The sequence below is a fragment of the candidate division WOR-3 bacterium genome (assembly GCA_011052815.1).
Classification (GTDB): domain Bacteria; phylum Hydrothermota; class Tepidihabitantia; order SM23-42; family SM23-42; genus DRIG01.
Window position 1 is genome coordinate 1 of the sequence record DRIG01000072.1, and the last position, 57,671, is coordinate 57,671.

A 57,671-nucleotide genomic window follows, 5' to 3' on the forward strand; every position below is an offset into this window, starting at 1 on the left:
CAAGGCAGTTTGATTGAATTACATATTATTCCACATCCGGATAAAAAAGAAATCCGCATCTGGTGTAAAAACCGCGTTGTGAAAGTGATCTATTACAAAACCTGAAAAACCAATATCTAAACGCTTAAAATACAAAAAATAGTCCAGTTTTATCTTTTAATTCAGTCCAGTTTTATCTTTTGCTATGCTCAGCACACCTTTTGTACCGTAATTTCAAAACAAAATAGTCCAGTTTTATCTTTTAACCCAGTCCAGTTTTATCTTTGAGTTAAATCACGTAGAGAATATCCACGATATCGAGAGCATTAGTTTTGCTAAAGCTGTAATGTCTGCTTTCCGTGCCTTGTTGAACAAGCAAGAAGAAGATTTCACTAATATTTGTCAATGGCTTACGGTGGAGGGTTACGTTCGTCGTATCCATGGGCGATATGGTATTCTCCAACGCATTGACCGAACCACGGCTTTTCCTTTGATTCGTTCATTGGTGCAATGGGTGCGACAAATAGGCTATTCAGGATTAGTGATATTGCTAGATGAAGCGGAACGTGTTCCCAGTCTCAGCACCAAACACAGAGAACAACATCTTAATAATTTGCGGGAAGTGATTGATGAATGTGGACATACAGCCTTTCAAAGTGTGATGATTTTTTACGCAGTGCCTGATGAAAACTTCCTTGAAGGTCGATCCCAGGTTTATGAAGCACTGAAACAACGTGTCACAACAGTGTTTGATACGTTAAATCCAACGGGAGTCAAGATCGAGCTGGAAAAACTCTCTATCGAACCCATTAAATTTCTGGAAAAAGTTGGTAATAAGTTAAAGCATATTTACGAGGTAGCTTACGGTTATCGCTTTGACAGTGCGACATCTGAAAAAACTATACGCACAGTTGCAGAGGCAGCGTATGAACATCGTTATGGTGACATCGGTTACAAGCGCCTATTTGTTCAGAAACTCATCCAGGGACTCCATTTTCTCAGACAAAAAAGGCAATCCCCTTCTCCCAAGGATCTTCAATTGTAAAGGAGGTTAAATAATGCTAGAACATGAGGTACATCATCCCCAATATGGGCGGGGCATAGTGAAACAGACTCGTCATAAGGGTTTTGAAATATTGGTTGCTTTTGAAGATGGTCTGACTCGATGGGTTCGCTTAGACGAGTTGACGGAAACTGGAATTACCCAAATTACCAAGTCGCTTGTACCAGCACCGTCAGTTTTATCTTACGAGCATCTTAAGTCTCGACGAATGATCGAAGCCTTTCGACTGGGGATTGTCCCCTATGACTGTGTTGAGAAGTTTACTTTTGGACGCGATAGTGAAGCGAAAAAAATCATGAATTGGTTGAACTCCCCTAACGAAAGCAATTTCCTTATTATAGGTGAATACGGAACTGGTAAAACCCATCTCCTTCATTATGCCCTAGGAAACGCTTTACAAAATGGATTTGCAATTGCGTGGGTGGAGATGGATCCTAATGAAGCCCCTTTTTATAAGCCCAAGCGTGTTTACAACCACCTGATCAAAAATTTTAAATATCGTGACACGCAAACCGGGCAATTGAAAGGCTTTCGAGACTTTTTGAAATGTGCATTAGCAGCGGGGGTTTTTCAAAACCATATTTACTTTAAATATTTAATTAAGCGCAAGGACGAGATCTTTTGGGAATGGGTTGAAGGGTCTGAGTCAAGCCTCAGACCAAGAAAGTGGATTGAAAATTACTGGGATTACTATCAATTCTTGCCTGGTCTTTACGACTATTCCACTGCTGCAAACATTTATTGCTATTTGCTCAGCAGTTTGGGATGGGCGGCAAAGCAGGTTTTAGGATTACAAGGATTATTACTCGTATTCGATGAAGCAGAAACTGTGAGTATAACTAAATATTCTTATCAAGATGGAAAAGCAAAAAATTTTTTAAAAGGATTGATCCGTACAGCCAGTAATGATAAAAATCTTCTAGAAGAACCAATGAAGTCAGACCTTGACTATTGTGGCACCGGAGAGGGTCCAAATGTGCCTTTTCTGTACAAGATACCCAGTGGGTTGAAACTTTTATTTGCGTTCACTTCTCTGGACTGGAATTACGAGTATATATGGGATAGATCATATCGGAAAGTACCAAAAATCAGGGAGTTGGAGAGAATGCCAAAAATAGATTTAGAACCCCTTCCAGATGATACTCTCAAAGAAGTATTTGAACACATCTGTTTGCTTTATAACAGTTCCTATGACTTTTTAGAAGAAGACCTGACCGTTGACAAGCTTTTCCGAGAGGTCAACACACAAAGTGGGCGTACGCGTTTGTTCGTAAAGGGCTCAGTCGAAGCATTGGACTTGGTTCGCTTTAATCCTGAAAAGGATTTGGACAAGGTTCTTCAATGATGGATGTTCAGCAAGTAAGGATCATTCGCGAACGTTTGAAATACGCCTGGACGCCGTTCTTTACAAGGTTTGGCAGACTTACTCCCATTCAGGTAGCAACGATTCCACCAATACTTGACGGCAGAAATGTTATCGTGGCATCTCCCACGGCCTCAGGAAAGACTGAGGCCATCATTGCTCCAGTTGCCGAGAGGTTTAGAAAAGAAGATTGGGAGGGGTTAGCTGTTTTATATATCGTTCCTACGCGTGCTCTGGCAAACGATACCCTCGCACGCATTGATGGTCCTTTACGGGATATGGGTATTAAAGTAGCAATTAAGCATGGTGACAAGCCTTATCTATCATCCAGCAAACTACCGAATGTCCTCATCACGACGCCTGAATCCCTCGATTCTCTGATCTGTCGTCGTCCCGAAGTATTTAGATTTTTACGAACTGTGATTCTGGACGAAATTCACTTGTTGGACAACACCTATCGAGGCGACCAACTACAACTTCTCCTTTGGCGACTAAAGAAATTAGTAACAGATAGTTCATATTCTGTTCACTTGCTATCAGCGACCTTATCCTCGCCCCATCAAATTGCCCAAAGATATGTCAGTGACTTTGAAGTCGTTACAACGCAAGGACAAAGAGATATTGATTACCGGCTCCTCAATTCCCACGAAGAAGTTCATCGTCTGGCACGGGAACAAGGGGTGAAAAAACTGCTCTGCTTTTGTAATCTTCGTGAATCCGTCGAGGTAGTGGCAGATGAACTTGCTAAGTTGTGGCACCCTTATTCGGTGGTAACTCATCATGGAAGCCTCTCTCGTCGAGTACGCGAGGAAGCAGAGGCCGTGATGAAGGGAGCAGATGTGGCTGTGTGTGTTGCTACTTCAACCCTCGAAGTTGGGATAGACATTGGTGATATTGATCTTATTGTGCTTTCTGAGCCCCCCTGGAGCATCTCCTCGTTGCTCCAGCGCATTGGTCGTGGTAATCGTAGAAAACATATCGTTCACACGGCGGTAATTATTAAATCTGATGAAGAAAAACTTCTGATGGATACAATGTTCAAAGTGGCTGCTTCTGGTGCAATACCTGAAGAACCTTATGAGGCTGAGCTATCTGTTGCGGTCCAGCAGGTTTTTTCTTTTCTTTATCAAAATCCTCAAGGTATATCTGAAACACTAATTTGGGAACTTCTATCCCCTTTATGTTCTGAGGATGAGGCTAAACTCATTTTGGGGCACCTGAGGAGAAATGAATGGATTGAACGACGAGCAGGTCAGTGGTTTGCATCAATAAAATTGATGGACTTGGGCGAAAAAGGGCGAATTCATTCCAATATTCCGGACTTACAGACTTATCGAGTGATAGACGTTGACTCAGGTAAGGAAATTGGAACCATCGCGGGAATATTCGATGAAGTATTTGTTCTCGCCGGAAGAATGTGGCGGGTTGTTTCTGTCGAAAATGATGTTATTAAGGCACGCCGTTTTACGGGAAAAGCATTAGCCCCTCTCTTCCAGAGATGCATAAGTGGTGGTGCCTTCTATTACCTATTGCCACCAGAACTGAAAGGTAGAAGGCTAAATAATAAGAGGAATTGAGAGATGGCAGCCGTAACTTCATCTAACAATATGTTTGCGCTTCGGGCCAAGGCCAAATGCTTCGCGTTTCGCAAAGCCTGCAGCCGTTAAATCAAATTTCCCTTGATTTTTACTTGAAGATGCATAAAATAAAATCAGAGAATTAGAAATTAAAATCCCGAAGATAGAGAAAGAGGCTAACTCAAATGAAAAAAGGTATTCAGTTCGTCTATATCACCGAATTTAGAAAGGTATCCGAATCAAGTTCGGATACGAGCGATTTGAGCAGAAATACCTTTCGGGACACGATGCCAGGGCAAGAGGTAAGATGAAAGGAATCCTGAGAGGAGATCACTCACAGAGGCATTTTTCAAGGAAAAGTGTCCACCGGTCTTATTGAAGCAGAGAAAGAATTTCGGTGGGCCAGGGGATATAAAGAGATACCGAAGTTAATGGCGGCGTTAAAAAGGAGATTTGAATGTCTAATAAACAAAAATTTTTATTTGCATTTCTGCTAATTGCTGTGGTGCCTTTGAAAGCCCAGAAGGTTATCTGGGATAAGATATATAAAAAGAATATGGGCACAGTCTTCGCGGTTGCCGAAACAAATGATGGAAGTTTCGTAATCGGAGGAATAATAGACTACCAGGATGGACACGGGGAAGATGTTTATCTGGCAAGAATGGACAAAAATGGTAAAAAGCTATGGGAAAAACGATTTGGCGGGGATTATGACGATAGATGTCATGCACTTTCCAAAACCAAAGATGGTGGTTTTATCCTTGCCGGAATGAAAACACCATACACAAAGAAGGATTTTTTTGGAAGTATTCCCGAAGAACCTGATGTTTATCTCATAAGGACTGATAAAGACGGTAACAAGCTATGGGAAAAGACATTCGGTGGTAAAGACTATGACATTGCCAGGGCAGTACTGGAGACCCAAAATGGCAATTTCGTAATTGCCGGGTATTCATATTCCTATGGAGCAGGTTATATTGATGTGTATGTTATAAAGACCGATAAGAACGGTAATAAGATATGGGAAAAGACATTCGGTGGTAAGGAAAAGGATAAGGCAAATGCAATTATCCAGACCAAAGATGGCAATTTTATAATTGCAGGTGTAACAGAGTCTTTTGGTTCTGGAGAAGGTGATATCTACCTAATAAAAATCGACAGGAATGGGAAGAAAATCTGGTCAAAAACCTTTGGAGGCGAAAAAGATGACGAAGCGCATGCAATCTTAGAAACTGAAGATGGAGGATTGATAATTGCCGGACGTAAAGGTTTAGGGGATCTTCTTTTGATAAAAACGGATAAAAATGGGAAGAAAATCTGGCAAAAAACCTTTGGAGGAGGAGACGGTGAGGAGGCTTATTCTATAATTGAAACAGAAGACGGTTTCATAACTGCGGGCTACACCAATTCCTATGGCAATAAAGAAGATTTTTATCTCATAAAAGTTGATAAAAAAGGTAATAAGATATGGGAAAAAACGATAGGCACAAAAGAATATCAAGACATAGCTTATTCTATTTCCAGGTGCCCGGATGGAGGTTTCATTATCGCTGGTTTCACCCACATTGTAGCCGGATTCCATGTTCCCCATATAGTAAGAATCAAGGATGAATCAGGGGAAAAATAATGCATAACTTGAAGCAAACACTATAAACTACAGGAGGTTTTATGTATGTTTTTTTTCTTTTAATTTTAATTTCCGTGCTCGCAAATCCTTGCGTGTTAAATGCGCAGGAGAGCCAGATTGTGGGCGAGTGGCATAGTGAGCCAAACCCTGCAATTTATTATGGAGAAGTATATATATTTTCTCCTCGTGGAGAATTTGTCAAAGTAACGAGCGATTTAGATAGAACTAATAGGATTCTTTTGAAATCTGGAACATGGCAAGCAAAAAAAGGGGGAATAGAATTGATATACAAACATCAAATTGTCCGCGTTGGAGGAGAACTTAAGACCGACCCAGAAACAGGAAGTTTTTTCCTTGAAGGAGGGAAACAGGTCCTAGAGATAATTGATGATACTAATTTTGTTTCCCTTGAATATATTGATAAAAAACGCATTCTCATTGACGGGAAACGTTACTATTATATAAAAACACAAGGGGAAAAGGATTTTAAGTATTTGTTTGATTATGCAGAAACAAATATTCTCAAGGATGCTGAGATTCTCTTCGTATTAGGAGCGGATGCAAATTTATCAATGATGACTGGCTGGAGCCTTCTTCACCAGGCGTGTAAAAGTAACTCACTGGAGTTTGTAAAACTGCTTTTCAGCAGAGGTGCTGACCCGAATGTGAGCGAAGAAATAGGAGAAACCCCCCTTTCTCTTGCTGTTGCAAACGGGAATACAGAGATTGTAGAATATCTTATTAAAAATGGTGCCTTTGTTAATGTGCAAACCGAACCAGAAGGCAGTTGCATTACTCCTCTTCATATTGCAATTAAAAATAATGATTTTGAAATGGTTAAACTGCTGATGCAAAGTGGAGCTTCGTGGAAGATGAAAACAGGAAGAGGGGAAACAGCACTCGACCTCGCTAAAGAAAGCGGTAATGCGAAGATTGAAAAATTAATCCTTGCATACTCGCAGAAACCTCCTTCTAAATTGCGTGTAGAGGGCAATTATGTCCGGATAGTTGATAGTAAAAAAAACAGAACAATTGGAAATCTTGCTTCATCAGATGCATTCCCTTTTGGTTTTTCTAAAATATACAAATTCTCGCCTGACTCTTCGTATATCGCTTTCGTTGAAAGCACAGAAAAAGGATACGACCTATTTCTTGTATCAAACACAGGAGAAAGAGGGCGCATCACCTGGGATGGAAAAATTGATTCAAGAACGACAATAGCATGGGACAGGAAGGGAAAAGCGTTTCTTTTTAATGAAAATGGAAGAATAATATTCGTAAGCACCAAAGGTTACCGGCGAAAAACATTGACCAATCCTGAAGAAGGTTATGAAGATATCCTGCCCTCCTTTAAGGGAAAGGGTAAAGTAAAATTTTTCCGGGGTACAAGATTTGAATATTCTTTTTCTGGCTCTGAGTATGAGGTTGAGATCACTGGTGGCGGCTGTCGCAAAATTCCTGACGGAGAGGTTATACAACCGGAAAACTTAGGCGGTGAAGAAGAGGGTGGATATTAAACCGTTGCACTAACACAAAATGGTTAAAAATCTGAATTTTCTAATCATTTTATTGCTTTTTGCATCTTCAGTAGACCTCAATGCCCAACACAAGGACAAATGGTTTCGTGTCAACTATCTGGGGTTCAAGATTGGTTATCGCAAATGGAGTGTAAATTTTATTGAAGTAGCTTATGGAGACCTTTCTAATGGACTTGGTATAGGGGGCACACTTTTTGAGATTGAAAATTCCACTTATAACCTCCTGCCTGCTAAGTTGTTTATCGCTAAACCACTTGGAAACACGACGGGACCTGTAGAAAATGGTTTCGGCGGCCCTTTACTTTTTCCCTGGGGCTATCAATATCCCGGTGCAATTTATCTCCAGATAAAAATTTCTGTGCTGGGTATAAAACAATCTTCCTGGTGTTTATCCTCTGAAGTAGGTTTGGGATTTGAGAAATCAATTTACCAACAGGCCGGGTCAATAGGCGTAGAATTTGGTTATACCATTGATTTCCTTCCTCTAAGGGATGAGGAGGACAAATACCTGTATGCTGTTTTTCAGTACAACTTCTCCAGCTGGGCAAGGGTGGAAAAAAATTCAAGATAATATCAAAAATATTAATACCCGAAATGGGCGATTTTTATTCTGCTGAAGAACCTTTCTGGTTTATTTTAAGTCAAGAGATACTGGTTTTCCGAATTATCTTTCCCTCTTTGTAGAAGACGAATTCTTTGCCCTGACGGACGACTTCGGCGGCGCCGAGCTCTTTTGCTTTCAGTCTGGTTTTTGACAGGAGAAAGAGATTCTTCACTTCTTCAGGGTATCGACCGAAACGGTCGACGATTTCTTCTTTGATGGATTTCAATTCAAAATATGATTCCACGTTCAGAAGTCTTTTATACAGGGCTGTTCTTTCATAGGCGCTTTCGATATAATCGCCCGGGAAGTATGCATCGAGCCGCAGATCAAGCACCGGTTCATAGACCACTTTTTTCCCTCTCACTTCATTGATCGCCTCACTCAGGATCTTTATATAGAGATGATAACCGATTGCATTAATGTGGCCGGATTGTTCTTTACCGAGCAGATTTCCCACGCCCCTGATTTCCATATCCCGAAGGGCGAGACGGAAGCCCGAACCGAGAGAGGTGTATGATGCCAGGGCGCTGAGTCTTTTATGTGCTTGTTCCGTCATCCTGTGGGTATGGGGTATGATGAAATAGGCATAGGCTTGAACCCCGCCGCGGCCGACCCTGCCGCGGAGTTGATGGAGGTCAGCGAGGCCGAATTTGTGGGCGTTATCGACGATTATCGTGTTTACACGGGGCATATCCAGGCCGGATTCGACGATCGCCGTTGAGAGCAGCAGGTCATATTCACCGTTGATGAAATCGATCATTCTTCGTGCGGAGAGGTCTTCACGCATCTGTCCGTGCAGCAGACAGATTTTCAGTTCGGGAAGAATTTTCAGCAGCCTTGATTTTACTGTTTCGATCGTCTGGATGCGGTTGTGGATGAAAAAGACCTGGCCGCCTCTTTCTATTTCAAACCTGATGAGTTTCTTTAATTCTTCTTCATCATAATAGATGATCTTTGTGATAATCTCTTTTCTGCCCGGCGGCGGTGTATGGATGGTGGATATCTTTTTCAATCCAGTGAGCGCCATATAGAGGGTGCGGGGAATCGGGGTCGCCGAGAGATAGAATGTATCGATGCCCGGTTTCAATTTTTTTATCTTCTCTTTCTGCACGACTCCGAAGCGCTGTTCTTCGTCAACGATCAAAAGCCCGAGGTCTTTGAATCGGACATCGGGCTGTAATAATCTGTGCGTGCCGATTACGATATCGATCTTTCCGCTGCCGATGGATTCCAGGATTTTTTTCAGTTCTTTTTTAGTGCGGAATCGTGAAACCATTTCGACATTGACCGGAAAGTTCTCCAATCTTTTCTTGAAGGTGTTGTAGTGTTGAAAGGCGAGCAGGGTGGTCGGACACAGGAGCAGGGTCTGTTTTCCGTCAAGCGCCGCCTTGAATGCCGCCCGAAGGGCGATTTCAGTCTTACCGTAGCCCACATCACCGCAGATCAGTCTTTCTGCAGGTTCTTCTGATTCCATGTCATTTGTAACGTCGTCTATCGCTTTTTGCTGGTCTTCAGTCTCTTCGTAAGGGAAGGATGCCGCCAATTCCCGCATCTCCAGCGTGTCCGGAGAAAAACTGAATCCCTTTTCCCGGGAACGGACAGTATAGAGATGCAACAGTTCTATTGCCAGCCGCTCGGTCGCTTTTTTTACCTTTTTCTTGGCTTTGAGCCACACGTCGCTGCCCAGTCTTGAAAGCTTCGGAGCAGTCTCTTTTGTCGAAACATACCGTTCCAGGAGATTGAATTTCTCGACGGGCAGATAGACCCTGTCTTTCCCCGCATAATCGAGGCGCAGACATTCGACCTTTCGGTCGTCAACTTCGACAAAAGTCAACCCCTGGAATCGTCCGATGCCGTAATCTGAATGTACTACATAGTCCCCCGGTTTCAGACCGATGAGGTCGTCGATGAAGAGCCCGCGGAAAGGTTGTTTTTTCCTTTTTATTGTTCCGAAGAGCTCTGATTCAGTGAGAAAGATCAGCCTGTTGTTTTTGTCCTCGAACCCTTCCTGAAGAAAGATATTATAAGCCTCGATTTCACCGAATATCGATTTCAATTTTTCAATGAGGGAAGGATATGGAGCTAAAAATATAAATCTGTGTTTCTGCTCGGATATTTCTTGTTTCAACCTTTTCAAATCACCGAAATACTTCGGAGCGGGTTCAAAATTATATCTTATTTCTCCGTCGGTCGTGATGATGATGTGTGGTGATGACAGTCCTGTTTGTTCTTCGCTGATTACAACCGCATCCTTACAAAGAAATTCACCGAGTGGTTTTTTTGTTTCCCGCCGGACGAGTTTCAGTGTGAATTTTTCAAGTTCTTCGTAAGATCTCTGACTTTGGGTGTGGAATTTCCTGATTGAAAATATCCTGTCTCCGTACAGTTCGATTCTTACAGGTGTATTACCCGGTTCAAAGACATCAAGGATTCCTCCCCGCAGGGCGTATTCATATTCGTCTTCGACGATCTCTTCTCTCTTATAACCGGTGCGGTCTAATTTACGGAGTAATGCTTCGATCTCTATCTCTTTGTTCTTCATCAATCGGACTTTTTCTTTTTTGAATAATGGTTGTGCCAGAAATTCTTTTGTGGTGATCAGTATCTTCGCCGGTATATAAAAAGGACTTTCTTCATTAATAACTTCCGTATCATTGAATGACGACTTCAATTCCCCGAGATACCTGTCGAGTTTCAGGGAAGTTGTGACCAGGAGCACCTGCGGAAGATGTTCAATGAGATGAAGGACCAGCAGGGTGTCTGCGGAACCGCATAAGCCACTGACCGTAACAAATTTTTTTGATGCCAATTCATCAATTATATTTTTAATATTAAAAATATCGAACACCGGCATGATGAGATATTACAGTAATTATCTGTTAAAGACTACCCCGGGTCTTTTGTATCTTCCGCAATGGCTACACCGAGGGCGATTGAGTTTAATTTTGTCTCAGGCTTGTCGGTTCTCGACAGCATAATCACGGGTCTGGCGGCGCCGGCGACCATACCGGCCGCCTTTGCACCGGCAAAGAATATCAATCCCTTTGCCCAGATATTGCCTGATGATATATTGGGCATCAGTATGAAGTCGATATCGCCGGCGATGATACTGTCGATCTTTTTATGGTGTGCAGCCTCCTTTGAGATCGCTACGTCAAAGCCGAACGGCCCTTCAATGATACAACCCTCTATCTGACCCGCCTTATTCATCTCAACGATTTTGACGGCGTCTGTTGTTTCCGGCATATCAGGGTGGACTGTTTCACTCGCCGCAACAAGGGCGACCCCGGGGCGGTTGATCCCGAGGGATTTCAGTACTTTAACAGCGTTCTTTATTATACTGATTCTTAATTCAAGGTTCAATTTCGGGTTCATCCCGCCGTCAGACATAAAGACCAGTTTGTGATAACCCGGGATTTCCAGCACAGCTATGTGGCTCAGGATGTTACCGGTTCTCAGCCCCCATTCTTTGTTCAGGACACCCTTTAAAAAGAGTGAACTTGAAATCATCCCCTTCATCAGAAAATCGCCTTTTTCTTTTACCTCTCTTATTGATTCCTCCAGTGCTTTTTGCGGGTCTTTGATATCTTTGATTTCCGTTTCTTTAAGGTCGATCCCCGTCTGTTCAGCGGTTTTTAAAATAGCTTCTCTGTCACCGATGAGCACCGGTTTTATCAGATTGAGCTCCAGCGCCATCTTGACACCTTCAAGCACCGGTCTGTCGGCTGCCGCCACGACCACACACCTTTTTTTGCCTCTTTTCTTCGCCAGTTCAATAAGTTCTTTGAAAGATTTCATTTAATGACCTCTTTGAGCACTGTAATCAATTTTCTGTTCTGTTCGGGCGTGCCGATCGTGATCCGTAAAGAATTGGGCAGTCCGTATTCATAGACGGTTCTCAGAACAACCCCTCTTTTCTGTGCGGCTTCAAAGATCTCTTTTGCCTCGGAGACGAAGTTGGTCAGGATGAAATTACCGTATGTCGGGATATATTCAAGGCCCAGTTTCTTGAATTCTTCATAAAGGAACCGTTTTCCTGTTTCATTGTTTTCCAGACTCTTCTTCACGAATTCCGTATCTTCCAGAGCGGCTTTCGCCGCGATCTGCGCTATTGAATTTACATTAAAGGGCAGCCGTACTTTCATCAGGGCGCTGATGATTTCTTTGCTTGAAAATCCATATCCGACCCTTAAAGCCGCCAGCCCGTAAATTTTGGAAAAGGTATGGAGGAGAATCAGGTTGGAGTGACTGCGTAAATAGTCCATGGTGTCAGGATAATCTATATTGTCGATATATTCTTTATACGCCTCATCCACAACCAAGAGTACATTGTCAGGGATCTTTCGGATAAAATAATCAAAGGCGTTCTTTTCGATGATCGTTCCGGTGGGATTGATCGGGTTGTCAACGATGATGATCTTCGTTTTATTTGTTATCGCCTTCAGCATCGTTTCGATGTCGTGGCTGTAGTTTTTTAATGGGACGGCTATCCTTTTGCCGCCGAAGATTTGACAGGCGATCTTGTACATTATGAACGAAGGTTCGCTCATGATTATCTCATCGCCGGGATTGACATATGCCTTGAATATAAGTTCGATAAGCTCGACAGAACCGCTGCCCACGATTATATTCTCCATATCAATAGAGAAGACTTCGCTCATCTTCTTCTTGAGATAAAAACAGTTGTCATCAGGATAGAGATTTATCTCACCTATTTTATCTTTTATTGCCTGGATCGCCTTTGGAGATGGTCCCAGGGGGTTTTCATTGCTCGCCAGTTTCACAACCTCATCTTTTAACCCCAGTTCCCTGATGACCTCTTCAATCGGTTTTCCAGGTTTATAAGGCTTTATATTTTTGACAAAATTTCTTAGTTCAATCACAGTGCCTCCACTTAAGTATATAAGTATATCCGAGATATTCAAAAATGCAAGTATGAAATTCGTTCCTGCAGAAAACTCGGGGCTTGACTGATTATTTTATTATGTTATAATAAATTAATGAGGTTTAAAGAAGACCTCGACATAAATAGTTACATCAAAGATGCTGTGCTTGACAGTATCGGTCCTATCTGAGACGGTTACTGGGACACATATCCGGCATCCACTATTTTGTTCCTTGATTTCATCGCCCGTTATCCTGAATCATTTCAGGCGATCAAGGCACAGGTCGATTTTGAGAAGTACTTCAAAGAAGAGCGGGCGAGAATGAATGAGAGATTGGGTGAGGAATCCGCAAAGACACTCATCAAACAGCTGGAAAAAACAGGGGAGTGAGCTGCCCGAATTCCATTGATTTTCAAGGAAAATATGATTGACAGCAGTAAAAATCTACATATAATTACTTAGATGTGGTTTTCCGGATGTCAGTGTGTAACTGACAAAGCGGTAGCTTAAGAGTCTAAAAATGGCTTGTTGCATGCCGGGCGACAGGGTGAAAAGTCAAGATTTGATGCGGAATTAACAGGAGGCAGGAAGATGAAGGCAAAAATTTTTGTTGTCAGTCAGGACAGCGATCTTGTGAAGGCAATAACCGAGACCCTTGAGGTTGAAGGCCATAATGTTACGCCGATCGACCTCCCTGATACAGCTCCCACAAAGTGTAAAGATGAAGGTGTTGATCTGGTGTTCCTGGATGTTTATATACGTGATGTCCCCTATGACAGGTTGATAAAGGATATCAAGAAGGCATCTCCTGATACTGAAATCGTCGTGGTGACGACCTATGCCTTTCCTGAGAGTATGGCAAAAGGAGCGGTGCTCGATATTCAGGGATACCTTATTAAACCGTTGACTCAGGATAAGATCAGACACGTCGCCACCCGTGCTTTGCGTCAGGGTGAGCTTGCCCGGGAGAACCGACGTCTGCTCCTTGCCGTAACCGCGGCGAAAAAGGAATGGGAAGCAACAGTGGATGCAATCGAGGACCCGATCTTTGTCACTGATTTTGACTATAATATCTTACGGGCAAATCTCGCGACTTTCCAGGCACTGGGTAAGGGCGTGAATGAGGTGATCGGCCATAAGTGCTATGAAATATTCCATTGTTCAGACCATGCGCTGGACTATTGTCCGGGAAAGGTCGCAAGGGACAGCGGTGAACCGGCGACCGAGACGATTGCTTTCCGGGGATTGAAAGAACGTTTTAACTGCAGTGTTTATCCTCAGGTTTTTGCTTCGGGCGGAGGCCTGGTTCATTATCTGAGGGCACCGGCGGTCAATGCAGAACAGCAGGCAGAGACCATGACCAAATACGAACGTCTCTTTGACGACGCCCGTATTCCTATTCTTTTCATCACTTCAGAGGATTACAAGGTGACGGATGCGAATCAGAAGGCGATTGAACTTTTCGGCTATGAACCCGAGAAGATATTTGATATGGATCTGGAAAATCTCTTTGCTGCTTCGTTGCGCGAAAGCGTAATCAATAATATCATCCAGCAGACCGAGAATAACGAAGCGCCTCTGAAGACGAAAATTATCGACTGTAACGGAAAAGAGATAGACGCCTTTGTGGTCGCCAACCCGATCGAAATAAACAAGAATATGTTTATTCAGATATTCATAATCCCGACCGATTTGCTGAGCGGCGGCAGATAGATTCGAGTGAGGAGTGAAAAATTTAAGATTGTTTTTAAATAGAAGATAGCTTTTTAAACTCAGAGAAGCTATATAGTGTCTCGGAATCCTTGATTGCATGGAGTTAAGCGAAGATACGAGGAGAATAATTGGAAATTTCTTTAGTTTATCACTTTTGGAATGTGCAAATTATATTCTCCCTCTCATTACTTTACCTTATTTGGTGAGGGTCTTAGGACCTTCAAATTTTGGTAAAGTCGCCTTTGCCCAAGCTTTTGTTCAATACTTTGTAATCACTACAGATTATGGCTTTTATCTTTTAGGACCCAAAAAAATTTCAATTAATCGTGAGAAATTGTCGGCTGTCTCAAAAATATTTAGTTCCATTATGGTAATTAAAACAATTCTGTTTTTCCTTTCTTTTTTGGTTTTGTTAAGCTTAATATTAGTAATCACGAAATTCGGTATAGAAAAACCTATTTTTATTTTTTCCTTTGGTTTGGTACTTGGTGATGTTCTATTCCCTACCTGGTTTTTTCAGGGAATGGAACGCATGAAATATATTACTGTGTTATATTTTGTTGCGAAGTTGTTTTTTTTAGTAACAATCTTTATTTTTATTAGATCGAAAAATCAATATATTTATGTTCCTTTACTACAGTCTTTGGGCATTATATTTGCAGGTATTTTAAGTTTATTAATTATACGATTTAAATTTAATGTAAGATTTAAAATTCCCCCGTTTGTTAGAATCAAAGAATATTTGAAAGAAGGGTGGCATTTTTTTATTTCTACCTTGTCGATTAGTGTATACACATACAGTAATACTTTTATTCTTGGTTTATTGACCACCCCTGTGATTGTTGGTTACTATAGTGCAGCTGAGAAGATAATCCGAGCTCTACAAAGAATGCAATGGGCGGTATCTCAAGCCGTATATCCTTATGTAAATAAGATCGCTTCTCAATCCGAAAAGAAAGCCCTTCGATTTTTGAAAAAACTTATAGTATTTGTCGGAGGTGGTTTTCTACTTATCTCTTTAACAATTTTTATTTTTGCAAAACTGATTGTTAATTTAATCTTAGGTGATCAATATATTCCATCTATTATCGTGTTACAAATTCTTGCTTTTCTTCCTTTTATAATATCCATAAGTAATATATTCGGTGTTCAAACAATGCTTGCTTTTAATATGAAAGAAGATTTTTCAAAGATTATGTTGAGTACCGCTTTAGTCAACATTGTCCTCGCTTCCGTCTTGGCATCAATGTATAAACATATTGGTGTTTCTATAGCCGTAGTATTGACCGAGATATACGTGGCGCTTATTATGTGTTTTTACTTAAGGAAGCATGGAATTAGCTATCTTGAGTTGATACATAGTTAACAATGAGGATTCTTCTATTGGTTAATTGGGCGATTAATTATTTACTCGAAGATGACGATAGTATTCAACCACCAGATAAAATTGTTAAAGGGCAAAAATATTGGTTTTTTAAATATTGGCCTAACAACATTAAGGTAGATATACTGGATTATTCACGTATCCCATTTCTTCACTATTTTGAAAAAAAGGTATTAAAATTTTATATATGGCAGGCATTGCGGGCGTTTTTAAGAACACAAAAGTATGATTGTATCATATCGCATAATGCCCAAAGTGCTGTTTTGTTTGCTTTTTTGAGGACTCTCTTTGGCAAGAAACTTCCTCCGCATATTATTATTGATGCTGGTTGTTTTAATGGTGCAAGAGATAATATTGTGGAAATTCTGCCTATTAAATTCGCGCTCTCTTCTGTGTCTGGGATAATCTATCATGCAAGAGTTCAAAATAATTATTATCGACGTCATTTTCCTTTTTTAATAAATAGGACACAATTTGTCCCCTTCGGCGCCGATTATGATTACTTTTCACCGACAAGCTATAGCGTGAAAAATTATATTCTCTCATTCGGGTGTTTAAAAAGAGATTATAAAACTCTTATCGACGCATGGCGTAATTTAGACCTCAGAGATCTTAAATTAAAGATTGTTGGTGTTGATAAAGCTGCAAATTTTGGTATAAAGAAAATTCCAGAAGGCGTGGAGTTAATAAGAAGAGTTCCTACAGGGCATCTGAGGCAGATGATGGCTGATGCTAAATTGATCGTTATCCCTTTGCCTTATTACAATTATTCAAATGGTCAAATGAGTTTGTTGCAGTCAATGAGTATGGCGAAGCCAGTAATAGTAACTAAAACTCCCGGAGTTATAGATTACATTATTGATGGTAAAAATGCCTTGTTGGTGGAACCTTACAGTGTGAAAGACATGCAGCTAAAGTTGAGATTTTTGCTGGATAATAATGAGTTTGCAGAAAATTTAGCCAAAGAGGCACGTAAAATAATTATAAGAAAATTTAATGAAAATACAATGGCGTTAAAAATACTGGAGTTTGTAAAAAAAATTTTGATGGGATGTTGAGATGTTTGACAACATATTGTTAATATCTGTTATATCAACAGCGTGTTTGTGTTTTCTGATTATTCTTATTAAACAATGGGATTGGCTACCCCTAATTCTCTTGCCTGTGTTATGGTATATCCCTCGTCAGACTGTCCCCGGTGGGGTATTAGAACACTACGTTCTTCTTCGGTGGCTTACAGTGTTATTAATCCCAGTCATTATCGCAGTCCAATTTTTAAAGATGGCAATTAAGGGCAGTACAATTAAACTGACTAATATTATAGTTCCACTGACATTATATCTTGGTATTTCATTATATTCGACCATGATAAATGGAGCCGATATTCTTCCTTCATTTGGAAGTATAATTCTTTATACCAGATATCCACTCTTGTTTATCGCTCTTGTGAATATGGATTTGAAAGAGAAAGTAATTGGAAAATTTATCCTATTGTTTCTGCTCCTTATTATCTTACAAATACCTGAATGTACCTTACGATATCTATTAGGTGGTGTTTACGGTGATCATATTTCCTGGTCATTAGGGCCCTGGGGACAATTTGATCTTGGGATTTATGCGATGTATACACTCTGTTTATCTGTTGCCAATGGTGTTGTGAAGGGATTTAAGATAATGCACTTAATTTTTATTGGCTTTTTGTTTATTCTTGCCCTATTAGGTGAAATTAAAGCCTTTCTTTTGGCTTCCCCGATTGTTGTTATAATAACAATCTATTTTTCTTTACGACAAAAAAAAGCTAAGGGTCGTTTATTGGCGGTAGTTTTACCTCTGTTGTCAGTGGTGATTCTTTACTATGCAATTCATGTTTGGGGCTATGTCCATAGAGAAAGCAGCGATATGCTGGCTGTTTATTTTGAGAAGGTTACCCAAATATTTAAAAATCCGACAATATTTTTTCACACTGAAGAAGTTGATGCTACTTCTTCCAGAATATTTGGCAGTGCATATATCTGGGGGTATTTACGGCGTGACTGGAAAATGATTCTCTTTGGTGCTGGACCAGGAAGCCTTCTGGCCGGAAATTTTCTCGGCAATCCTGGAAAGATTTTTGATGTTGTACCATATTTGAACCAACTTTCTGTAACACTCGGCGAAACAGGTGTTGTAGGGCTCGTAATTTACCTTTGGATGCTGATAAACATTTTCAGAAAAATTATTTTTGTTAATAAAACGGCACTTAGTGATAAAAATCACATTCTATCTGCAGCCTTGATCGGAATGTGGTTTTTCTATACAATTTTAGGACCTATTTATGACCTCGTGTGGCGTCACGATTCACCCAATTTTATCTTCTATGTGCTTATTGCATATCTATATTCCAGTTTTGTTTATAAAACAAATTCCCCTAAGAATGTTCCGGTATGAATATTCTCTTAGTCAATACCTTTCATTACAACCGTGGTGGTGATTGCGTATATACCTTTGAACTTGCCAATTTACTCGGGAGTAAGAGACATAAAGTTGTGCATTTCGCAATGGAACACCCCTTCAATTTTACAAGCGAATATTCCGGATATTTTGTTCCAGAAATCGACCTTGCCGAAGAACTGAAAAAGAAAAGTTTCGGCGCGGGCGTGCGAGTTCTGAAAAGGACGATCTATTCGAACCTCGCGAAGAAAAAGTTGAGTGGGCTGCTCGACAATCACCGCGTGGATATCGCCCACATCCAGAACATTCACGGCCATATTACGCCTTCGATCTTTCATGTCTTAAAAAAGAAAAATATCCCCATTGTATGGACGCTTCATGATTATTTTCTATTATGCCCTAACAGCAGTTTTTATTCAAAAAACAGAGTTTGTGAAGCCTGTAAAGGAAATAAATTCTATAATGTCGTGATAAATAAATGCCGAAAAAATTCTTTCGCCGCAAGCTTTATTGTTATGTTTGAAGAGTATATTCACAGGCTGTTGGGTCTTTTGAAAATAGTTGATTATTTTATTACTCCCAGCAGGTTTATGCGTGATAAATTTATTCAATACGGTTTTCCGGTAGATAAGATTATGCATATTCCTAATTTTATTAATATAAATAAAAATAACGAAACAGAACAAGATGGAGAAGAGACATATATTCTTTATGGAGGTCGTCTTTCGTATGAGAAAGGACTGAAGACTTTAATCCGAGCTTTTTCATTGGTGAAAGGAACAAGGTTACTGATTGCTGGTGATGGCCCATTGAGGCAAAAGCTTGAAGAGGAAGTTGACGAAAATCGGTGGTCAAGGATAGAGTTTACTGGCCATCAGAATCGAGAAACCCTTTTGAAACTCATTCGAGACGCAATCTTTGTTACTCTACCATCTGAATGTTATGAAAACTTTCCGTATACTATCCTTGAGGCATTTGCAGAGGCGAAGCCAGTTTTAGGTTCACAAATAGGAGGCATTCCTGAGTTGGTCAAACATCGCGAGACCGGTTTGCTTTTTGAACCGGGCAATGCCCATGATCTGGCCGAGAAGATTAAATGGCTGCTTGACCATCCTGAAGAGAGAAGAGAGATGGGAATGAGGGCGCGGGAATTGGTTTTGGAAAAGTATAACCCGCACTTACATTACAAACAGTTAATCAAAATTTATAAAAAGGCTCTTGAAAGACACAAAACACTTTGATTTATTGACATTCCGGGGAAATTTATTATAATAAAAATTAAGAAAAAGCAATGAATGTTATGATCATCAACGGAGGTTCTATCTTCTACACAACCGTTTCCATCCTGACTGAATGCAGTAACTTCATGAAAAACAAGGGCTGATATGGAGTGTGCAGTCATTACCACATACCGGTGCAATGCCCGTTGCCAGATGTGTAATTCCTGGAAGTCACCGAGTAAACCTTCTGAAGAGTTTGATCCGAAAATTTTGGAAAAGATACCCGGCGGGATGAAACGTCTTAATATCACCGGAGGTGAACCTCTTTTAAGACAGGACTTACTGAAGATCGTCGAAATTCTCCGTAAGAAAACAGGCAGGCTCGAGATAAGCACCAATGGATATTTTACCGACAAGATTATCGACATCGCAAGGAAGTTTCCTGATATCACGATCAGAATCAGTGTTGAGGGTTTGCCGGAAAAGAATGATATGTTGAGAGGTATAAAGAATGGTTTTGACCACGCCTTAAGGACGCTGCTTGAATTGAAAAATCTGGGCGTGAAAGATATCGGCTTTGCTATCGTCATTTCGCATAATAATATTTCTGAACTCCTGATGCTCTACGAGTTGACTGCAGGGCTCGATGTCGAGTTTTCGCAGTCCACGATGCATAATTCCTTTTATTTCCATAAATTCGACAACCGTATCGAACAGATTGAATATGTCGCTGAGGTGATGAATAGATTCATAAAGCGGCTTTTGACTTCAAAGAGAAAGAACCTGAGGATGCGGGTTAAGGATTGGTTCCGGGCATACATTAATATGGGATTACTCGGATATATGGAGGGTAAAGCGAGGCCTATCCCTTGTGGAGCCGGAACCGACAGTTTCTTTGTCGACCCCTGGGGCAGGGTGCTTGCCTGTAATGGTTCTGATGAGCCCTGGGTGATGGGGGATTTGAGGACGCAGAGTTTCGAAGAGATATGGTATTCTGAACAGGCGGAAAAAGTCCGCGGATTTGTCCGTGATTGTCAGAAGAACTGCTGGATGATCGGTACTTCGGTGCCGGCGATGCGTAAGAAGTTCTGGGTTCCGTTTTATTGGGTGATGAAAAATCGTCTCCGGCTTTTATTGGGAAAAGGGATCGTTCTTGAGTGATGAAGATTGTTTTTGTGGGACAGAAAGGTGTACCGGCGAAATTCGGAGGTATCGAAAGACATGTCGAGGAATTGGGCTGGCGGCTTGCCGAGAGAGGCCATTCGGTAATCGTATACAGCCGCCGCCATTATAATTGTTTCAGCGGAATTTATAGAAATATGCGGGTCGTTTCTCTGCCCGCCATAAAACAGAAACATACCGAAATGATTTCCCACACCTTCTTGTCCCTGTTTGATCTTCTTGATAAGAAGGTTGATATAATCCACATCCATGGTGTTGACCCGGCGTTGATCTCTTTTATTCCGCGGTTGAAAACAAAGGTGGTCGTTACTTCACATGATCGGGCGTATCGTCGGGAGAAGTGGGGACCGATCGCCAAGAAATTTTCACGGATGGCGGAGCGGGTCTTCATCGTTTCCCCCCATAAGAAGATAGTCGTATCACAGACCTTGAAAAAATATTATGAAGAGAAATATGATTGCGAGGTCGTGTATATCCCCAATGGTGTCGAGATTCCTAAAGAGCAGGGAAGTGCAGAGCTCGGGAAATTCGGACTTTCCAAGGGTGAATATTTTCTCTTTGTGGGAAGGATCGTTCCTACCAAGGGATGTGAGATATTGATCGAGGCGTTTAAAAGGATGAAGACCGACAAAAAATTGGTGTTCGCCGGCGGCAGTTCTTATACTGACAGTTATTACGAAAGGCTGAGGCGTAAAGCCGACAAACGGGTGCTCTTCCTGGGTTATCGTTACGGCAAAGAATTGGCTCAATTGTATGCCAATGCCTACTGTTTTGTTATGCCTTCTGAAGTCGAGGGATTGGCGTTGACGCTTCTCGAGGCGATGTCGTATAAGAGGTGCGTTATATATTCAGACATTCCGGAGAACGTCGAAGCCGCCCGTGATGCAGGTATAGCCTTCAGGAACAAAGATGTTGACGACCTGGCGGCTAAGATCGATCTTGCGTTGCAGAATCCTTCTTTATGCCGGGAGCTTGGAGCAAAGGCGAGGAAGAGGGTGGAGAATGAATATGATTGGGACCGGGTCGTGGATCAAACTGAAGAACTCTATCAAACTCTATTGGAGGAATGATTTGTTGACATTCCCGAAAAACTTATTATAATATCGATTAAAGAGAAATTATGAATGTTGCGGTTGTCGGCGTTGGTTATTGGGGGCCGAATCTGGTGCGGAATTTTTTTAATCATTCGGCGGTTGATAAACTTTATTGCTTTGACGTCAATAAAGACCAGACAAAGAAGATTTGTGAAAGATACCCGGGAGTGGAGTGTGTAGACAGTTATAATGAGATACTCAGGAACGAAAATATCAGCGGGGTGGTCCTGGCTACCCCGGTGGCGACCCATTTCCCACTTGCCAGACAGGCTCTGGAGTACAATAAAAACGTATTTGTCGAAAAACCGCTGACTTCGAATACGGCTGAAGCACAGATGCTTGTAGAACTGGCGCGAAAGAAATCCCTTGTTCTCATGGTGGATCATATTTTCGTCTATAACGGAGCGGTGCGAAAGATAAAAGAGCTTATCGACGTCGGTGAGGTCGGTGAGATCATGTATTTTGATGCGGTTCGAATAAATCTCGGTCTCTTCCAGAAAGACGTGAATGTATTGTGGGACCTGGCACCCCATGATCTTTCGATCATGGATTATCTTCTCAAAGAGAAACCAAGGGCAGTGGCGGCAGTGGGCCAGAGCCATTACACTGAACTTGAGGATATCGCTTATTTAACCCTCTTTTTTGATAATCACTGTATCGCGCATATTCATGTGAGCTGGCTGGCTCCGATAAAGGTCCGAAGAGTTATAATCGGCGGTACGAAAAAGATGATTTTACTTGATGACGGTGAACCTGTGGAAAAAATAAGAATTTATGATAAGGGGATAGAGACGACGGCGAAAGACGGTGCTTCAGAAACACTTATTCAGTACCGCTCCGGTGGTGTTTCTTCGCCGAAGTATGATACAACAGAACCACTGGCAAGGGTCGTTGATGAGTTCATCCGGGCGATTGAGAAAAAAGCGGATCCCTTAAGCGACGGTGTTGCGGGATTGAATATCGTTAAGATTCTGGAAGCGGCTGAGGAGTCCATCAGAGGTAAAGGGAAGCTAATAGAACTGCGTGGATGAAAAATTTCAGAATCAGTGGGAGGTGCAGTTTTCATGAATTATTTTTTGCAAGAGTGATGACGGATTCTTGAAAGGAGAAGGGATGGAAGTTCCGTTCATGGATTTGAAGAGGCAGTATGAGAATATAAAGGAAGAGATCGACGACGCCATCCAGCAGACGATCGATTCCTGTGCTTTTGTTTCGGGAAAGATGGTTCAGAGGTTCGAAGAGAATTTCGCCCGCTACTGTGGTTTGAAATACGCCGTCTGTGTTTCAAACGGTACGAGTGCCTTATATGCTGCATTGAAAGCGCTGGATATCGGAAAGGGTGACGGAGTTGTTACGGTTCCCTTTACATTCATCGCGACGGTTGAGGCGATAAGGATGACCGGCGCACGGCCTTTGTTCGTCGATATCGACAGAGAGTCATACAATATGTCGACCACGGCGCTTAATCGATATATTGAAGATTCCTGCTCCTGGGATGGAGTGCGTAAAGTATTGATCGATAAGAAGAATAATGTGTTGATCAGAGCCATTATACCGGTGCATCTTTACGGCCAGATGTGTGATATGGAACCGATTATGAAAATCGCCCGCAAATATAATCTCTGCGTACTGGAGGATGCCGCTCAGGCACACGGCGCTTCCTATAAGAACAGGAAAGCCGGTTCGATCGGCGATCTCGGTTGTTTTTCTTTTTATCCGAGTAAAAATCTGGGGGCGTTCGGTCAGGGCGGAGCGGTTGTGACGAACGACGATAAACTCGCCGGACAAGTACGGATGATCATCGACCACGGGCAGAAGGCGAGGTACCAGCATATTATTGAGGGATGGAATTTCAAGATGGACGGTTTTCAGGCGGCGGTTCTCAATGTGAAATTGAAGTATCTTGATGAATGGAATGAAGCGAGGCGTACGAAGGCAGGGCTCTATAGTGTACTGCTTAAAGAAGTTCCGGATGTTCAGCTGCCTTCCGAGCTATCGGATAGAAACCATATTTATCATCAGTATGTCATACACACGGATGATCGTGAGGGACTGCAGGGATATCTGAGGGATCATGGAGTGGGTTCGTCGATTCATTACCCGATTCCGGTTTATCTCCAGAGTGCCTATGAACATCTTGGATACAAGAAGGGTGATTTCCCGACAGCGGAGAATTGCGCTTCAGGGGTTCTATCGCTTCCAATGTTTCCCGAATTGACACAGGAAGAGATTGAATATGTGTGCAGGAAAGTCAAGGATTGGCGTAATCGAAAGAGTTAACTTAAATTGATATTTTTATTAACTGATATCATCGTAATTCTATTATCATTCATTCTCGCTTTATCGTTCAGATTCGGCGGGTTCGTCGAGGTCGTTCAACATCAACATTCGACTCTTGCTTTTCTTCTGGGCACAACTATTTTATTGTCATACTTCAATAATCTGTACGAACGTTATGTCTATGTATTGAAGGTGAAACTTTTTTTCAAAATTATAAAATTGTGGCTATCAGTCTTCCTGGTCTATTTGATAACGGCATTCTTCACAAAATACAGTTTTTTGTTCGACAGCCGTGCTTCGATTATATTATATCATCTTTTTCTTTTGATCTTCCTGCTGATCTTCAAACTGTTGATAGTCCCGAGATTGCTCGGCATCCGCTACCGGAAAGATACACGGAAGATTCCCTGTCGGTTCATCGGTTCTTCAAAGTATTTGGATTCGATAAAAGGGTTTTTCAAAGAAAATTCTCTCCTCGGTTTCCGCTTACATAACAACCCTGGTGATAAGGCCGAGGATGGTGAGCCGAGAGAATATTTTTTATACAGTGAAGCGACGGATTTCGAAAAACTATATAGAGAAGTGAAGAAATTTATAGTAGCCGGAAAACCGCTGCACGTGGCGTCAAAACTTTTTAATACTTTGAATCTGAATTGGGAATGGGGATATTTTGAAGGAATCCCGATATACACTTTCCGACTGAAAAACAACGGTGTGGTCCGGAATTCCTGCAGAAGGTGTCTCGACATTATCGGAGCTTTGATTTCAATCATTATTCTGGCACCGTTGTTTATAATCATCGCACTGGCGATCAAACTCGATTCCAGGGGTCCGATCATCTATACACAAAAAAGATGCGGTGTGGACGGGAAGGAATTCGTGATGTATAAATTCCGTTCGATGATCGATTCCCGGGATAAAGAGAGAGACAGAGAACTTATCTGCAGGAGATATCTTGAACAGGAGGTCAATAAGGAGAAACTGATAGACAAAAAAGAGATAACCTTTGTCGGCTCCATTCTCAGGCGGACGTCTCTGGATGAACTTCCACAGTTTATAAATATCTTGAAGAGTGATATGAGCCTTGTCGGTCCCCGGCCGCCTCTTCTGTATGAGGTGAAATATTACAAAGATTGGCATCGGGATAGACTTCTGGTGAAGCCGGGATTGACCGGTTTGTGGCAGGTCTATGGTCGGGGAACCATGCCCTGTGATTTATCCATCTTTCTTGATCTGATATATGTGATCAACCGTTCTCTGAGTCTGGATTTGAAGATGATATTGAGGACCATCCCGGTCGTCATTCTGGGGAAAGGGGCGTATTGATTATTCGATTCAAGAAAACAACTTTTCTAATCATAACGGTTGATAGCGATGCATAAATTGATTTTATATTTAATCGACCTCATAACCATCTGCGCTGCCTACATCTTCGCCATGCTGTTGCGTTTTCATGGATTGGTGGACACCGCCCATAATCAATGGATGACTTTATTCTTTTTGTTGATTATGATCCCGATTGTCTTCTATTTCTACGATCTGTATAATCATCTGCTCTACACTCAGCGTCCGCGTATTTTCTTCAAGTTTATGAAGGCATGGTTGGTTACTCTTCTGCTCTATGTGGTTGTCGGATTTCTGACAAAATATTATTTTTTGATCGAGAGTCGTATTTTCATCACTTTCTTTTATATCTTCGCTTTGATTCTTTTCTTTTTCATAAGAATAATATGCGCGAAGAAAATTCTGGAGTATTATTTCAAATACACCGGAAGAATTCTTTGTTGTAAGTATATCGGTGCACCTGAATTGTTCAAACCTCTGGAGAGGTTTTTCAAAAACAACGGTGTGACGGGTTTGAAACTCGTATGCCGCGAAGAAACCGATACTGAGCACAACACACAACAGGAGATCTTTCTTTACAGCGAAGCGGAAACGTTCGAAAGACTCTACAACGAAATAAAAGAGAATACCAGACACGGTATGGTGGTCCACGTCGCCTCACTTCTCTTTAAAGAGCTCGATTTGAAATGGGAATGGTGTTCTTTCAACGGCGCCCCTGTGTATACCTTTCATCAGAAAGAAAACCAGTTCTGGAGGGAACGGATAAAAAGATGCATCGATTTCTTCGGCGCGTTGTTCTGCCTTTTTATCCTCGCTCCCTTTTTCCTTTTGATCAGTATCGCAATCAAGCTGGATTCACGTGGCCCGGTCATCTATAAACAGAAAAGATGCGGGAAAGGAGGTAAGACATTTACTTTCTATAAATTCAGGTCAATGTATGAGCATGAAAAACCGGAGACCGTACTCGAGGCGGAGTTTAATCATTACCGGAATTCGCGGGTTTCCAAAATGGAGATACTCGACAGCGAATATATCACTCCGATAGGGAAGATTTTAAGAAAGACCTCAATCGATGAATGGCCGCAGTTTATAAATATTTTAAAGGGTGAGATGAGCTTGATCGGCCCGAGACCCCACCGTCCCCATGAGGTGAAGTATTATAAAGAATGGCACAGGGACCGTTTAAGCGTGAACCAGGGACTTACCGGTTTATGGCAGATCTACGGTCGCGGTGAAATCCCTTCTGACCGCTCCATCTTTCTCGATCTGATATATGTGATCAACCGTTCTTTATCCCTTGATATCAAACTCCTTTTTCAAACCATCCCGGCGGTCGTCCTGGGGAAAGGGGCGTATTAGGATGGATGTCGGTTCAGTTGATCTTCTGTTTTTGGAGAAGAGATGAACATTATTCTTCTGACACTCTTTGCCGTCTATCTGCCGCATACCCTCCGGCAGAACGAAATACTGGAAGAACTCCAGGTACGCGGAGCAGCTGCAGTCGAGTTTGTCGGGATACGGCCCTATGATACAAAAGAGATAAAACTGCCCGCTGATGATTCTCTGACAAAAAGATTGCGGATACCGGTCTTTGCTGCGGACTATAAATACGATACCGTCTCTGTGCTGCGTGTTTATCCCTGCCTCTCTTATGATTACTCAAGGGTTTCCCTTCTTGTTCAACCGGTGGTCAAGTTCGGCGAAGACAGCCTGCCGCCCTATCGGGTTTTTATGGAACTCTTCTCAGCCGATTACGAACGGGGTTATTTGAGTTATAGAACCGGCGGGCTTTCTTTGTTCATCGGCAGGGAACGTTTTTCTGTGGGCCCTTCACCACGTTATAATCTCCTGCTCTCCGGCTGCTCGGCGCCGATGGATTGGCTGCACTATTCATTGAGAATGGAGAAGGTAAGATTGTCTTTCTTTTTGAGCCGTCTGAATGATTTATATGATAAACCCCTGGAATTCATCGGAGATACCATCACCCGATATATAAATGCTGAGCGCTACCTTACTTTGAAACGGCTTGATCTCACAGTAGGTGACTGGTTAAATTTGGGATTGTCCGAAGGAGCGGTCTTCGGTGGTGAAAACTATTCCTTAGAGATCTACCATTTCAATCCTGTCGTTTTTATTCAGGCATACCAATATAACTGGAATAAAGACGTCAATTTCTTCCTGGAATTCGATACGAAGCTGTTTTTTAATAATTTAGGTGTTTATGCTTCACTGTTGCTCGATGATTTTCAACTTGAGCCTGATCCCAACGGTGAACCCAATCATATAGGGTTTAATATCGGCTTTGAAGTAGCAGACCCTTTTGCAATACGAAGAACCTTCTGGATGACTGAATACACCGCGGTTTCAAGATATACATATTGCCATTTTATTCCTTTTCAGCGTTATCAATACCTGGGGACGCCCATCGGTGCACCGTTCGGTCCTGATTACGATGAACTGTACACCAAGTTCATTTACCATATGAAACCGGCGTTTGACATCTACACCCGGCTTTCTTATTTGAGAAAAGGAGAGACAGAAATCGAGGCATTATGGCCTATTCCGGAATGTCCGCGACAGGAAGGCATTTTCTTTCCGAAGAATAATTTTTTGTCGGGTATAGTGCAAAAGAATTCTACCATTGAAACGGGAATTCGTTTCTATTTTAATAAATACTGCAGTGCGGATGTCCGGGTCGGTTATTTCCACGCAAAGAATTTCCGCCACGAACGCGGAAGGGTGGAGAACTCCTTTGTCGGCGGTTGCTGTTTTACCTTGCTCTATTGGTGATGTCTATTTGGTTAAACCAAAACTTTAATATAATAGAGATATATCTTTATATATAATGACTTGATTTTGTTGATTCATATATAAAATTTTCATTGATAATTATTGACAACCACGTGAAAAATGGCTATAATTAATGGCTTGCTGAATATCTATCTAACCAATCACAATGGTCAGCTGGTCTTGGTTGTTTCAATGTAGCTGACAACGGCGGTAGCCTGCCCGGATTGGTTGATTATTCTGTTGTATTTTTCACTTCTCTGTAATTCATAATTTAATAACTAAATCACTGGCAAAGGAGGTTTATGGCATTAATCAATTTCAACAACGAGCAGAAACTTATCGAGAATGAGATAAGAAAATTCGCTCAAAACGAACTTGAGCCTTTATCAGCCGAGATTGATAAAGAAGGAGTATTCCCGGCGGAACTTATAAAGAAGTTATTCGATCTGGGATTTTTTAATCCATCCATTCCGGAAAAATACGGCGGTGCCGGTCTTGACGCCACGAGTCTCTGTATCATTCTTGAAGAGTTATCCAGAGTATGTGCCTCGATCGGGACGATCATCGTGGCGAACAACTGTTTGGTTTCTTACCCGTTAATGAAGTACGCGCCGCTTGAAAAGAAGGAGCATTATCTCGGCAGGCTCGGCAGGGGAGAGATCGGCGCTTATTCAACGCTGCCCCAATTCGATTCTGAAAACAATGAGATGGAATTAAAAAAGGCGAATGAAAGTGTCGTAATCAGAGGGAAGAGGAGTTTTGTTTTGAACGGCGAAGCCGGTGATATTTTTGTTCTTCCTTTTTCCTCGGCGGAGAAAATTTCGCTCTGCATATTCAACAAGACGGACGGTGTTGAGTTGAATAAACAGAATATTCTTGGTTTAAGGGCGGCGGGTATCACCACTTTTGAAACAGCGGGGATTGAGCTGTCGTTGACCGATTGCGTCTGCTGCGATGTAACTGTCGAGGATTTCTTCAAAGAAGTGCAGGCGTTTGCGAGTATCGGTTTTTCCGCTGTGCTTCTTGGAATCGCCGAGGCGGCGTATGACAACTCGGTGAAGTATTCAAAAGAGCGTAAACAATTCAAACGCGCAATTTGTGAATTCCCCATGGTGCAGCAGATGCTTGTCGATATGAAGACCAGAATCACTGCATTGAGATTGATGGTGTATGAAGCCGCAAAGAAATTTGATTGTGGAGAACCTTATGTAATGGCGGCTTATCTTGCGAGACTCTACGCAGGAGAAGCCGCGGTCTTCGCCGGAACCAATTCGATCCAGATCCACGGCGGCTACGGATATACAAAAGACTATCCTGTAGAGCGTTTTCTTCGGGATGCCAAATCACTACAGGTGCTGGAGCTGCTGCCTATGGAAGCGGTTACCAGGAGCGTAAAGGAGATTTTAGCATGATACTGGACGAGAAATATATTAAATTCAGAGAGTCGGTGAGGGATTTCGCCGAGAAGGAAGTGGCACCCCGGGCAAAAGAGCTTGATATGAAAGATCAATTCCCCTGGGACCTGGTTAAGCGAATGGCGGAGTTAAAACTTCTTGCCCTTTACGTGCCTGAAGAATACGGCGGTGCAGGGCTTGATGTACTTTCTTATGCACTTGCGGTCGAGGAGATCGGCCGTATCTGCGGTTCAACCGGGATCTTTCTCGCCGCCCATTCTTCACTCGGGGTTTATCCTCTGTTTGTTGCCGGTTCTGAAGAGCAGAAACAGAAATATCTTATTCCCTTGGCGCGCGGTGAAAAAATCGGTTCGTTCGGCCTTACTGAGCCGAATGCAGGAAGCGATGCCGCAGGGACCCAGACCACGGCGAAACTGGTGGGCGATCATTATGTTGTCAATGGAACAAAACGGTTTATCACTTCCGGTGGGGTTGCGGATATCATCGTTTTCACCGCGACAAAGGATCCTGCAATGGGATATGCCGGAATCTCTGCTTTTATCGTGGAAAAGGGCACCCCTGGTTTTTCAGCGGGCAAAGAAGAGGACAAACTCGGTTTACGCGGTTCAATTACCTCTGAACTTATTTTTGAAGACTGTAAGATACCTCGTGAGAATCTTCTCGGTAAAGAGGGTGAGGGTTTTAAGGTTTTTATGCAGACCCTTGACGGCGGCAGAATTTCCATCGGGGCGCTTGCCCTTGGAATCGCCCAGGGAGCGCTTGACGCTTCAACGGATTTTGTCAGGAAACATACAAAGAACGGAAAACCGCTTTACAAAATGCAGGCGGTTCAGGATATGATCGCTCAAATCGCGACCGAGATAGAAGCGGCGCGGCTGCTTATTTACAAAGCGGCGATGCTCAAAGACCGCGGGTTACCTTACACCAAAGAAGCGGCGATGGGAAAATATTATGCTTCGCATATCGGTATGCGGGCGACCAGTACGGCGATCACCATTCACGGGATGATGGGATTGACCAAGGATTATCCTGTTGAGCGATTTATGCGTGACGAAAAACTGATGGAGATCGGAGAAGGAACATCGGAGATTCAGAAGATCGTTATCGCAAGGCAGATTTTAGGAAAGTGAAAGGGGTAAAAGGCATTTCGGAATTCGGATTTCGGATTTCGGAATTAGACCAGAAAAACCAGAACTCTGTCCGCCGAAAAGAGCAGAGAATAGTGAGTGTTATGTAAGGAAGAGTATTGAGAATTTAAAAAAAAGTTTAAAATCAAGGAGGTAAGATGAACTTTGATTTAACCAATGATCAGAAGATGCTGCAGGATCAGGTAAAGAAGTTTGCTGAAGCGGAATTGGCTCCTGTAGCTCCTGAAATTGATAAATCAGGTGAATTTCCCTGGAAGAATATCAAGAAGATGGCTGAACTGGGGCTTCTCGGTATCATTGTTCCTGAAGAATACGGTGGTGCAGGATTTGATTTTGTATCTCTGGCGATCGCGATTGAAGAGATTTCACGGGTTTGTGCAAGTACCGGCGTGATTGTCGCGGTGAACAATTCCCTGGTTTCATATCCGATTCTTCAGTTCGGAACCGAGGAACAGAAGAAAAAATATCTTCCCCTGCTGTGCAGCGGAGAAAAGTTGGGAGCAATGGGAATTACCGAACCGAACGCCGGTTCAAATGTCGCCGGGATGGAAAGTTTCGCCCGCCTGGAAGGCGACCACTATATACTGAACGGCACCAAACGTTTCATTACCAACGGCGGTGAAGCGGGTATCTTTGTGGTATTTGCATATACAAACAAAGAGATGAAGCACAAAGGAATCAGTGCCTTTATCCTTGAACGGGATATGCCCGGTTTTACACTTGGAAAGCATGAAGACCTGATGGGGATAAGGGCGACCGCGAATTGCGAATTGATCTTTGAAGATGTTAAAGTGCCGAAAGAGAATCTTCTCGGTAAAGAGGGTGATGGTTTTAAGATCTGTATGAATACCCTGGATGTATCACGTATCGACATCGGTGCTCAGGCAGTGGGAATCGCTCAGGGTGCATTTGAGGAAGCGATAAAGTATTCCAAAGAGCGGCAGGCATTCGGACAGCCGATATGTAATTTTGAGATGATTCAGTCGATGCTTGCGGAGATGGCTACCCAGATTCAGGCGGCACGGCTGTTGGTGTATTATGCAGGGTATTGCAAGGATAAAGGGCTGCCGAGATTTTCCAAAGAGTCGGCGATGTCGAAATATTATGCGGCTACCATGGCCGTTGATGTTACACGTAAAGCGGTTCAGATCCACGGCGGCTATGGGTATACAAAGGATTATCCTGTGGAAAGGATGTATCGCGACGCCAAAATCCTTGAACTCTATGAAGGAACATCAGAAATCCAGAAGATTGTCATTGCTCGGGATCTGGTGAGATAAATTTTTTAAATCCGCTGCGGCGGAGCGTAGAAAAGAAAGACCAACAAGGAGGTTATCTTGGAGATTGTTGTCTGCATAAAGAGGGTGGCTCAAACAGCTGAAGCCGATCTTAAGGTCGATGACACCGGCAAGGATATTATAAAAGACCGTTTAACATTTGATATGAATGAATCAGACACCTATGCCCTTGAAGAGGCGATTCTTTTGAAGGAAAAACACGGCGGTAAGGTGACGGTTGTTTCTCTGGGTTCTGTAGATGCTGAGGATACACTGCGGATAGCTCTGGCAAAAGGTGCGGACCAGGCGATCCGAATCAAAGAAGAGGATTTCGGAGACCTCGATGGTTATAAGACGGCGCAGCTCTTGAGCTCTGTGATAAAAGGGCTTACATTTGACATCGTCCTTACAGGTTGTATCGCCACTGATGATTATTATTCACAGGTCGGCGTGGCTCTTGCCGAACTGCTCGGCATTCCACACGCCACCCTGGTTACAAAGCTGGAATTCACTGACGGAAAAATCGATGCCTATCGCGAACTTGAAGGAGGATTGCTTGAACACCTTGAAATCAAACCACCTGCTCTGTTCACGATTCAAACCGGAATTAATGAGCCACGCTATGCTTCCCTGATCGCCATCAGAAGAGCCGCCAAAAAAGAGATCGAGGTTAGGGGGAAGAACGAAATTCCGGTTGAAGGTATAGCGGCGCAGTCGATACTTGAAGAGCTTTACACACCGCCGGTCGGAAAACGGGCTGAGATGCTTACTGGAACCCTGGATGAGATTGCGGCGAAATTCGGCAGTATCATAAAAGAAAAAGGGCTGCTTTAAGAGAGGAGGTTGAGATGGCTGATGTTTTCGCACTGGTTGAGCACCGGCAGGGGAGTATCAGGGATATAACCTATGAACTGCTTACCTGCGGCAGAAAAGCGGCGGCAGACGTCGGTGGTAAACTTACCGCAGTTGTACTGGGATACCAGACCGAGAAGTTTATTGAAAGCTTGAAGACCAGGGCAGACCGTATCCTTGTTGTTGACAATGAGGTCTTTAAAGAATTTAACGCCGAGACATATCAGATAACACTCGCTGAAATTTTAAAGAGATATAACCCTCTTATCACCTTGATCGGACACACTGCTTCTGGTATGGATATCTGTCCGTCACTCGCTGTTCAGATGAATCTGCCTTTTACCACTGATTGCCTTGGCCTTGAGGTGAAGGGGCAGGAGCTTTGGGTGACCCGTCAGATGTATGACGGAAAATTGAATGCGCGCGTACGCCTGCAGGAGAGCGGTTCTTACATTCTTACCATACGCAGCGGATGTTTCCCCGCTGAGGATTCTGGTTTGAGTGCGGAGATAGAGAGGTTTGAACCACCGATTACTGCTCAACCTGAATACCGTAAGTTCATTGAGTATGTCGAGGCCGCGGTTGGTGAGGTCGATATTACAAAGGCGGACATTGTCGTGAGTGTGGGGAGAGGAATTAAAGAGCAGTCGAATCTTCCGGTAATAGAAGATTTCGCTTCGGCGATCGGCGGAGTCCTGGCGTGTTCAAGGCCGATCGTTGACGCCGGCTGGCTTCCCAAAGACAGGCAGGTGGGTTCTTCGGGAAAGACGGTGAAACCAAAGGTATATATTGCCCTGGGTATTTCAGGTGCATTTCAACACCTTGTGGGAATGAAGGGTTCTGATACCATCATTGCGGTCAATAAAGACCCCAATGCTCCGATATTCAATGAAGCCGATTACGGGATTGTCGATGATCTCTTTAAAGTCGTCCCTGTACTGAAGAACAAAATCATGGAATTGAAGGAAATGAAAGGATAGAAATAATGGGCAGTTCAATAAGAATAAATCCTGAGATTCGGGATACAATCATCGAGTCAGGTGGGGAAGACGTTGTCAAATGTTATCAATGCGGGCGGTGTATGCCGGCATGCCCGTGGAATCTTCTCGACAACCTGAATTATACTACCTACCGTTTCTGTCAGCGAATAAAGCTCGGTGCGATAATCGACGGCGAGAAGAAAGAGGATGTGGCTACAGACACCATAGAGGTATTCAGATGCGTGGGGTGTGACAGTTGTCTTCATGAATGTCCGCGTGGTATAAATCTGTCTGATATCCTGCGCGCCGTGCGCAGAATCTTGGTCGATTACGATTCATATCCGGCAGAGTTGAAGAGTGTGGTATCACGACTTTACAGTTCAGGTAACCCCCTCGGAGAACCGGCAGAGAATCGGGGGGATTGGGCAGAGGGATTGGGTCTTGTCCGGTTTGATGAATCATGCGAGTATTTGTATTTTCCCTGCTGTATTCCCTGTTATGACGCCCGCGCCCGTAAGGTCGCTCAGGCTACTGCCCGAATTCTGAAACAGGCTAATGTCAGGTTCGGCATAATCGGTGAGCAGGAATTTTGCTGTGGTGAGGCGGTAAGAAGGGTCGGTGCTGAAAAAGTTTATCAAACCGCGCGCGACACCAACCTGAAGTTGTTCAAAAAATTCTCAGTGAAGAAAGTGCTGACGACTTCACCGCATTGTTATAAAGTATTCAAGGAAGATTATCAGGAAGAGGACGGCGAACTCGAGGTATTACATATTTCCCAGCTCTTTTATCGATTGATTAAGGAAAAAAGATTGACTCCTGAAAAGGAATTCAATAAGACAGTGGTATATCACGACCCCTGCACACTCGGCAGACAGATGAGTGTCTTTGATGAACCCCGGGAAGTGCTGAAGAGCATCCCCGGTTTAAAACTCGTTGAGATCCCGGTCTTCAACCGGGAATTCAGTGTATGCTGCGGCGCCGGTGCTATGGGTCTATGGCGTGATTGGCCTCAGGATGAGCGGTTGACCAATCTGCGGATAGAACAGATTCTGCGTACCGGTGCAGAGGTGCTTGCCGTTGCCTGCCCTTATTGTCTTCAGATGTTTGAAGAGACTCTGAAGTCAATGAAGATAGAGATGCCGGTGATGGATATCGCAGAGATCCTTATGCAGTCAACATTGTAAAATTTTTCAAGTTTCGAGATTTGACCCCACACGCCCCTCCAGTTGGGGTATTCCGGACGGCTTTTCGCAAACTCTATACAGTGCCTTTAAATACGCTTATCAGAGTAATGTTATGACTGGTGGCCAGTAAACAAATGGGTACCAGTCGATCCCTATATGATACCGATGAAATATACAGTTATTGGTCGAAGACTGATAGATGGGCCAACAGACTTAAAAGCGACTGCATTACCTAATAGTAATAATATTAAACTTACTTGGTCTGATAATTCTCAAAATGAATTAAAATTTATTATTGAAAGGCGTATTGAAAGTCAAACCTGGTTTGAGCCCTATGATAGTGTTGGCAGAAATGTTACTCAGTTTGCTGATGATGTTCAATTTGGACATAAATATACTTATATGGTGCGGTGTTATGAGGCAGGTTATCAGCATTTATCATCGTGGTCTAATGAAGCACAGAATGTTTGTGGTGCCCTTGCCCAATCTTCCTATCCCAGGATGTCGGCGTTTAACAATTTGTTGGATTTTTACTGAACAATTCATTCCAATCTTCTCCTACAACTATAGTTAATACATCATCAATAACACAATATTCTTCAATTGGTTATGACCCTGGGGGTCGGCTTGTGGTGTTGGTTCAGGAATCTGCTTGGGGTCCGTTGCGATTATATACCCTGTTCACCCCTTGACAGGTAAAGATTTTTCATTATAAACAATAACTGAATGGAAAACAGTTCCGCCAAAAAGGATTTTATCCGGGAAATTATCCAGAATGACCTGGCTACGGGTAAACACAAGTCAATCCACACACGCTTTCCACCGGAGCCGAACGGCTATCTCCATATCGGTCATGCCAAGGCGATCTGTCTTAATTTCAGTATCGCCGAGGAGTTCGGCGGACTCTGCAATCTACGTTTTGACGATACAAATCCCCTGAAAGAAGAGCAGGAATATATCGACGCAATCAAAGAAGATATCCGCTGGCTCGGTTTTGATTGGGGGGAGCGTGAATATTATGCTTCTGATTATTTTGATCAGCTCTATGAATGGGCGGTGAAACTTATCAAAGACGGAAAGGCGTATGTGGATGACCTGAGTGCCGACCAGATCCGTGAATATCGCGGAACCCTGACCAGACCCGGAAAAGAGAGTCCTTTTCGGAATCGGAGTATTGAGGAGAATCTTGAGCTTTTTGAACGGATGAAGGCGGGAGAGTTCCCCGACGGTTCAAAGGTGCTGCGCGCCAGGATCGATATGGCTTCACCCAATCTCAATATGCGTGACCCGGTTATGTATCGGATTCTTCATAGATCTCATCACCGACAGGGTGACAAATGGTGCATTTATCCGACCTATGATTGGACACATGGCCAGTCTGATTCGATCGAGCGCATCACCCATTCCCTGTGCTCGCTTGAGTTCGAGGATCACCGTCCGCTTTATAACTGGTTCCTTGAGCAGCTCGGGATTTACCATCCCCGTCAGATCGAGTTCGCCCGACTCAACCTCACTTACACTGTTTTGAGCAAACGGAAATTGCTCCAACTTGTGGAGGGCGGCTATGTGGAAGGCTGGGATGATCCGCGTATGCCCACACTTTCCGGGCTGCGCAGGCGTGGTTACACCCCGGAGTCGATCAGGGATTTTTGTGCACGTATCGGGGTGGCGAAAACAAACAGTGTAATAGACATTTCTTTACTCGAACACTGCCTGCGCGAGGACCTCAACAGGCGTGCCCAGCGTGTTATGGTTGTCCTGCGTCCCCTGCGGGTGGTTATTGATAATTATCCGGAAGATAAAGTGGAAGAACTGGACTGCATTAATAATCCCGAGGACCCGGGTATGGGTACCCGCAAAGTTCCTTTTTCACGGGTTCTTTATATTGAAGAGGATGACTTTCGGGAAGAGCCTCCGAAAAAATTCTACCGCCTGGCACCGGGTAGAGAAGTCCGGCTCCGTTATGCATACTTCATCACCTGCAACAGGGTGGTCAAAGATCAGACCGGTAAGGTCGTTGAGTTGCACTGCACTTATGATCCTGCGACCCGCGGCGGTGATGCCCCGGATGGGCGGCGTCCCAAAGCGACACTCCACTGGGTTTCGGCAAAACACAGTGTAAGGGCTGAAGTGCGGTTGTATGACCGCCTCTTTACAAAGCCGAATCCTGATGATGTTGAAGAAGGAAGAGATTTTAAGGATAATATAAATCCGGATTCACTGGTGGTTCTAACTCAGTCTCGTATAGAGCCGAGTCTGGCACATGCAAAACCCGGTGAACGTTATCAATTTGAACGGCAGGGCTATTTTTGTGTGGACCCGGATTCGTCAGGCAATAAACTTGTTTTCAATCGAACCGTTCCGCTGCGCGATACCTGGGCAAAGATCGAGAAAGCCCTACAGAAGGCGGGTAAGCAGTGATTTCCCTGAAAAAATTATTAAAGGGTGACAAAAGGACCGTTGCGCAAGCCATCAGTGCGGTCGAAAACAACAGTATCCCGCAAATCCTGGAGAAGATCTTTCCATACACGGGTAAGGCATATCATATCGGCATCACCGGTCCACCGGGGGCGGGTAAGTCCACTCTGGTTAATTCAATCGCAAAGAATCTGCTTCGGTTGAATAAAAAAATAGGTATCATCGCAGTGGACCCGACTTCACCGTTTTCCGGAGGAGCTCTGCTCGGCGACCGCATCAGGATGACTGAACTGGCGCTTCATAAGAACATTTTCATCAGGAGTATGGCGTCGCGCGGCAGTCTCGGCGGTCTCGCCCGTAAAACCAAAGATGTTATCTGGATACTCGATGCTTCAGGTGTGGATTATATTCTTATTGAGACGATCGGTGTGGGCCAGGTGGAACTGGATATTGCCCAGGTGTGTGACACCACAGTGGTCGTTTTGGTGCCTGAATCAGGTGATTCAATCCAGGCGATGAAGGCAGGCCTCCTGGAGATCGCGGATATTATGGTTGTTAATAAAGGTGACCGAGAGGGGGCTGAACGTCTGACAATGGAGTTGAAGTTCGCCTTTGAGTTAAAGGATCAAAATGTCGGCTGGCATTTCCCGATTCTTACAACAATCGCCACTGAAGATAAAGGTATTGAAGAGCTTGTCGCGAAGATTCAGGAACACAGGGAGTATCTGGAAAAGAGCGGTGCACTTGAGCGGGAGCGAAAGAATAAACTTATGCACAGAATAAACGAGTTGATTGAAGAGAAGATCCGTCTCCATCTTATGGAACATATTATTCCTGAACCAGAACTGAAAAAGATTGTCGATAAGGTCTATCAACGGACCCTCAATCCCTATTCCATAGCAAGAGAGATTACCGATAAGATCCTAAAAATTAAAAGTTAGGAGGGTATTATGAAAAGAGATATTTGGGAAGAAAAAATCAAAACCTGCAAGGAAAGAGATTTCAAGTTTACCACAGTTTCTGGTTTGCCGGTGAAAGCACTGTATACTCCTGATGATCTCAAAGATTTTGATTATGACCGGGACCTTGGTTATCCCGGTGAATTTCCTTTTGTTCGGGGTGTTTATACCAATATGTACCGGGGTCGGCTCTGGACCATGCGGCAGTTTTCTGGTTTTGGAACGCCCCGAGATACAAACAAGAGATACAAATATCTTTTAAAACACGGGCAGACGGGTCTTTCCGTCGCCTTTGATTTCCCCACACTTTATGGCCGTGATTCAGATGATCCTTTTTCCCGGGGTGAGGTCGGTAAATGCGGGGTTGCGATTGATACACTCAGAGATATGGAGATTCTCTTCGACGGAATTCCTCTGGAACAGATATCGACTTCGATGACCATAAATCCACCGGCGGCGATGCTTCTGGCGATGTATCTCGTCGTGGGTGAAAAACAGGGAGTTCCGAAAAAAGTATTGACCGGCACCATTCAAAATGATATGTTGAAAGAGTATCAAGCCCAGAAAACATGGATCTATCCGCCTGAACCGTCCATGCGGATAATCACCGATATCATGGCGTATTGTGCCGAGAAAGTACCCAAGTGGAATACGATTTCCATATCAGGATACCACATAAGAGAAGCGGGGTCAACCGCTTTGCAGGAACTGGCTTTCACCCTGAAGAACGGGTTTACCTATGTGGAATACGGGATACGGGCGGGTCTCTCCGTTGATAAATTCGCTCCGCGTCTTTCTTTTTTCTTCAACTCCCATCTTGATTTCTTTGAAGAGATCGCGAAATACCGTGCCGCCAGAAGAATCTGGGCGCGCCTTATGCAGGATAAATACAATGCCCAGAATCCCCGTTCTTATTTAATGCGGTTCCATACCCAGACCGCGGGATGCACCCTGACCGCCCAACAACCTGAGAACAACATTATGCGTACGGCATTCCAGGCACTCGCTGCAGTGCTCGGCGGCACCCAGTCGCTCCATACCAATTCAATGGATGAGACCTATGCGTTACCAACGGAGAAGGCAGTGAAGATCGCTCTGCGCACCCAGCAGCTGATTGCCTATGAGACCGGTGTTCCCAATACCATTGATCCCTTGGGTGGTTCTTATTATGTTGAAAAACTGACCAATGAACTGGAAAAAGGGGCTTACGAGTATTTCGAGAAGATTGATAAATTGGGTGGTGTGGTCAAGGCGATAGAAAAAGGCTTTTTTCAGAAAGAGATTTCGCGGAGTGCTTATGAATACCAGAAAAAGTTGGAGAGAAAAGAAAAATACCATGTAGGAGTCAATATCTTCGAAGAAGATGAAAAACCGGATATTGAAATTCTCAAGATTCCCAAAGAGGTGGAGCGGGCTCAGATCAAGGCGGTGAAAAAGGTCAGAAGGGAACGCAACAACAGGAAAGTGAAGGAAGCCTTGAAAGACCTCAGAAAAGCGGCGGCAAGCGGTGAAAACCTGATGCCCAGGATTCTCGAGTGCGTCCGTGTTTATGCGACACTCGGCGAGATGTGTAATACCCTGAAAGAAGAATTCGGTGAGTATCACGAACCGATTATCTTTTGAACCGTAACGGGCATATGCGTTTTGCGAATCATTTGAATTATTTATCAGGAGGATATTTATGGGTAGAAAAATAAGAGTCCTTGTCGGTAAACCGGGCCTTGACGGTCATGATCGTGGCGCCAAGGTGGTCGCCGCGGCATTACGTGACGCCGGGATGGAGGTGATATATACCGGTTTACACCAGACCTGTGAAAGTATTGTGGAGGCTGCGATCCAGGAGGACGTTGACATAATCGGTCTTTCGATTCTCTCCGGCGCTCATATGACTTTATTCCCCAGGGTACTGGAATTATTAAAGAAGAAACGCGCCACAGATATCATCGTCATCGGCGGCGGCATAATTCCTGCTGACGATATGAAGAGGCTTGAAAAGAAAGGTGTAAAGAAGCTCTTCGGGCCGGGAACGCCGACGGCCGAGATCGTCGCCTGGATAAAAGAAAATGCGGCAGCCAGGGCAAAGAAAGAGAGCCGCAGAAAGGTTTCAAAGAGGACAAAAAAGAAGACTTCGAAAAAAAGTAAGAAGAAGAGCGGAAAGAGGAAATAGGGGAAAAGGACAGCCTTATGAAATTAGGAAAATTTGAAATTTCCATTATCTCTGACGGCCTGTTCTGGCTCGACGGTGGAGCGATGTTCGGTGTTGTACCGAAAGTCTTATGGAATAAATTGACCCCTGCTGATGAATTGAATCGTATCAAACTGGCTCTGAATTGTTTACTTATCAAGACTCCGGATAAGAAAATAATTGTTGATACAGGGATCGGAGATAAATTGAAGGACAGATTCAAAGAGATGTATCGGATTGAGCGCGAGCAAGGTTTGCTCGGTGCCCTGAAGAATCTCGGCATAAGGCCTGAAGAGATTGATTTTGTTATAAACACCCATCTCCATTTTGACCACTGTGGAGGGAATACATATAAGAAAGACGGGGATATCGTACCTACTTTTCCTGCTGCGGTCTATATTATTCAGAAACAGGAGTGGGATGATGCACTGCACCCGAATGAACGCACCCGGGCGAGTTATCTGTCTGAGAATTTTCTGCCCATTGAGAAGACAGGGCAGCTTAAACTCGTGGAAGGTGATTATGAGGTCGTGCCCGGCATCAAAGCCATTTCAACCAGTGGACACACAAAAGGTCATCAATCAGTCTTTATTGAATCAGAGGATAAAAAGGCGATATATTTCGGTGATTTAATCCCGACTGCATCCCATATAAAGATTCCCTATGTGATGGGTTATGACCTTTTCCCGCTTGAGGTGATTGAGAATAAGAAAAGACTTTTGCAGAAGGCGGAACAGGAGGGCTGGCTGTTGATCTTTGAACATGATCCGAAAAAGACATTCGGTTATCTGGAACAAAAAGATGGCAGACCTGTTTTCAAACCATTGTGAGACAGTGGAGGGTGAGGGTAGAGACATACGGAGGTATTGATGAAGATTAAGGATAAGCTGAAACACCTTGAAGAACTTGAGAAACAAGCAGAACTCGGCGGCGGTGAGAAACGAATAAAAGCCCAGCATGATAAAGGTAGACTCACTGCCCGGGAACGCATCGAGTTGCTGCTTGATAAAGGGACTTTTTCTGAAACCGATAAGTTCGTCACACATCGCTGCATTGATTTTAATATGGCTGAAAAGAAGATACTGGGTGACGGCGTGGTAACCGGGTATGGAAGAATCAACGGTCGGTCAGTATGTGTCTTTGCTGAAGATTTCACCGTATTCGGCGGTTCTCTGTCAAAGGCATACGCGGAAAAGATTTGTAAACTTCAGGATATGGCTTTGAAGATGGGATGTCCGGTGATCGGGCTGAAGGATTCCGGCGGTGCGAGGATCCAGGAAGGGGTTGACAGCCTTGCTGGTTATACTGATGTCTTTTTACGGAACGTCCTCTCCGCAGGTGTGGTTCCCCAGATTTCCGCAATTATGGGTCCCTGTGCCGGAGGAGCAGTCTATTCTCCGGCAATGACCGATTTTATAATAATGGTGCAGGGTTCTTTTATGTTCTTGACCGGGCCTGATGTGGTTAAAGCGGCAACCCATGAAGAAGTCACTTTTGAAGAGCTCGGCGGTGCGATGGTCCACAATGAGAAATCAGGAGTGGCGCACTTCGCGGTTGAATCAGAGCTCGAATGCATCGAGTTGATAAAGAATCTTCTCTCTTTCATCCCCCAGAATAATCTGGAGGATCCGTCGGTGGTCGATTGCCAGGATGATATCAATCGGATGGACAAAAGTCTGGATACACTCATTCCGGACAGCCCCAATAAACCTTATGATATGCACGAGGTGATAAAGGCGGTGGTCGATAACGGAGATTTTCTGGAGGTGCACAAGTATTTTGCTCAGAATTTGATTGTCGGATTTGCACGATTCAACGGTCGTCCTGTGGGGATTGTTGCGAATCAACCGGCTGTGCTCGCCGGTGTTCTGGACATCAATTCGTCAATGAAGGGTGCCCGTTTTGTTCGGTTCTGCGACTGCTTCAATATTCCGATTGTGACATTTGTTGATGTGCCGGGGTTCTTACCCGGTACTGCCCAGGAATGGGGCGGTGTGATAAAGAACGGGGCGAAACTTCTTTATGCATTCTGTGAGGCGACCGTACCCCGCGTGACGATAATAACCCGTAAGGCGTACGGCGGTGCCTACTGTGTGATGAGTTCAAAACATACCCGTGCCGACATAAACTTCGCCTGGCCCAGTGCCGAGATCGCCGTGATGGGGCCTGACGGTGCAGTAAGGATTCTCTATCGAAAAGAACTCAAGGAGGCAGAGGATCCGAAGGTACTGGAAAAAAAGTTGATCGATGAATATACTGAAAAGTTCGCCAATCCTTTTGTGACGGCGAGCAAGGGATATATCGATGCGATAATAAGACCTTCTGAGACAAGACCGAGAGTCATTGAAGCACTTGAGTTGATCGAAAATAAACGCGACACAAATCCTCCACGCAAGCATGGGAATATACCGTTGTGAGGATCGTTTTAGGTTATACGGTGTTGCTGTGCGTATCGTCTTTCGACACCGTACAACCAACAACCATCTTTCATAAATGTTTAAGAAAATCTTAATCGCCAATCGAGGCGAAATCGCAGTACGTGTGATCAGGGCATGTAAAGAGATGGGGATCAAATCAGTGGGGGTCTTTTCTGATGCTGATAAATCCGCCCTGCACACGAAATATGCAGATGAGGTCTATTATCTGGGCGCGGCTCCGGCAAGAGAGAGTTATTTAAGGATTGATAAAATTATTGAGATCGCCAGAAGTTCTCATGCCGAGGCAATTCATCCGGGTTATGGTTTTCTCGCGGAGAATATCGAATTTGCAAAAGCCTGTGAGGATGCCGGGATTGTCTTTATCGGTCCGACGTCAAAGGCGATTGAATTGCTCGGTGACAAGATTGCTTCAAAAAAGACGATGCGTGACGCCGGCATACCGGTTATTCCGGGAAGTGAGGATGCAGTCAGTGAAGAAGGAGAGGCTGTGGACCTTGCCGAGAAGATAGGATACCCTGTTTTGATCAAAGCGGCGGGCGGCGGCGGCGGTAAAGGAATGCGGGTGGTTAAAGAGAGAGAAGAACTGATCGATGCCATGAAACAGGCGAGGAGTGAAGCTCAGTCCGCATTCGGAAATCCGACGATATTCATTGAAAAATTCCTTGAGGCTCCACGCCATATCGAATTTCAAATTCTTGCAGACAATTATGGTAATGTCGTGCACCTCTTTGAACGGGAGTGCTCGATCCAGCGCCGTCATCAAAAGCTGATCGAAGAATCACCTTCTGCGATTATGACTCCCCAGCTGCGTTCTAAAATGGGAGTTGCCGCAGTGAAGGCGGTCAAGGCATCCAATTACTGTAATGCCGGAACCGTGGAGTTTATGATCGATAAAAATAGGAATTTTTATTTTCTGGAAATGAATACACGATTACAGGTCGAACATCCGGTGACCGAGTTGATTACAGGTGTTGATATCGTGAAAGAGCAGTTCAGGATCGCCGCCGGAGAAAGATTGTCCCTGGATCAGGACACCATTAAGATGTCGGGTGCCGCCATTGAATGCCGTATTTCCGCTGAAGATCCTGAAAACAACTTTGCACCATCCACCGGTAAAATAATTGAATATAAACTACCCGGCGGCATCGGTATACGGGTGGACAGCGGAGTGTATGAAGGCTTTGAGGTTCCGATATATTATGACCCGCTCATCGCCAAACTCCTGGTCTGGGCGCCGACGCGGCAGGAGGCGATTATCAGAATGAAGAGGGCGCTCAATGAATATATAATAAGAGGAATTAAAAGTTCCATACCCTTTCATAAACTGGTTATGGATAACCCCAGATTCCTGGACGGTGACTATGATACTACATTCATCGATAATGTGCTGGGAAAGATCGAGTATAAGAAACAACATTATGATATAGCGGCGATCGCTGCGGCGATAAGAAAGTCACAGGCTGCAAAACGTGCGGTCTTGGTACACGGAAAACAGAGGAAGTCGTATGTCAACCCGTGGAAAATGGCGGGCCGTAAAGCAGGAATGAGGGATAGATAAGATGGCTTATATCGTCAGAGTTGATGATAAAGAATTTAAAGTGGAACTGAAAAAAGAGGGCAAAGATTATAAAGTGCTGATCAACGGTCTTGAAAAGAATGTCGGATTTGTAGCCGGCGGAGAAAGAAGGTTGAGTTTTGTGGTTGATAATAAACCGTTTGACGTCGTCTTTGAGTCGGACGGGCGGGTTACAGTCGCAGATCAAGGATACAGTGTAGAGATCTTTGATGAACAGATTCAGAAGTTGATAAAAGTCGGTCCTGAAAAGAAGCATAAAAAAGAATTCGTGCTCAAGGCATTGATGCCCGGTTTGATAATCCGGGTCGAGGTTAAAGAAGGTGAAGAGGTGGTTGAGGGTCAGGGGCTTCTTGTCATCGAAGCGATGAAGATGCAGAACGAACTGAAGGCCCCGGGAAAAGGAGTCGTGAAAAAGATCTTTATCAAAGAGGGGCAGACCGTGAACAGCGGCGACACCCTGTTGGTAGTTGACAGATATTAAAATATGTGTAAAATTTACCACGGGAATTTCGCTGCTGTAAAGTTTGGTGGACAAAACTATACTAAAGAGGAGGTATAGATGAGTTATATATTACATAGACCAAGGGCCATCAGATATATGATAATGAGCATTTTTTTAGTTATTTTTTTGCCATATCTGAGCCCGGCGAAAACTGTTGAGGTTATCAATCCAGCATTTGGAGACATATACTTTATCAATGATATCCAGACTGTCCAATGGCAGTCAGATTATCTTTTTGATAATGCTCGGATTGAATTGTATAAGGGAAAAGAGTATCTATGCACACTGGCAGCACTGTGTGAAAATGTGGAAACGTTTGAATGGACAGTATCGCAAGGGCTGGTTTCTGGAGAAGATTATCAAATCAAGGTTATTGATACGCAGGATGAAAACAACTATGGTTTCAGCCGGTACTTCAGAATTGCCGCCCACAATCCTATAGATGAAGCCGATTATCCTATGCCAGTTACATATTCCCGTCAGTGGGAAATACATACTGTTGACAATGTTGCTGATGTAGGCTATTTCACAGGCATTGATGTTGATAGCCAGAACCATCCGCATATCAGTTATTATGATGACAGCAATGATGATTTAAAACACGCATATTGGGATGGTTCAGTATGGCATACTGAGGTTGTGGACGCTACGGGTAATGTCGGGACGTGGACCTCGCTTGCTGTCAATAGAAACGACGACAATATTCACATAAGTTATTGCGATGAAAGTAATCGCGATTTAAAATATGCCAGATGGAATGGTTCATCTTGGTCTGTTCAGACCATTGATGGATCGGGTAATCGGGGTGAATATACCTGCATAGCCCTTGATTCAAATGGTAGCCCACATATCAGCTATATCTATGGCGGTTCAGGGGATCTTATGTATGCATTCTGGACAGGAACCATTTGGGGAACTATGTGTGTTGATGATGAAGACGATACTGGACGGTATACCGGAATTGCTATCGACAATAACAATTATCCGCACTTCAGTTACCATGATTACACCTGGAACCTTTGGACTCATCGACATTGGGCAAAATATGCTTATTATACTGGTTCTGGATGGGTCAGGCAATGGGTCGATCAGAGATATTATACAGGATACTACACCTCCATTGCTGTGGATTCGACCAATGTGCCACATATCAGTTATCAGGGTGCCAGTCATTGTGATTATGCGGTGCGCACAGGCGGAAGCTGGTCGCTTACAGCCGTTGATCCACATGTCGGCGATCTATATATTGCTGGTACATCTATGCTGATTGGTAACGACGGAACTCCGATGGTTGCGTATTATCGAGCGAGTTCAACATTTGAAGGTTGTCTTGCTTTTGCTTTTTATGATGGCGCGAATTGGGTGATTGAGTATGTTGATACTGTCGGCAGTGTTGGCGGTTTTCCATCAATGGTTATGGATGGCAACGGTTATCTACACATCAGCTATGTGGATTATACAAATACTGCGTTAAAATATGCAAAGGTACTCTTCACCAGTATCCAAGAAGAACACGATGCGCAACAGATGATTGGTCAAAGATTGTGCCTGAGACCAAATCCATCTAATAATGGAATAGTTACTATAAGTTATAAATTGTCGGTTAGTGGTTTGGTGCGCCTTAGTGTGTACGATGCGCTTGGCAGAGAGGTTAAGACACTGGTAAATGGAATAAAGTCAGCTGGTGAACACAGCACGACATGGAACAGTTGTGATAAAGATGGTGTGAAGGTTGCGGCAGGTATTTATTTCGTACAGTACACCACCTTGGACAATATTCAAACCAAGAAGTTACTACTTTTGAGATAAAGTGAGGATAAACCGAGCAGGGTAAAAAAGGAGGGAAATTTTAGAAAGCGCATCAGAGATTAACTTCAGAATCAATCCTATCTTGATTTTGAATAAAGTCTGCTGCCGAGAGAGGTAGTGGGTAGACCCGCAGAATAGAACAGATTGAAATTTTGAGTAGCCTAACCAAAAAATATAAAAACCAGAACATTTCCCTCTTTTTTTGAAAGGGAATTAAGGAGGTTTTTAATAAGACCATATGAAATTGATTTTATTCATTTTTTAGGCTGCGGCGATGCTTTTTTCTCCTGATGATATAAAAAAGTTGGATTATGAAAAGGACCTGGGAGACCCGGGTGAGTTTCCTTTTACACGCGGGGTGTATTCTTCGATGTATACGGGTCGGCTCTGGACCATGCGTCAGTATGCCGGTTATGCAACAGCCGAAGAATCGAATCGCCGATACAAATATCTGTTGAAACAGGGACAGACCGGTTTGTCTGTCGCCTTTGATCTACCGACCCAGATGGGTTATGATTCTGACAGTCCTTTGGCTGAAGGAGAGGTGGGAAAGACCGGAGTCGCAATCGATACTCTTCAGGATATGGAGATTCTTTTCGACGGTATTCCTCTGGATAAAGTAAGCACCTCGATGACGATCAATGCCACCGCGGCGATTCTTCTGGCGATGTATATCGCGGTTGCGGAAAAACAGGGAGTACCGAAGTCGATTCTGCGTGGTACGGTCCAGAATGATATTTTAAAAGAATATATTGCACGCGGCACATATATTTATCCGCCTGTTCCTTCAATGAAGATTACAATTGATATAATAGAATACTGCAGTGAATATCTGCCCAAATGGAATACGATTTCTGTTTCCGGCTATCACATCAGAGAAGCCGGTGCAACGGCTGTGCAGGAACTTGCTTTCACGATCGCTAACGGCATTACTTATGTGAAATATGCGGTTGAGCGGGAAAAACTCGAAGTGGATACATTTGCTCCGCGTATCTCTTTCTTCTTCAACGCACATAATAATTTCTTTGAAGAGATTGCAAAATTCAGGGCGGCACGCCGTCTCTGGGCGAGGTTGATCAAAGAAAAATTCAATGCAAAGGCTCCCAAGTCAATGATGCTCAGATTTCATACCCAGACCGCGGGATGCACCCTGACCGCCCAGGAGCCTCAGAACAATGCGATCAGGGTCGCCTTTCAGGCGCTTGCGGCTGTCCTGGGCGGCACCCAGAGTCTCCATACCAACTCGTACGACGAGGCGTTGTCACTCCCCACTGAGGAGTCGGTGAAACTGGCGCTGCGTACCCAGCAGCTCATTGCCTATGAGACTAAGATTCCCGAGATTATTGATCCTCTGGGAGGGAGTTACTGCATCGAGTCTTTGACAGACAGATTAGAAAAGGGTGCCCTGGAATATCTTGAGAAGATAGAAGAACTCGGCGGCGCCCTTAACGCGATTGAAAAAGGTTATTTCCAGCGGGAGATACACAGAAGTGCGTATGAGTATCAAAAGGCAGTGGAAAAGGGAGAGATCAATGTGGTGGGGGTGAACAAGTTCGCCACGGAATCTTCCAGAAGACATTTTTCCATACTCAGGGTTTCTCCGCAGGTGGTGAAGAAACAACTCAGAAGAACACAGAAGATAAAAAAGGAGAGAGACAACAAAAAAGTCAGGGCGGCTCTGGAGAGATTGAAACGGGCAGCGGTCAAGGGATCGAATTTGATGGAGCCGATCCTGGAGTGTGTCAAGGCATACGCCAGTGTCGGAGAGATTTCAGATACCCTGAGAAGGGTCTATGGTGAATATAAAGAAGAAAAGATATTTTAGTATTTGATTGATTCAGGATTCATAAAAAAAGGAGGTTTTAGTGATTTTCGGTATACCCAAGGAATTAGCTCCTTTCAAACAGACGCCTGAGTATCGGGTGGGATTCTCACCAATGGGCGTGCGGGAATTGATGCTCTATGGAGCGAAATTTTATGTCGAGACCAAGGCAGGGGAAGGAGCGGGATTTTCCGATGCTGATTATGAAAAGGCCGGAGCCACAGTCGTCTATTCCAAAGAAGAGGCGTACAAAAGGGCTGATATTGTTTTAAAGGTACGCAGGCCCCAGCAGGAGGAATATTCCTATATCAAGGAAGGACAGACGATAATGGGGTTTATCCATCTGGTCACAGCAAAGAAAGAGTTCTATCAGCTCATCAATGAAAAGAAGATTACTCTGATCGGTTATGAAATCATTCAGCGGGATGACGGAAGATTACCCGTAGTCATTCCGATGAGTGAGATGGCGGGTAAGCTGTCCGTGCAGATCGCCGGTCGATTACTGGAATCGCCGAACCGCGGTCGGGGCATTCTGCTCGGCGGTATTCCCGGTATCCCACCCGCCGAGGTCGTGATTCTCGGCGCCGGAACACTGGGTTGCAACGCTGCAAAGTCATTCGCCGGCATAGGAGCGAATGTCTATGTACTGGATATAAACAGGGATAGATTGGATGAGATCGCCTGCCAGACCGCCGGTTCAAAGGTCACCACGATGTTCGCGACAAAACATAATATCGAGAAACTCGTTAAATTCGCCGATGTGGTGATCTGCGCTGTACTGGTACCGGGAAAGAGGTCGCCGATTCTGATCACCAGGGAGATGGTTAGATCAATGCGCCGCGGTTCCGTGCTCATCGATTTCTCGATCGACCAGGGCGGTTGTTCTGAGACCTCAAAGATCGCACCGAGCGGACAATTTATTTACACGATCGACGGTGTTATACATTTCTGTATGCCCAATGCAACGACCCTTGTGGCACGAACCGCAACCCACACCATAACTTCGGGAATCTTCCCTTATCTGCGTATAATAACCGAATCCGGTCTGGAACAGACACTTAATACGAATCCGGATTTAAGGCGGGGCATCTATGCGGCGGACGGTGTGATAAAAGAGGAGTACCGATTATGAGTTGGTTTGATAATTACAAAAAGAAAAAGTGTTCCATTGAGGAAGCGGTTTCAGTGGTGAAGAGTAATGATCGGGTGTATATCAGCGGAAATGCAGCGACTCCGTTCAGACTTATGGAGGCCCTGGCTCAGAGAAAGGATGAATTGAAGAATGTAGAGATCGCACATGTGCTCTTGTTCGGTGACGATCCTTTATCAAAACCGGGTATGGAAGGGCATTTCAGACACAATTCACTTTTTGTCGGTCCTGCAGACCGGGCGGCGGTGAATGAAGGCAAAGCAGATTACATTCCAGTATTCCTGTATGAGATACCGCAGTTGTTCTATTCCGGCGAATTACCGATCGATGTTGCTTTTATGCACCTGTCACCGCCTGATGAACATGGTTTTATGAGTTATGGAGTGGAGTGTCTGGCGTCGAAGGCGGCGGCAGAGACTGCTAAGACGGTCATCGCTCAGGTTAATGAAAAGATGCCGCGTACCCTGGGAGATTCTTTCATCCATGTATCACGGGTGGCGAAGATCGTCGAAATTTCCGAGGAACTGCCAGAACTGGAACCTATTCCATTCACCGAGGTCGAAAAGAGAATCGGTTTGAATATCGCCGGGCTCGTTGAAGACGGCTCCACGCTTCAGCTCGGTATCGGTGGTATCCCAAACGCCGCCCTCAAGGCGATGTTCGACAAAAAAGATCTGGGAGTCCATACTGAGATGGTTTCAGACAGTATCATGGAAGCGATTGAAGCCGGTGTGATCACCGGTGCGAAGAAGACCCTGCATCACGGTAAGATCATTGCGACCTTTTATCTCGGAACAAAGCAGTTATACGAATTCATCGACAACAATCCAATTTTTGAAACACACCCTACAGAGTATACAAACCATCCTTTTATCATAAGACAGAACGAAAAGATGGTGGCGATCAACTCCGCTATTGAGGTCGATCTGACCGGTCAGGTCTGCTCAGACTCCATAGGAACCAGAATATATTCCGGATTCGGAGGGCAGGTTGATTTTATCCGCGGCGCCGCCCAGTCAAAAGGCGGAAAACCGATTATTGCATTGCCTTCAACCGCAAAAGGAGGAAAGATTTCGAAGATCGTACCTACTCTCCAGATCGGTGCCGGTGTGGTAACCACAAGAGCCGATGTTCACTATATCGTGACTGAATACGGAGTCGCCTATCTCCACGGTAAAAATTTACGGCAACGTGCAGAGGCGTTGATAAGTATCGCGCATCCTGATTTCCGGGAGATGCTTGAACAGGAAGCGAAGAAGAGGAGGTTGTTATGAAGCTCGCCCACATTGCAGTGGCGGTGAAGAAGATCAACGAACGTATTGAAGTCTGGCAGAAGATTTTCGGATTCAACCTGAAGACGACCACTGAGGTTGCAGACCAGAAGGTTAAGGTCGCGGTCCTTGAAGGAGACGGCTTTCACCTTGAACTGCTGGAACCGTTGAATGAAGAGAGTTCCGTGGATAAATTTATCAAGAAACGGGGTGAGGGATTACATCACCTCTGTTTTGAAGTGGAGGATCTGGAAGGTGTTCTTGCTTCACTGCGTTCAAATAACATCGAGTTAATCGATCAGAAACCCAGGATGGGTGCTGTAGGTAAAAAGATTGCATTTCTCCATCCGAGAAGCATGGGAGGGGTTCTGATTGAATTGGTGCAGAAGTGAATTTTTATATGATTGCAGTTTAACAAATTAAGGAGGAACGATGCATATCGAGTCAAAAATAGTGCACGGTGGGCAACATCCGGATAAAGAGACCGGTGCGCTTTCGCCGCCGATTTATCAGACATCAACATTTGCATTTCGTGATGCCGACCACGGTGCACGCCTTTTTAAACAGGAAGAAGAGGGTCATATTTACACCCGGTTGAGTAATCCGACGATTGACCTGCTGGCGAGCAAAATTGCGCTTCTGGAATCGGCTGAAGCCGGGTTGATATTCTCTTCAGGCCTTGCCGCGGTCTTTAATGTCGTCGTCACCCTGATAAAGAGCGGCGGGCATATCGTCTCTGATGATACCATCTACGGCGGCACCTTCGCGCTCTTGAAGAACGTTCTGCCGAATCTCGGGATAGACGTGACATTTATCGATGCTTCAGATACTGATAAGCTTGCTTCAGCGATTACTGATAAGACAAAACTTATCTTCATCGAAACGCCGGCGAATCCTACCTTGAAGATCATTGATATCAGCGCCTGTGCTGAAATCGCCCGCACCAGAAAGATCCCGCTCTGTGTTGATAATACTTTCGCCACCCCTTATCTGCAGAGGCCGATTGAGCTCGGTGCAGATATTGTCGTCCATTCAGCAACCAAATATTTCGGGGGACACGGTGATATTATCGGCGGTGTTGTGGTCGGGAAGAAGGATTTCATCCATGAATTATGGGATGTGGCGAAAGAGATCGGAGCCTGCAATTCACCGTTTAACGCCTGGCTTATTTTAAGGGGATTGAAAACCCTCGCCGTGCGTATGGATCGGCACTGTGATAATGCAATGAAGATCGCCGAGTATCTTTCCGGACATAAGAAGGTTGAACGGGTTTATTATCCAGGGTTGAGTACGCATCCGGGATATGAGATCGCCAGAAAACAGATGAGTAAATTCGGCGGGATGGTCGGTTTTGACCTTAAAGGCGGAAAAGAAGCCGGTAAGATCGTTATGAACTCGGTCAAGCTCTGTATCCTGGCGGTCAGCCTCGGTGATGTCGATACCTTGATTGAACATCCGGCTTCAATGACGCATTCCACTTACAGCGAGGAGGAGTTGAGGGACTGCGGTATAAAACCCGGCTTTGTCAGATTATCGGTCGGGCTTGAACACTGTGATGATTTGATTGCCGATCTGGAACAGGCGTTTGAGAACATATAGCCTGTTAAAACCGGGATGCTAGTTTTTAACAAGGAGGTTTAATGGTTGGAATTATTGGCTATGGATCTTATCTCCCCCGTTACAGAATCAAGGTCGAAGATATCGCTCATCAGTGGGGCAGGGATCCTGAAACCATCAAAAGAGGACTTCTGCTTAAAGAGAAGACAGTACCGGGGATGGATGAGGATACGATTACGATTTCAGTGGAAGCGGGCCGCAATGCCCTGAAACGCGCCGGGATCGACCCGGTGGAGATCGGAGCACTTTACATCGGCTCTGAATCCCATCCCTACGCGGTAAAACCTTCAGGAACAGTTGTGGCTGAAGCCCTGGGGATTGTTCCTGAAGTTCATATCGCTGATTATGAATTCGCCTGTAAAGCCGGCACCGAGGCGATGTTCGTCGCCCACGCACTGGTAAAAGCCGGTCTGGTTAAGTATGCAATGGGTATCGGTGCTGACACTTCTCAAGGAGCACCCGGCGACGCCCTGGAATTTTCAGCTTCTGCCGGTGGTTCGGCGTTCATCTTCGGAAAGGAGAATATAATCGCTGAGGTTCTCGCTACTTATTCTTATACTACAGATACTCCTGACTTCTGGCGCAGAGAAGGTGCATTTTACCCGCTCCACGGCGGCCGATTTACCGGTGAACCGGCGTACTTTAAGCACATCCTTGGTGCAGGAAGGGCGATTCTCGAGAGATCAGGATATAAGGCGTCGGACTTTGCCTATGCAATCTTTCATATGCCCAACGGCAAATTTCCTCTGACCGCCGGCAAAAAATTGGGGTTTACCAAAGAACAGATGGAGCCGGGCTGGATTGTTCCTCTTATGGGCAATACCTATTCAGGTTCCTCTCCCACTGGTTTTTCCGCTACCCTCGATGTCGCGAAACCCGGTGATCTGATTCTTCTGGTTTCATTCGGTTCAGGCGCCGGCAGCGACGCATTCATCTTCAAGATAACCGACCGGATTAATGAAGTCCGTGACCGGGCGGACAGGCTGCAGGATATGCTGGAGAAGAATCGGATATATCTCGATTACGGCCAATATGCAAAATACCGCGGTAAGATTATAATGAATGAATAAGGAGGCAAGATGCGTGATGTTTATATAATCGGCGTTGGAATGACCAAATTCGGTGAACTCTGGTCAAAATCACTGAGAGACATTTTCGTCGAGGCGGCACTCGCCGCGATCGACGACGCCGGAGTTGAACATATTGATTCCATGTATGTCGGCTCGATGACTCCCGGCCTTTTTGTGGGGCAGGAACATATCGGTGCCCTGATGGCGGATTATCTCGGTGTTGCTCCGATTCCTGCAGTGCGTGTCGAATCGGCATGCTGCTCCGGTGGTATGGCGCTCAGACTTGGTTTCTTTGAGGTTGCAGCGGGAAACAGTGAAATCGTTCTCGTCGGCGGAGTCGAGAAGATGAATGACGGCGCCGATGTTACTTATGCCCTCGCGACTGCGGCTGACCAGGAATATGAGGTATACCAGGGTGTTACATTTCCCGGATTATACGCCCTGATAGCACGGGCGCATATGGTACATTACGGTACAACCAGGAAACAACTCGCCGCCGTTTCAGTGAAGAACCATCGCAATGGAGCATTGAATCCGAATGCACAATTTCCCAAAGAAGTCACCATTGACCAGGTCATTAATGCGACATTGGTCGCCGATCCCCTTACAGTACTTGACAGCTCACCGGTATCTGATGGAGCCGCCTGTGTTATCTTAGCGTCGGCAGATGCAGCCAAAGGTCTGCAGAAACCACTTGTGAAGATAATCGGTTCAGGTGCGGCGACCGATACAATAGCTCTGCATGCAAGGGAGGATATCACCACCCTGAAGGCGGTGAAGGTTTCCGGAGAACGGGCATATAAGATGGCGGGGATAAAGCCTTCAGATGTCGGTTTTGCCGAGGTCCATGACTGTTTCAGTATCGCCGAGATTTGCATAATCGAAGATCTGGGATTTGTGGAGAAAGGCCAGGGTGGTCCTTTTACCGAGCAGGGACATACGGCACTGGACGGAAAGATTCCGATCAATACTTCGGGCGGATTGAAATCAAAGGGACATCCGGTCGGAGCCACGGGTGTTGCTCAGGCCGTTGAGGTTGTGGAACAGTTGAGAGGAGAAGCAGGCAAACGCCAGATAAAGGGTCCCAAGATCGGTCTGGCTCAGAATATGGGTGGTTCAGGTGCGTCATCAGTCGTTCATATATTTAAAGCAGAATAGGAGGTAGTATGCCGTCACCGAGATATAGAAGAGAAATGCCCCAGAGATACAGACTTGAGGCAGGGAAATGTAAAAAATGCGGCAAAATTTCTTTTCCGCCGCGTCTGATATGCCCGGCATGCGGGTCAAAGGATTTTGAAAAGACCAAACTGACGGATTACGGTAAGATAGTTTCCTATACAACGATTCGTGTCGCACCTTCGGATTTCGCCACTCAGGTTCCCTACAACATCGCAATAGTGGAATCAGATAACGGGGTGCGGGTTACCACACAGGTCGTGGATTGTAAACCTGAAGATCTGGAGATCGGAAAGAGGGTGAAGTTCGTTTTCAGGAAACTCTCTGCAGAAGGCCATACCGGAATCATCTGTTACGGATATAAGGCAGTACCCGTATAATCAAGGACAGGCGGTTGTCACCCGTCGGGTTCCTAACATCAAAAATAAAAGGAGATTATGTATCAGATCAAATCAAAGATAGAGACGAACAGCGCTGATTTTAAAGAGAACAAGAAAAGAATGAAAGAGGCTGTGCAGTTGTTAAAGGAGCGGCTCGCATTGATTAAAAAAGGCGGTCCTGAATATATGCACAAAAAGCATGCCAAAAGGGGTAAGTTGTTTGTGCGGGAGCGTTTGCGGTTGCTGCTGGATCCGGATACACCTTTTCTTGAGTTGAGTCCGCTCGCGGCCTGGGATATGTATAACAACGAGCATCCCTCAGCCGCGATCATTACAGGGATCGGCGTCGTCCACAATCGCGAGGTTATGGTCATCGCCCACGACGCTACTGTGAAAGGCGGCACCTATATTCCCGAGACGATAAAGAAACATATACGGGCGCAGGAGATCGCTCTGGAGAACAGACTTCCCTGTGTCTATCTCGTCGATTCCGGAGGTATCTTCCTGCCGCTACAGGTCGGTACCTTTCCTGATAAGTTCCACTTCGGCAGAATCTTCTATAATCAGGCGCAGATGTCGGCGCGGAACATTCCCCAGATTTCCGTAGTAATGGGTTTCTGCACTGCCGGAGGTGCGTATCAACCCGCAATGAGTGATGAAGTGGTTATTGTAAAGGGTGCGGGTACGATTTATATCGGAGGACCTCCGCTGGTAAAGGCGGCGACCGGTGAAGTCGTCACTGAAGAAGAACTCGGCGGTGCGGATGTTCATTGTCGGATCTCAGGGGTTGCGGACCATTATGCAGTGAGTGATGAGCAGGCGATAGAGATAACACGCAATATCATTGAAAATCTCGGTTCCTGGCCCAAATACCCTCTGGAAAGGCATGAACCCGAAGAGCCTGCTTATGACCCTGAAGAATTATACGGAATCATACCTGCGGATTTGAAAAAATCATTCGATATGAGAGAGGTCATCGCCCGGATCGTCGACCGGAGTGAATTCCATGAGTTCAAAGAGCTTTACGGTCCGACGATCGTCTGTGGGTTTGCCCGTATTATGGGTTATCCTGTGGGAATTCTGGCGAATAACGGTGTACTCTTTTCAGAGTCGTCCCAGAAAGGCGCCCATTTTGTAACCATGTGTTCAGTGAGGAAGATTCCGATTCTCTTTTTACAGAATATTACCGGTTTTATTGTGGGAAAGCGTTATGAGCACGGCGGTATTGCAAAGGACGGAGCAAAACTGGTCCACGCCGTTGCGAACGCCCAGGTACCAAAGTTCACCATTATCGTCGGTGGTTCGTATGGCGCCGGGAATTACGGTATGTGCGGCAGGGCTTATGACCCGCGGCTCTTATGGATGTGGCCCACCGCAAGGATCTGCGTGATGGGTGGAGAACAGGCTGCCGGTGTGTTGACCGATATCAAGGTCAGGGCGTTGATCAAAGAGGGCAAAAAACCGACTGATGAGGAGATCGAAGAGATACGCAAACCCATTCTCGCTAAATATGAGAACGAGTCGAGTGCTTATTATTCGACAGCCCGATTATGGGACGACGGAATCATCGATCCACTGGATACAAGAAAGGTGCTGGGGCTCGCCATTTCGATGTCGTTGAATGCACCGATTCCCGACCACAGGTTCGGAGTTTTCAGAATGTAATGTCAATGCAGGTTTGCATAAGTGACCTGCGGATGGACTTTTCAGGTAAGTGACTGGAGGTTGAATGAACAAAATCACTTTCAAAGATTTCATAGAAAAGATAAAAGAACCATGGCAGCCGAAAGACATCGCCTATATCAATGATACCGCATTGAGGGTTGCCAGGATTGATGGAACCTATCACTGGCACACCCACCGGGATGAGGATGAGTTTTTCCTGGTTCTGAAAGGCAAGATATCGATCGATACTGAAGAAACTTCTGTCGAGCTTGCAGAAAATGAAGGTTGTCTGGTGAAGAGAGGAACGAGACATCGTTCGCGGTCAGACGGTCCTGCCTGGATACTGCTGATTGAACCGATAAAGACAAAGACAAAGGGAGAGGAATAGGGTCGTTGTTTTTAAGAAAGAGGTGAGGTATGTCAGATAAAGAGTTAAAGACGATTTTATATGAAACAGAAGATAAGGTCGCAAGGGTTGTACTCAATCGACCTGAGGTGCATAATGCCTTCAATGATATAATGATTCAGGAACTCAGAATGATTTTTGACGAGATCGCCGTAAATAAAGAGATCCGGGTGGTTGTCCTGACCGGTAAAGGAAAATCCTTTTGCGCCGGTGCGGATTTAAACTGGATGAAGAGGGTGAAAGATTATTCTTACGAAGAGAATCTCAAGGAATCACTTGACCTCGCCGAAATGTTGT

At 44.5% G+C, this 57,671-nt stretch carries 48 protein-coding genes (1 of these 48 running past the window's edge); 45 read left to right on the top strand and 3 right to left on the bottom strand.

Features of this window, described 5'->3' with window-relative positions; all coding sequences use genetic code 11:
* The first annotated feature begins 223 nt into the window (after window positions 1-223).
* The 6 genes from ENI34_06660 to ENI34_06685 all read left to right on the top strand — a co-directional run bounded on the left by ENI34_06660 (window position 224) and on the right by ENI34_06685 (window position 7,718).
* A complete protein-coding gene (locus tag ENI34_06660) occupies window positions 224-1,024 on the top strand; it encodes a hypothetical protein (GenBank protein HEC78808.1) in 801 nt (266 codons plus the stop codon).
* 13 nt (window positions 1,025-1,037) lie between these two features.
* On the top strand, window positions 1,038-2,387 hold the full coding sequence (locus ENI34_06665) for a hypothetical protein (protein HEC78809.1): 1,350 nt from the start codon (window positions 1,038-1,040) through the stop codon (window positions 2,385-2,387).
* Window positions 2,384-3,982, top strand: a complete 1,599-nt coding sequence (locus ENI34_06670) for a DEAD/DEAH box helicase (GenBank protein HEC78810.1) — start codon at window positions 2,384-2,386, stop codon at window positions 3,980-3,982. Before ENI34_06665 ends, ENI34_06670 begins: the two co-directional genes overlap by 4 nt.
* A gap of 457 nt (window positions 3,983-4,439) precedes the next feature.
* Entirely contained in the window at window positions 4,440-5,609 is a 1,170-nt protein-coding gene (locus ENI34_06675) for a hypothetical protein (GenBank protein HEC78811.1), read from the top strand.
* A 41-nt stretch (window positions 5,610-5,650) separates the two neighbouring features.
* Entirely contained in the window at window positions 5,651-7,126 is a 1,476-nt protein-coding gene (locus ENI34_06680; protein HEC78812.1) for a hypothetical protein, read from the top strand.
* Window positions 7,127-7,145: 19 nt separating this feature from the next.
* Entirely contained in the window at window positions 7,146-7,718 is a 573-nt protein-coding gene (locus ENI34_06685; protein HEC78813.1) for a hypothetical protein, read from the top strand.
* Between the two features lie 70 nt (window positions 7,719-7,788).
* Here ENI34_06685 and mfd read toward each other — a convergent pair whose 3' ends face one another.
* The 3 genes from mfd to ENI34_06700 are packed head-to-tail and all read right to left on the bottom strand — an operon-like array spanning window position 7,789 to window position 12,634.
* Window positions 7,789-10,605: a transcription-repair coupling factor gene (gene mfd / locus ENI34_06690; protein ID HEC78814.1), complete on the bottom strand. Its 2,817-nt coding sequence runs from the start codon at window positions 10,603-10,605 to the stop codon at window positions 7,789-7,791.
* A 32-nt stretch (window positions 10,606-10,637) separates the two neighbouring features.
* Window positions 10,638-11,549 (bottom strand): phosphate butyryltransferase, encoded by a 912-nt coding sequence (locus ENI34_06695; GenBank protein HEC78815.1) that lies wholly within the window; start codon window positions 11,547-11,549, stop codon window positions 10,638-10,640.
* Window positions 11,546-12,634: a histidinol-phosphate transaminase gene (locus tag ENI34_06700; protein HEC78816.1), complete on the bottom strand. Its 1,089-nt coding sequence runs from the start codon at window positions 12,632-12,634 to the stop codon at window positions 11,546-11,548. The genes ENI34_06695 and ENI34_06700 overlap by 4 nt, the downstream gene beginning before the upstream one ends.
* Before the next feature lie 594 nt (window positions 12,635-13,228).
* On the opposite strand from ENI34_06700, the gene ENI34_06705 reads away from it, so the two are divergent.
* The 39 genes from ENI34_06705 to ENI34_06895 all read left to right on the top strand — a co-directional run.
* Entirely contained in the window at window positions 13,229-14,350 is a 1,122-nt protein-coding gene (locus ENI34_06705) for a PAS domain-containing protein (GenBank protein ID HEC78817.1), read from the top strand.
* Window positions 14,351-14,447: 97 nt separating this feature from the next.
* The gene (locus ENI34_06710) at window positions 14,448-15,716 is read left to right on the top strand and encodes a flippase (protein ID HEC78818.1); all 1,269 of its coding nucleotides are present in this window, start codon (window positions 14,448-14,450) and stop codon (window positions 15,714-15,716) included.
* Between the two features lie 2 nt (window positions 15,717-15,718).
* Window positions 15,719-16,792, top strand: a complete 1,074-nt coding sequence (locus tag ENI34_06715; GenBank protein ID HEC78819.1) for a glycosyltransferase — start codon at window positions 15,719-15,721, stop codon at window positions 16,790-16,792.
* Between the two features lie 307 nt (window positions 16,793-17,099).
* Window positions 17,100-18,161, top strand: a complete 1,062-nt coding sequence (locus ENI34_06720; GenBank protein HEC78820.1) for a hypothetical protein — start codon at window positions 17,100-17,102, stop codon at window positions 18,159-18,161.
* Window positions 18,158-19,405 carry a glycosyltransferase family 1 protein gene (locus ENI34_06725; protein ID HEC78821.1) on the top strand — a complete coding sequence of 416 codons (1,248 nt, stop codon included), beginning with the start codon at window positions 18,158-18,160 and terminating at the stop codon, window positions 19,403-19,405. The genes ENI34_06720 and ENI34_06725 overlap by 4 nt, the downstream gene beginning before the upstream one ends.
* A 144-nt stretch (window positions 19,406-19,549) precedes the next feature.
* Window positions 19,550-20,545: a radical SAM protein gene (locus ENI34_06730; GenBank protein HEC78822.1), complete on the top strand. Its 996-nt coding sequence runs from the start codon at window positions 19,550-19,552 to the stop codon at window positions 20,543-20,545.
* Window positions 20,545-21,636 (top strand): glycosyltransferase, encoded by a 1,092-nt coding sequence (locus tag ENI34_06735; GenBank protein ID HEC78823.1) that lies wholly within the window; start codon window positions 20,545-20,547, stop codon window positions 21,634-21,636. Before ENI34_06730 ends, ENI34_06735 begins: the two co-directional genes overlap by 1 nt.
* Window positions 21,637-21,683: 47 nt before the next feature.
* A complete protein-coding gene (locus tag ENI34_06740) occupies window positions 21,684-22,691 on the top strand; it encodes a Gfo/Idh/MocA family oxidoreductase (GenBank protein HEC78824.1) in 1,008 nt (335 codons plus the stop codon).
* Between the two features lie 82 nt (window positions 22,692-22,773).
* On the top strand, window positions 22,774-23,940 hold the full coding sequence (locus ENI34_06745) for a DegT/DnrJ/EryC1/StrS family aminotransferase (protein HEC78825.1): 1,167 nt from the start codon (window positions 22,774-22,776) through the stop codon (window positions 23,938-23,940).
* A 6-nt stretch (window positions 23,941-23,946) separates the two neighbouring features.
* Window positions 23,947-25,266: an exopolysaccharide biosynthesis polyprenyl glycosylphosphotransferase gene (locus ENI34_06750; GenBank protein HEC78826.1), complete on the top strand. Its 1,320-nt coding sequence runs from the start codon at window positions 23,947-23,949 to the stop codon at window positions 25,264-25,266.
* A gap of 48 nt (window positions 25,267-25,314) precedes the next feature.
* Window positions 25,315-26,643 (top strand): exopolysaccharide biosynthesis polyprenyl glycosylphosphotransferase, encoded by a 1,329-nt coding sequence (locus ENI34_06755; protein ID HEC78827.1) that lies wholly within the window; start codon window positions 25,315-25,317, stop codon window positions 26,641-26,643.
* Window positions 26,644-26,685: 42 nt separating this feature from the next.
* Window positions 26,686-28,074, top strand: a complete 1,389-nt coding sequence (locus tag ENI34_06760) for a hypothetical protein (GenBank protein HEC78828.1) — start codon at window positions 26,686-26,688, stop codon at window positions 28,072-28,074.
* 302 nt (window positions 28,075-28,376) lie between these two features.
* Window positions 28,377-29,486, top strand: coding sequence for a hypothetical protein (locus tag ENI34_06765; protein HEC78829.1), 1,110 nt, complete (start codon window positions 28,377-28,379; stop codon window positions 29,484-29,486).
* Window positions 29,483-30,619 (top strand): acyl-CoA dehydrogenase, encoded by a 1,137-nt coding sequence (locus tag ENI34_06770; protein ID HEC78830.1) that lies wholly within the window; start codon window positions 29,483-29,485, stop codon window positions 30,617-30,619. Before ENI34_06765 ends, ENI34_06770 begins: the two co-directional genes overlap by 4 nt.
* A gap of 155 nt (window positions 30,620-30,774) precedes the next feature.
* Window positions 30,775-31,917, top strand: coding sequence for an acyl-CoA dehydrogenase (locus tag ENI34_06775; GenBank protein HEC78831.1), 1,143 nt, complete (start codon window positions 30,775-30,777; stop codon window positions 31,915-31,917).
* Window positions 31,918-31,974: 57 nt separating this feature from the next.
* Entirely contained in the window at window positions 31,975-32,748 is a 774-nt protein-coding gene (locus ENI34_06780) for an electron transfer flavoprotein beta subunit/FixA family protein (GenBank protein HEC78832.1), read from the top strand.
* A 14-nt stretch (window positions 32,749-32,762) separates the two neighbouring features.
* A complete protein-coding gene (locus ENI34_06785) occupies window positions 32,763-33,746 on the top strand; it encodes an electron transfer flavoprotein subunit alpha/FixB family protein (GenBank protein HEC78833.1) in 984 nt (327 codons plus the stop codon).
* A 5-nt stretch (window positions 33,747-33,751) separates the two neighbouring features.
* Window positions 33,752-34,930 (top strand): (Fe-S)-binding protein, encoded by a 1,179-nt coding sequence (locus ENI34_06790; protein HEC78834.1) that lies wholly within the window; start codon window positions 33,752-33,754, stop codon window positions 34,928-34,930.
* Window positions 34,931-35,086: 156 nt separating this feature from the next.
* Window positions 35,087-35,467 carry a hypothetical protein gene (locus tag ENI34_06795; protein HEC78835.1) on the top strand — a complete coding sequence of 127 codons (381 nt, stop codon included), beginning with the start codon at window positions 35,087-35,089 and terminating at the stop codon, window positions 35,465-35,467.
* 189 nt (window positions 35,468-35,656) lie between these two features.
* Complete coding sequence (locus ENI34_06800; GenBank protein ID HEC78836.1) at window positions 35,657-37,351, top strand: glutamine--tRNA ligase/YqeY domain fusion protein; 1,695 nt, start codon at window positions 35,657-35,659, stop codon at window positions 37,349-37,351.
* Window positions 37,348-38,289, top strand: coding sequence for a methylmalonyl Co-A mutase-associated GTPase MeaB (gene meaB / locus ENI34_06805; GenBank protein ID HEC78837.1), 942 nt, complete (start codon window positions 37,348-37,350; stop codon window positions 38,287-38,289). Before ENI34_06800 ends, meaB begins: the two co-directional genes overlap by 4 nt.
* 9 nt (window positions 38,290-38,298) lie before the next feature.
* A complete protein-coding gene (locus ENI34_06810; protein ID HEC78838.1) occupies window positions 38,299-39,930 on the top strand; it encodes a methylmalonyl-CoA mutase in 1,632 nt (543 codons plus the stop codon).
* Window positions 39,931-39,988: 58 nt separating this feature from the next.
* Entirely contained in the window at window positions 39,989-40,474 is a 486-nt protein-coding gene (locus ENI34_06815; GenBank protein ID HEC78839.1) for a cobalamin B12-binding domain-containing protein, read from the top strand.
* Window positions 40,475-40,491: 17 nt separating this feature from the next.
* On the top strand, window positions 40,492-41,322 hold the full coding sequence (locus tag ENI34_06820) for an MBL fold metallo-hydrolase (protein ID HEC78840.1): 831 nt from the start codon (window positions 40,492-40,494) through the stop codon (window positions 41,320-41,322).
* A gap of 39 nt (window positions 41,323-41,361) precedes the next feature.
* Window positions 41,362-42,909: an acyl-CoA carboxylase subunit beta gene (locus ENI34_06825; GenBank protein ID HEC78841.1), complete on the top strand. Its 1,548-nt coding sequence runs from the start codon at window positions 41,362-41,364 to the stop codon at window positions 42,907-42,909.
* A gap of 76 nt (window positions 42,910-42,985) precedes the next feature.
* Window positions 42,986-44,488: an acetyl-CoA carboxylase biotin carboxylase subunit gene (locus ENI34_06830; GenBank protein ID HEC78842.1), complete on the top strand. Its 1,503-nt coding sequence runs from the start codon at window positions 42,986-42,988 to the stop codon at window positions 44,486-44,488.
* 1 nt (window position 44,489) lies between these two features.
* A complete protein-coding gene (locus ENI34_06835; GenBank protein HEC78843.1) occupies window positions 44,490-44,987 on the top strand; it encodes a hypothetical protein in 498 nt (165 codons plus the stop codon).
* A 78-nt stretch (window positions 44,988-45,065) separates the two neighbouring features.
* Entirely contained in the window at window positions 45,066-46,817 is a 1,752-nt protein-coding gene (locus ENI34_06840) for a T9SS type A sorting domain-containing protein (GenBank protein ID HEC78844.1), read from the top strand.
* A 274-nt stretch (window positions 46,818-47,091) separates the two neighbouring features.
* Window positions 47,092-48,642 carry a methylmalonyl-CoA mutase gene (locus ENI34_06845; protein HEC78845.1) on the top strand — a complete coding sequence of 517 codons (1,551 nt, stop codon included), beginning with the start codon at window positions 47,092-47,094 and terminating at the stop codon, window positions 48,640-48,642.
* A 40-nt stretch (window positions 48,643-48,682) separates the two neighbouring features.
* Entirely contained in the window at window positions 48,683-49,771 is a 1,089-nt protein-coding gene (locus ENI34_06850) for an alanine dehydrogenase (protein ID HEC78846.1), read from the top strand.
* Window positions 49,768-51,063, top strand: a complete 1,296-nt coding sequence (locus ENI34_06855) for an acetyl-CoA hydrolase/transferase family protein (protein ID HEC78847.1) — start codon at window positions 49,768-49,770, stop codon at window positions 51,061-51,063. The genes ENI34_06850 and ENI34_06855 overlap by 4 nt, the downstream gene beginning before the upstream one ends.
* Complete coding sequence (gene mce / locus ENI34_06860; protein ID HEC78848.1) at window positions 51,060-51,452, top strand: methylmalonyl-CoA epimerase; 393 nt, start codon at window positions 51,060-51,062, stop codon at window positions 51,450-51,452. The genes ENI34_06855 and mce overlap by 4 nt, the downstream gene beginning before the upstream one ends.
* A 40-nt stretch (window positions 51,453-51,492) precedes the next feature.
* Window positions 51,493-52,659: an aminotransferase class I/II-fold pyridoxal phosphate-dependent enzyme gene (locus ENI34_06865; protein ID HEC78849.1), complete on the top strand. Its 1,167-nt coding sequence runs from the start codon at window positions 51,493-51,495 to the stop codon at window positions 52,657-52,659.
* 41 nt (window positions 52,660-52,700) lie between these two features.
* The gene (locus ENI34_06870) at window positions 52,701-53,747 is read left to right on the top strand and encodes a hydroxymethylglutaryl-CoA synthase (protein HEC78850.1); all 1,047 of its coding nucleotides are present in this window, start codon (window positions 52,701-52,703) and stop codon (window positions 53,745-53,747) included.
* Between the two features lie 9 nt (window positions 53,748-53,756).
* Window positions 53,757-54,905, top strand: a complete 1,149-nt coding sequence (locus tag ENI34_06875) for a thiolase domain-containing protein (protein HEC78851.1) — start codon at window positions 53,757-53,759, stop codon at window positions 54,903-54,905.
* Window positions 54,906-54,913: 8 nt separating this feature from the next.
* On the top strand, window positions 54,914-55,303 hold the full coding sequence (locus ENI34_06880; protein HEC78852.1) for a Zn-ribbon domain-containing OB-fold protein: 390 nt from the start codon (window positions 54,914-54,916) through the stop codon (window positions 55,301-55,303).
* A 57-nt stretch (window positions 55,304-55,360) separates the two neighbouring features.
* Window positions 55,361-56,968 (top strand): methylcrotonoyl-CoA carboxylase, encoded by a 1,608-nt coding sequence (locus ENI34_06885; protein HEC78853.1) that lies wholly within the window; start codon window positions 55,361-55,363, stop codon window positions 56,966-56,968.
* 64 nt (window positions 56,969-57,032) lie between these two features.
* Window positions 57,033-57,356, top strand: coding sequence for a cupin domain-containing protein (locus tag ENI34_06890; protein HEC78854.1), 324 nt, complete (start codon window positions 57,033-57,035; stop codon window positions 57,354-57,356).
* A gap of 29 nt (window positions 57,357-57,385) precedes the next feature.
* Window positions 57,386-57,671, top strand: partial view of an enoyl-CoA hydratase/isomerase family protein gene (locus ENI34_06895; protein ID HEC78855.1) — the 5' portion only. Its footprint extends 518 nt past the window's final position; only the first 286 of its 804 coding nucleotides appear in the window; the start codon lies at window positions 57,386-57,388; the stop codon falls past the right edge of the window.

Coding starts and splice junctions, on each gene's coding strand:
- ENI34_06670 (HEC78810.1), top strand. CDS start 2,384: ATGATGGATGTTCAGCAAGTAAGGATCATTCGCGAACGTTTGAAATAC.
- ENI34_06725 (HEC78821.1), top strand. CDS start 18,158: ATGAATATTCTCTTAGTCAATACCTTTCATTACAACCGTGGTGGTGAT.
- ENI34_06775 (HEC78831.1), top strand. CDS start 30,775: ATGAACTTTGATTTAACCAATGATCAGAAGATGCTGCAGGATCAGGTA.
- ENI34_06790 (HEC78834.1), top strand. CDS start 33,752: ATGGGCAGTTCAATAAGAATAAATCCTGAGATTCGGGATACAATCATC.
- ENI34_06770 (HEC78830.1), top strand. CDS start 29,483: ATGATACTGGACGAGAAATATATTAAATTCAGAGAGTCGGTGAGGGAT.
- ENI34_06795 (HEC78835.1), top strand. CDS start 35,087: ATGATACCGATGAAATATACAGTTATTGGTCGAAGACTGATAGATGGG.
- ENI34_06730 (HEC78822.1), top strand. CDS start 19,550: ATGGAGTGTGCAGTCATTACCACATACCGGTGCAATGCCCGTTGCCAG.
- ENI34_06890 (HEC78854.1), top strand. CDS start 57,033: ATGAACAAAATCACTTTCAAAGATTTCATAGAAAAGATAAAAGAACCA.
- mce (HEC78848.1), top strand. CDS start 51,060: ATGAAGCTCGCCCACATTGCAGTGGCGGTGAAGAAGATCAACGAACGT.
- mfd (HEC78814.1), bottom strand. CDS start 10,605: ATGCCGGTGTTCGATATTTTTAATATTAAAAATATAATTGATGAATTG.
- ENI34_06680 (HEC78812.1), top strand. CDS start 5,651: ATGTATGTTTTTTTTCTTTTAATTTTAATTTCCGTGCTCGCAAATCCT.
- ENI34_06720 (HEC78820.1), top strand. CDS start 17,100: ATGATAAATGGAGCCGATATTCTTCCTTCATTTGGAAGTATAATTCTT.
- ENI34_06810 (HEC78838.1), top strand. CDS start 38,299: ATGAAAAGAGATATTTGGGAAGAAAAAATCAAAACCTGCAAGGAAAGA.
- ENI34_06840 (HEC78844.1), top strand. CDS start 45,066: ATGAGTTATATATTACATAGACCAAGGGCCATCAGATATATGATAATG.
- ENI34_06665 (HEC78809.1), top strand. CDS start 1,038: ATGCTAGAACATGAGGTACATCATCCCCAATATGGGCGGGGCATAGTG.
- ENI34_06830 (HEC78842.1), top strand. CDS start 42,986: ATGTTTAAGAAAATCTTAATCGCCAATCGAGGCGAAATCGCAGTACGT.
- ENI34_06735 (HEC78823.1), top strand. CDS start 20,545: ATGAAGATTGTTTTTGTGGGACAGAAAGGTGTACCGGCGAAATTCGGA.
- ENI34_06865 (HEC78849.1), top strand. CDS start 51,493: ATGCATATCGAGTCAAAAATAGTGCACGGTGGGCAACATCCGGATAAA.
- ENI34_06885 (HEC78853.1), top strand. CDS start 55,361: ATGTATCAGATCAAATCAAAGATAGAGACGAACAGCGCTGATTTTAAA.
- ENI34_06685 (HEC78813.1), top strand. CDS start 7,146: ATGGTTAAAAATCTGAATTTTCTAATCATTTTATTGCTTTTTGCATCT.
- ENI34_06745 (HEC78825.1), top strand. CDS start 22,774: ATGGAAGTTCCGTTCATGGATTTGAAGAGGCAGTATGAGAATATAAAG.
- ENI34_06815 (HEC78839.1), top strand. CDS start 39,989: ATGGGTAGAAAAATAAGAGTCCTTGTCGGTAAACCGGGCCTTGACGGT.
- ENI34_06880 (HEC78852.1), top strand. CDS start 54,914: ATGCCGTCACCGAGATATAGAAGAGAAATGCCCCAGAGATACAGACTT.
- ENI34_06825 (HEC78841.1), top strand. CDS start 41,362: ATGAAGATTAAGGATAAGCTGAAACACCTTGAAGAACTTGAGAAACAA.
- ENI34_06755 (HEC78827.1), top strand. CDS start 25,315: ATGCATAAATTGATTTTATATTTAATCGACCTCATAACCATCTGCGCT.
- ENI34_06695 (HEC78815.1), bottom strand. CDS start 11,549: ATGAAATCTTTCAAAGAACTTATTGAACTGGCGAAGAAAAGAGGCAAA.
- ENI34_06845 (HEC78845.1), top strand. CDS start 47,092: ATGCTTTTTTCTCCTGATGATATAAAAAAGTTGGATTATGAAAAGGAC.
- ENI34_06715 (HEC78819.1), top strand. CDS start 15,719: ATGAGGATTCTTCTATTGGTTAATTGGGCGATTAATTATTTACTCGAA.
- ENI34_06705 (HEC78817.1), top strand. CDS start 13,229: ATGAAGGCAAAAATTTTTGTTGTCAGTCAGGACAGCGATCTTGTGAAG.
- ENI34_06820 (HEC78840.1), top strand. CDS start 40,492: ATGAAATTAGGAAAATTTGAAATTTCCATTATCTCTGACGGCCTGTTC.
- ENI34_06870 (HEC78850.1), top strand. CDS start 52,701: ATGGTTGGAATTATTGGCTATGGATCTTATCTCCCCCGTTACAGAATC.
- ENI34_06855 (HEC78847.1), top strand. CDS start 49,768: ATGAGTTGGTTTGATAATTACAAAAAGAAAAAGTGTTCCATTGAGGAA.
- ENI34_06875 (HEC78851.1), top strand. CDS start 53,757: ATGCGTGATGTTTATATAATCGGCGTTGGAATGACCAAATTCGGTGAA.
- ENI34_06760 (HEC78828.1), top strand. CDS start 26,686: ATGAACATTATTCTTCTGACACTCTTTGCCGTCTATCTGCCGCATACC.
- ENI34_06710 (HEC78818.1), top strand. CDS start 14,448: ATGGAGTTAAGCGAAGATACGAGGAGAATAATTGGAAATTTCTTTAGT.
- ENI34_06785 (HEC78833.1), top strand. CDS start 32,763: ATGGCTGATGTTTTCGCACTGGTTGAGCACCGGCAGGGGAGTATCAGG.
- ENI34_06675 (HEC78811.1), top strand. CDS start 4,440: ATGTCTAATAAACAAAAATTTTTATTTGCATTTCTGCTAATTGCTGTG.
- ENI34_06765 (HEC78829.1), top strand. CDS start 28,377: ATGGCATTAATCAATTTCAACAACGAGCAGAAACTTATCGAGAATGAG.
- ENI34_06835 (HEC78843.1), top strand. CDS start 44,490: ATGGCTTATATCGTCAGAGTTGATGATAAAGAATTTAAAGTGGAACTG.
- ENI34_06800 (HEC78836.1), top strand. CDS start 35,657: ATGGAAAACAGTTCCGCCAAAAAGGATTTTATCCGGGAAATTATCCAG.